General features: G+C 61.4%; 52 protein-coding genes (2 of these 52 only partly in view). 30 read left to right on the plus strand and 22 right to left on the minus strand.

Annotated elements, in window-relative coordinates:
• Both Q7F16_RS17495 and rlmF read left to right on the plus strand, forming a co-directional pair.
• Positions 1-2,376, plus strand: partial view of a valine--tRNA ligase gene (locus Q7F16_RS17495; protein WP_046064864.1) — the 3' portion only. 471 nt of this gene lie to the left of the window's left edge; 2,376 of the gene's 2,847 nt are visible here — the last part of the coding sequence; the start codon falls outside the window, past its left edge; it ends in the stop codon at positions 2,374-2,376.
• 256 nt (positions 2,377-2,632) lie between these two features.
• On the plus strand, positions 2,633-3,658 hold the full coding sequence (gene rlmF / locus Q7F16_RS17500) for a 23S rRNA (adenine(1618)-N(6))-methyltransferase RlmF (protein WP_046064897.1): 1,026 nt from the start codon (positions 2,633-2,635) through the stop codon (positions 3,656-3,658).
• Between the two features lie 81 nt (positions 3,659-3,739).
• Here the strand turns inward: rlmF and Q7F16_RS17505 are convergent, their stop codons facing one another.
• Positions 3,740-4,021, minus strand: a complete 282-nt coding sequence (locus tag Q7F16_RS17505) for an HU family DNA-binding protein (RefSeq protein WP_003205289.1) — start codon at positions 4,019-4,021, stop codon at positions 3,740-3,742.
• Positions 4,022-4,417: 396 nt separating this feature from the next.
• Between Q7F16_RS17505 and yejK the strand changes: the two genes are divergently transcribed.
• A complete protein-coding gene (yejK, locus tag Q7F16_RS17510) occupies positions 4,418-5,422 on the plus strand; it encodes a nucleoid-associated protein YejK (protein ID WP_014340016.1) in 1,005 nt (334 codons plus the stop codon).
• Positions 5,423-5,607: 185 nt separating this feature from the next.
• Here yejK and Q7F16_RS17515 read toward each other — a convergent pair whose 3' ends face one another.
• The 5 genes from Q7F16_RS17515 to Q7F16_RS17535 form a co-directional block, all read right to left on the minus strand.
• Complete coding sequence (locus Q7F16_RS17515) at positions 5,608-6,543, minus strand: glutathione S-transferase family protein (protein WP_079302546.1); 936 nt, start codon at positions 6,541-6,543, stop codon at positions 5,608-5,610.
• 79 nt (positions 6,544-6,622) lie between these two features.
• Complete coding sequence (locus Q7F16_RS17520) at positions 6,623-6,946, minus strand: GIY-YIG nuclease family protein (protein ID WP_046064866.1); 324 nt, start codon at positions 6,944-6,946, stop codon at positions 6,623-6,625.
• 40 nt (positions 6,947-6,986) lie between these two features.
• Entirely contained in the window at positions 6,987-7,457 is a 471-nt protein-coding gene (locus Q7F16_RS17525) for a nuclear transport factor 2 family protein (protein ID WP_014340019.1), read from the minus strand.
• Positions 7,458-7,544: 87 nt separating this feature from the next.
• On the minus strand, positions 7,545-8,873 hold the full coding sequence (locus Q7F16_RS17530; protein ID WP_409556171.1) for a CynX/NimT family MFS transporter: 1,329 nt from the start codon (positions 8,871-8,873) through the stop codon (positions 7,545-7,547).
• A 12-nt stretch (positions 8,874-8,885) separates the two neighbouring features.
• Positions 8,886-9,545 carry a FadR/GntR family transcriptional regulator gene (locus Q7F16_RS17535; protein WP_409556122.1) on the minus strand — a complete coding sequence of 220 codons (660 nt, stop codon included), beginning with the start codon at positions 9,543-9,545 and terminating at the stop codon, positions 8,886-8,888.
• 157 nt (positions 9,546-9,702) lie between these two features.
• Between Q7F16_RS17535 and Q7F16_RS17540 the strand changes: the two genes are divergently transcribed.
• The gene (locus Q7F16_RS17540; RefSeq protein ID WP_046064869.1) at positions 9,703-10,014 is read left to right on the plus strand and encodes a type II toxin-antitoxin system MqsR family toxin; all 312 of its coding nucleotides are present in this window, start codon (positions 9,703-9,705) and stop codon (positions 10,012-10,014) included.
• Positions 10,011-10,493: a type II TA system antitoxin MqsA family protein gene (locus Q7F16_RS17545; RefSeq protein ID WP_046064870.1), complete on the plus strand. Its 483-nt coding sequence runs from the start codon at positions 10,011-10,013 to the stop codon at positions 10,491-10,493. The genes Q7F16_RS17540 and Q7F16_RS17545 overlap by 4 nt, the downstream gene beginning before the upstream one ends.
• 64 nt (positions 10,494-10,557) lie before the next feature.
• Here Q7F16_RS17545 and Q7F16_RS17550 read toward each other — a convergent pair whose 3' ends face one another.
• The 4 genes from Q7F16_RS17550 to Q7F16_RS17565 form a co-directional block, all read right to left on the minus strand.
• Entirely contained in the window at positions 10,558-11,322 is a 765-nt protein-coding gene (locus tag Q7F16_RS17550) for an amino acid ABC transporter ATP-binding protein (protein WP_003178331.1), read from the minus strand.
• 11 nt (positions 11,323-11,333) lie between these two features.
• Positions 11,334-12,431, minus strand: a complete 1,098-nt coding sequence (locus Q7F16_RS17555) for an amino acid ABC transporter permease (protein ID WP_014340023.1) — start codon at positions 12,429-12,431, stop codon at positions 11,334-11,336.
• A gap of 10 nt (positions 12,432-12,441) precedes the next feature.
• Positions 12,442-13,623, minus strand: coding sequence for an amino acid ABC transporter permease (locus Q7F16_RS17560; RefSeq protein ID WP_014340024.1), 1,182 nt, complete (start codon positions 13,621-13,623; stop codon positions 12,442-12,444).
• 65 nt (positions 13,624-13,688) lie between these two features.
• Positions 13,689-14,720: an amino acid ABC transporter substrate-binding protein gene (locus tag Q7F16_RS17565; protein ID WP_014340025.1), complete on the minus strand. Its 1,032-nt coding sequence runs from the start codon at positions 14,718-14,720 to the stop codon at positions 13,689-13,691.
• A 473-nt stretch (positions 14,721-15,193) separates the two neighbouring features.
• Between Q7F16_RS17565 and Q7F16_RS17570 the strand changes: the two genes are divergently transcribed.
• From Q7F16_RS17570 to Q7F16_RS17590, 5 genes are all read left to right on the plus strand, one after another.
• Positions 15,194-15,850 carry an alpha/beta hydrolase gene (locus Q7F16_RS17570; protein ID WP_046064871.1) on the plus strand — a complete coding sequence of 219 codons (657 nt, stop codon included), beginning with the start codon at positions 15,194-15,196 and terminating at the stop codon, positions 15,848-15,850.
• A 98-nt stretch (positions 15,851-15,948) separates the two neighbouring features.
• Entirely contained in the window at positions 15,949-17,412 is a 1,464-nt protein-coding gene (gene rhlB / locus Q7F16_RS17575) for an ATP-dependent RNA helicase RhlB (protein WP_409556123.1), read from the plus strand.
• Between the two features lie 165 nt (positions 17,413-17,577).
• Positions 17,578-18,525, plus strand: a complete 948-nt coding sequence (locus Q7F16_RS17580; RefSeq protein ID WP_409556124.1) for an ornithine cyclodeaminase family protein — start codon at positions 17,578-17,580, stop codon at positions 18,523-18,525.
• A 147-nt stretch (positions 18,526-18,672) separates the two neighbouring features.
• Positions 18,673-19,800, plus strand: coding sequence for an NAD(P)/FAD-dependent oxidoreductase (locus tag Q7F16_RS17585; protein ID WP_409556125.1), 1,128 nt, complete (start codon positions 18,673-18,675; stop codon positions 19,798-19,800).
• Positions 19,801-19,889: 89 nt separating this feature from the next.
• The gene (locus Q7F16_RS17590) at positions 19,890-20,516 is read left to right on the plus strand and encodes a helix-turn-helix transcriptional regulator (protein WP_024617613.1); all 627 of its coding nucleotides are present in this window, start codon (positions 19,890-19,892) and stop codon (positions 20,514-20,516) included.
• 107 nt (positions 20,517-20,623) lie between these two features.
• On the opposite strand, the gene Q7F16_RS17595 is transcribed toward Q7F16_RS17590, so the two are convergent.
• From Q7F16_RS17595 to Q7F16_RS17620, 6 genes are all read right to left on the minus strand, one after another.
• Positions 20,624-21,400, minus strand: coding sequence for an ABC transporter substrate-binding protein (locus Q7F16_RS17595; RefSeq protein ID WP_409556126.1), 777 nt, complete (start codon positions 21,398-21,400; stop codon positions 20,624-20,626).
• A gap of 254 nt (positions 21,401-21,654) precedes the next feature.
• Positions 21,655-22,107 (minus strand): molybdopterin synthase catalytic subunit MoaE, encoded by a 453-nt coding sequence (gene moaE, locus Q7F16_RS17600; RefSeq protein ID WP_079302555.1) that lies wholly within the window; start codon positions 22,105-22,107, stop codon positions 21,655-21,657.
• 3 nt (positions 22,108-22,110) lie between these two features.
• The gene (locus Q7F16_RS17605; protein ID WP_046064876.1) at positions 22,111-22,353 is read right to left on the minus strand and encodes a MoaD family protein; all 243 of its coding nucleotides are present in this window, start codon (positions 22,351-22,353) and stop codon (positions 22,111-22,113) included.
• Complete coding sequence (gene moaC, locus Q7F16_RS17610; protein WP_003205311.1) at positions 22,350-22,823, minus strand: cyclic pyranopterin monophosphate synthase MoaC; 474 nt, start codon at positions 22,821-22,823, stop codon at positions 22,350-22,352. The genes Q7F16_RS17605 and moaC overlap by 4 nt, the downstream gene beginning before the upstream one ends.
• A gap of 159 nt (positions 22,824-22,982) precedes the next feature.
• Positions 22,983-24,377, minus strand: a complete 1,395-nt coding sequence (locus tag Q7F16_RS17615) for a PhoH family protein (protein ID WP_046064877.1) — start codon at positions 24,375-24,377, stop codon at positions 22,983-22,985.
• Positions 24,378-24,713: 336 nt separating this feature from the next.
• A complete protein-coding gene (locus Q7F16_RS17620) occupies positions 24,714-25,838 on the minus strand; it encodes a polysaccharide deacetylase family protein (RefSeq protein WP_046064878.1) in 1,125 nt (374 codons plus the stop codon).
• Between the two features lie 270 nt (positions 25,839-26,108).
• Between Q7F16_RS17620 and yaaA the strand changes: the two genes are divergently transcribed.
• Positions 26,109-26,888, plus strand: a complete 780-nt coding sequence (gene yaaA / locus Q7F16_RS17625) for a peroxide stress protein YaaA (RefSeq protein ID WP_014340035.1) — start codon at positions 26,109-26,111, stop codon at positions 26,886-26,888.
• An 84-nt stretch (positions 26,889-26,972) separates the two neighbouring features.
• Here the strand turns inward: yaaA and Q7F16_RS17630 are convergent, their stop codons facing one another.
• Positions 26,973-27,227, minus strand: coding sequence for a hypothetical protein (locus Q7F16_RS17630; RefSeq protein ID WP_409556127.1), 255 nt, complete (start codon positions 27,225-27,227; stop codon positions 26,973-26,975).
• Positions 27,228-27,698: 471 nt separating this feature from the next.
• Here Q7F16_RS17630 and Q7F16_RS17635 point away from each other — a divergent pair, with 471 nt between their 5' ends.
• The 14 genes from Q7F16_RS17635 to Q7F16_RS17700 all read left to right on the plus strand — a co-directional run bounded on the left by Q7F16_RS17635 (position 27,699) and on the right by Q7F16_RS17700 (position 45,752).
• Positions 27,699-29,015, plus strand: a complete 1,317-nt coding sequence (locus tag Q7F16_RS17635) for a nucleotide sugar dehydrogenase (protein WP_014340036.1) — start codon at positions 27,699-27,701, stop codon at positions 29,013-29,015.
• 100 nt (positions 29,016-29,115) lie between these two features.
• On the plus strand, positions 29,116-30,597 hold the full coding sequence (gene alg8, locus Q7F16_RS17640) for a mannuronan synthase (RefSeq protein ID WP_409556128.1): 1,482 nt from the start codon (positions 29,116-29,118) through the stop codon (positions 30,595-30,597).
• Positions 30,598-30,632: 35 nt separating this feature from the next.
• Positions 30,633-31,802 (plus strand): alginate biosynthesis protein Alg44, encoded by a 1,170-nt coding sequence (locus Q7F16_RS17645; RefSeq protein ID WP_046064880.1) that lies wholly within the window; start codon positions 30,633-30,635, stop codon positions 31,800-31,802.
• A gap of 9 nt (positions 31,803-31,811) precedes the next feature.
• Positions 31,812-33,302, plus strand: coding sequence for an alginate biosynthesis TPR repeat lipoprotein AlgK (gene algK, locus Q7F16_RS17650; protein WP_409556129.1), 1,491 nt, complete (start codon positions 31,812-31,814; stop codon positions 33,300-33,302).
• Between the two features lie 5 nt (positions 33,303-33,307).
• Entirely contained in the window at positions 33,308-34,798 is a 1,491-nt protein-coding gene (locus Q7F16_RS17655; RefSeq protein ID WP_046064898.1) for an alginate export family protein, read from the plus strand.
• Between the two features lie 26 nt (positions 34,799-34,824).
• Complete coding sequence (gene algG, locus Q7F16_RS17660; RefSeq protein WP_046064899.1) at positions 34,825-36,414, plus strand: mannuronan 5-epimerase AlgG; 1,590 nt, start codon at positions 34,825-34,827, stop codon at positions 36,412-36,414.
• 11 nt (positions 36,415-36,425) lie between these two features.
• On the plus strand, positions 36,426-37,877 hold the full coding sequence (locus Q7F16_RS17665) for an alginate O-acetyltransferase (RefSeq protein WP_046064900.1): 1,452 nt from the start codon (positions 36,426-36,428) through the stop codon (positions 37,875-37,877).
• A 23-nt stretch (positions 37,878-37,900) separates the two neighbouring features.
• Complete coding sequence (locus Q7F16_RS17670; RefSeq protein WP_079303427.1) at positions 37,901-39,025, plus strand: mannuronate-specific alginate lyase; 1,125 nt, start codon at positions 37,901-37,903, stop codon at positions 39,023-39,025.
• A gap of 219 nt (positions 39,026-39,244) precedes the next feature.
• The gene (locus Q7F16_RS17675) at positions 39,245-40,810 is read left to right on the plus strand and encodes an MBOAT family O-acyltransferase (RefSeq protein WP_014340044.1); all 1,566 of its coding nucleotides are present in this window, start codon (positions 39,245-39,247) and stop codon (positions 40,808-40,810) included.
• 11 nt (positions 40,811-40,821) lie between these two features.
• Positions 40,822-41,997: an alginate O-acetyltransferase gene (locus Q7F16_RS17680; RefSeq protein ID WP_409556130.1), complete on the plus strand. Its 1,176-nt coding sequence runs from the start codon at positions 40,822-40,824 to the stop codon at positions 41,995-41,997.
• Positions 41,998-42,011: 14 nt separating this feature from the next.
• On the plus strand, positions 42,012-42,677 hold the full coding sequence (locus tag Q7F16_RS17685) for an alginate O-acetyltransferase AlgF (protein ID WP_046064883.1): 666 nt from the start codon (positions 42,012-42,014) through the stop codon (positions 42,675-42,677).
• Positions 42,678-42,803: 126 nt separating this feature from the next.
• Complete coding sequence (locus Q7F16_RS17690) at positions 42,804-44,255, plus strand: mannose-1-phosphate guanylyltransferase/mannose-6-phosphate isomerase (protein WP_046064884.1); 1,452 nt, start codon at positions 42,804-42,806, stop codon at positions 44,253-44,255.
• Positions 44,256-44,427: 172 nt separating this feature from the next.
• On the plus strand, positions 44,428-44,892 hold the full coding sequence (locus Q7F16_RS17695; protein ID WP_046064885.1) for a hypothetical protein: 465 nt from the start codon (positions 44,428-44,430) through the stop codon (positions 44,890-44,892).
• 35 nt (positions 44,893-44,927) lie between these two features.
• The gene (locus tag Q7F16_RS17700; RefSeq protein WP_046064886.1) at positions 44,928-45,752 is read left to right on the plus strand and encodes an SDR family oxidoreductase; all 825 of its coding nucleotides are present in this window, start codon (positions 44,928-44,930) and stop codon (positions 45,750-45,752) included.
• Positions 45,753-45,945: 193 nt separating this feature from the next.
• On the opposite strand, the gene Q7F16_RS17705 is transcribed toward Q7F16_RS17700, so the two are convergent.
• Genes Q7F16_RS17705 through Q7F16_RS17720 form a run of 4 tightly spaced genes read right to left on the minus strand, consistent with a single transcriptional unit; the run spans position 45,946 to position 50,713 of the window.
• Positions 45,946-46,809 (minus strand): efflux RND transporter periplasmic adaptor subunit, encoded by an 864-nt coding sequence (locus Q7F16_RS17705; RefSeq protein ID WP_046064887.1) that lies wholly within the window; start codon positions 46,807-46,809, stop codon positions 45,946-45,948.
• Between the two features lie 10 nt (positions 46,810-46,819).
• Positions 46,820-47,020 carry a DUF1656 domain-containing protein gene (locus Q7F16_RS17710; protein ID WP_003205331.1) on the minus strand — a complete coding sequence of 67 codons (201 nt, stop codon included), beginning with the start codon at positions 47,018-47,020 and terminating at the stop codon, positions 46,820-46,822.
• Complete coding sequence (locus Q7F16_RS17715; protein ID WP_079303428.1) at positions 47,010-49,226, minus strand: FUSC family protein; 2,217 nt, start codon at positions 49,224-49,226, stop codon at positions 47,010-47,012. Before Q7F16_RS17715 ends, Q7F16_RS17710 begins: the two co-directional genes overlap by 11 nt.
• Before the next feature lie 14 nt (positions 49,227-49,240).
• On the minus strand, positions 49,241-50,713 hold the full coding sequence (locus tag Q7F16_RS17720; RefSeq protein WP_079302564.1) for an efflux transporter outer membrane subunit: 1,473 nt from the start codon (positions 50,711-50,713) through the stop codon (positions 49,241-49,243).
• A gap of 344 nt (positions 50,714-51,057) precedes the next feature.
• Between Q7F16_RS17720 and Q7F16_RS17725 the strand changes: the two genes are divergently transcribed.
• Positions 51,058-52,026 (plus strand): LysR family transcriptional regulator, encoded by a 969-nt coding sequence (locus tag Q7F16_RS17725; protein ID WP_003205334.1) that lies wholly within the window; start codon positions 51,058-51,060, stop codon positions 52,024-52,026.
• Between the two features lie 27 nt (positions 52,027-52,053).
• Here Q7F16_RS17725 and Q7F16_RS17730 read toward each other — a convergent pair whose 3' ends face one another.
• On the minus strand, positions 52,054-52,311 hold the full coding sequence (locus tag Q7F16_RS17730; protein ID WP_409556131.1) for a hypothetical protein: 258 nt from the start codon (positions 52,309-52,311) through the stop codon (positions 52,054-52,056).
• Positions 52,312-52,547: 236 nt separating this feature from the next.
• On the opposite strand from Q7F16_RS17730, the gene Q7F16_RS17735 reads away from it, so the two are divergent.
• The 4 genes in view from Q7F16_RS17735 to Q7F16_RS17750 are tightly spaced (at most 9 nt apart) and all read left to right on the plus strand, a layout consistent with a single transcriptional unit that may run on beyond the window.
• Entirely contained in the window at positions 52,548-53,705 is a 1,158-nt protein-coding gene (locus tag Q7F16_RS17735; RefSeq protein ID WP_409556132.1) for an efflux RND transporter periplasmic adaptor subunit, read from the plus strand.
• The gene (locus tag Q7F16_RS17740) at positions 53,702-56,818 is read left to right on the plus strand and encodes a multidrug efflux RND transporter permease subunit (RefSeq protein ID WP_046064891.1); all 3,117 of its coding nucleotides are present in this window, start codon (positions 53,702-53,704) and stop codon (positions 56,816-56,818) included. Before Q7F16_RS17735 ends, Q7F16_RS17740 begins: the two co-directional genes overlap by 4 nt.
• A gap of 9 nt (positions 56,819-56,827) precedes the next feature.
• Complete coding sequence (locus tag Q7F16_RS17745; protein WP_018606111.1) at positions 56,828-57,511, plus strand: heavy metal response regulator transcription factor; 684 nt, start codon at positions 56,828-56,830, stop codon at positions 57,509-57,511.
• A protein-coding gene (locus Q7F16_RS17750) for a heavy metal sensor histidine kinase (protein WP_046064892.1) crosses the window boundary here: on the plus strand, positions 57,498-57,671 show its beginning. It continues 1,194 nt past the right edge of the window; the window shows 174 of its 1,368 coding nt (coding positions 1-174); the start codon lies at positions 57,498-57,500; its stop codon lies off the right edge, out of view. Before Q7F16_RS17745 ends, Q7F16_RS17750 begins: the two co-directional genes overlap by 14 nt.

The raw sequence follows: 57,671 nt of genomic DNA on the forward strand, positions 1-57,671 counted from the left end.
CATGAAGACGGTCTGATCTATCGCGGCAAGCGCCTGGTCAACTGGGACACCAAGTTGCACACGGCCATTTCCGACCTCGAAGTGGAGAACCACGACGAGAAAGGTTTCCTGTGGAACCTGAAGTACCCGCTGGCCGACGGCGCCAAGACCGCCGAAGGCAAGGATTACCTGATTGTCGCCACCACGCGTCCGGAAACCATGCTGGGCGACTCCGCCGTGGCGGTGAACCCGAACGATGAACGCTACCAGGCGCTGATCGGCAAATTCGTCGAACTGCCTCTGGTTGGCCGTCGCATCCCGATCATCGGCGACGACTACTGCGACCCTGAATTCGGCACCGGCTGCGTGAAAATCACCCCGGCCCACGATTTCAACGACTACGAAGTCGGCAAGCGCCACAACCTGCCGCTGCTGAACATCTTCGACAAGAACGCCAACATATTGCCGGCGGCCCAGGCATTCAACCTCGACGGCACGCTGAACGAAAGCGTCGACGGCCAGATCCCGGCCGAATACGCCGGCCTGGACCGCTTCGAAGCACGCAAGCAGATCGTCGCGGCGTTCGATGCCGCCGGCCTGCTGGTCAGCGTCGACGACCATGCCCTGAAAGTCCCGAAAGGCGACCGCTCCGGCACCATCATCGAGCCGTGGTTGACCGACCAGTGGTACGTGTCCACCAAGCCGCTGGCTGAACCGGCGATTGCCGCTGTCGAAGACGGCCGCATCCAGTTCGTGCCCAAGCAATACGAAAACATGTACTTCTCGTGGATGCGCGACATCCAGGATTGGTGCATCAGCCGCCAGCTGTGGTGGGGCCATCGCATCCCGGCCTGGTACGACGAATCGGGCAAGGTCTATGTCGGCCGCGATGAAGCCGAAGTCCGCGCCAAGCACAATCTCGGCCCGGACGTTGCCCTGGCGCAGGACAACGACGTCCTCGACACCTGGTTCAGCTCCGGCCTGTGGACCTTCTCCACCCTGGGCTGGCCGCAGCAGACCGAATTCCTGAAGAAATTCCACTCCACCGACGTCCTGGTCACCGGCTTCGACATCATTTTCTTCTGGGTCGCCCGGATGATCATGTTGACCATGCACCTGGTGAAGAACGAGGACGGCACGCCGCAAGTGCCGTTCAAGACCGTCTATGTCCACGGCCTGGTGCGCGACGGCCAGGGCCAGAAGATGTCCAAGTCCAAGGGCAACGTCCTGGACCCGCTGGACATCATCGACGGCATCGACCTGGAAACCCTGGTGCAGAAACGCACCTCCGGCCTGATGCAGCCGAAACTGGCAAAGCAGATCGAGAAAGCCACCCGCGAAGAATTCGCCGAGGGCATCGCCAGCTACGGCACCGACGCCCTGCGTTTCACCTTCTGCTCGCTGGCGTCCACCGGTCGCGACATCAAGTTCGACATGGGCCGCGTCGAAGGCTATCGCAACTTCTGCAACAAAATCTGGAACGCTGCGCGCTACGTGCTGGATAAAGGCGAAGACTGCGGCCAGAACGGCGAAGCCTTTGAGCTGACCCTGGCCGATCGCTGGATCATTTCGCAGTTGCAGCGCACCGAAGCCGAAGTGACCCGCCAACTGGACCAGTTCCGTTTCGACCTGGCCGCACAAGCCCTGTACGAATTCATCTGGAACCAGTATTGCGACTGGTACCTGGAGCTGTCCAAGCCTGTGCTGTGGGACGAAAACGCACCGGTCGAACGCCAGCGCGGCACCCGTCGCACCCTGGTGCGCGTACTGGAAGTGGCCCTGCGCCTGGCGCATCCGTTCATGCCGTTCATCACCGAGGAAATCTGGCAGCGCATCGCACCGCTGGCAGGTGCCCAAGGCAAGACGATCATGCTGCAACCGTGGCCGGTGGCCAACGAAAGCCGCATCGATCCGGCGGCCGAAGACGACATCGAGTGGCTCAAGACCTTCATGCTGGGCCTGCGTAACATCCGCGCCGAAATGAACATCGGCCCGGGCAAGCCACTGGCCCTGTTCCTGAAGAACGCCAACGCCGAAGACCTGCGTCGCCTCAACGAAAACGAGGCACTGCTCAAGAAACTGGCGAAGCTTGAATCGGTGACGGTCCTGGCAGCCGGCGAAGAAGCGCCACTGTCGGCCACCGCCCTGGTCGGCGAGATGGAAGTGCTGGTGCCAATGGCGGGCCTGATCGACAAGGCCGCCGAACTGGCGCGCCTGGACAAGGAAATCCTGCGTCTCAAAGGCGAAGTACAGCGGGTCGGCGGCAAGCTGTCCAACGCCGGCTTCGTTGACAAGGCGCCGGCCGAAGTCATCGAGAAGGAACGGGCCAAACTGGCCGAGGCTGAACAGGCCTTGGGCAAGCTGGCCGAGCAGCATGCGCGGATTGCCAGCCTGTAACGGCGGTTCGCAATGAAAAGGGAGGTCCTATTGGACCTCCTTTTTCATGCCTGTCACTTTCTCCCAGACAATAAACATCCCTTGTGGGAGCGGGCTTGCTCGCGAAAGCGGTGGGTCAGCTTGCCTCTGCTTTGAATGTACCGACACCTTCGCGAGCAAGCCCGCTCCCACAATTTGGTCCGCGCTACCATCAAGACCGGGCCGGATGTGGGACAATGCCCGCCTCTTTTTGAACCCTCCCCGAATCGACCCGCCCATGACCGCCCCCCGCACACCCAAACCAGCCCGCCAGAAGCCCAAGTCCACCCCGGAGGCCAAAGCCGTGGCGCCGCGCGAGAAGGCCAGCCTGCATCCGCGCAACCGCCACCAGGGCCGCTACGACTTCCCGGCGTTGATCAAGAGCACGCCGGAACTGGCCAAGTTCGTGATCATCAACCCCTACGGCAAGGAAAGCATCGACTTTGCCAGCCCCGAAGCCGTGCGGGTTTTCAACCGGGCGCTGCTCAAAGCTTTCTATGGCATCGCCCACTGGGATATCCCGGCCGACTACCTGTGCCCGCCGGTGCCAGGTCGGGCGGACTATGTGCACTTCCTCGCCGATTTGCTCGCCAGCCACAACGAAGGTGAAATCCCCCGCGGGGCGGCAGTCAAGGTGCTGGACATCGGCACCGGCGCCAATTGCGTCTATCCGTTGATCGGCCACAGCGACTACCGCTGGCACTTCCTCGGTTCGGAGATCGACCCAACGGCCATCGCCTCGGCCAAGGCCATCGTCCAGTCCAATGGCTTGAACAAAGCCATCCAGTTGCGCCAGCAAGCCAACCGCAAGCAGATTCTCCTGGGTTTGCTGGAAGACACCGAACGGTTCGACCTGACGATGTGCAACCCGCCATTCCATGCATCCCTGGACGAGGCCACCAAGGGCAGCCAGCGCAAGTGGCGGGCACTGGGCAAGGCCGATCCAAAGCGCAAGCTGCCGGTGCTGAATTTTGGCGGTCAGGCCGCCGAGCTGTGGTGCGAGGGTGGGGAAGCCCGGTTCGTGACGCAACTGATCGGTGAAAGCGCGCAGTTGGCCGGGCAAGTGCTGTGGTTCAGCACACTGGTGTCGAAGGCGTCGAACCTGCCGGCGATTCAAACCGCGCTGAAAAAGGCCGGTGCGCTGCACAGCCAGGTGGTGGAGATGTCCCAGGGCCAGAAGCAGAGTCGTTTCGTGGCCTGGACCTTCCAGACCGAGGCCCAGCAGCAAGCCTGGCGCCAAGCCCGCTGGGTTCGCAAGGATTAGAAAGACACCTACGGGTGGTTTTCAAGGCAATAAAAAACCGTGCCCGGATCGCTCCGAGGCACGGTTTTTTTTACTGCGGTCTTACTTGTTGACCGCGTCGGTCAGGCCTTTGGCCACAACCAGCTTGATCACTTTCTTGGCAGCGATTTCGATGGCAGCGCCAGTCGAAGGGTTGCGGCCGGTACGGGCAGGACGCTCGGTGACTTTCAGCTTGCCAACGCCTGGCAGAGTGATTTCGCCGCCATTTTCCAGCTGATCGGCAACCACTTGGCCCAGTTGGTCCAGCAGCGAACGCACGGTAGCTTTTGGTGCGTCTACAGATTCAGCCAAATCAGCGATCAGTTGGTCTTTAGTAAGAGCCATGTAGTGTTCCTTCCCTATCAAATTCATATGGATTGCAGAGTGCAGTGTCAGCCATCGAGCCCGATCTCTCTTGATCAGGCACCCTCGGCAATCACCGCGACGGATCGGGGTAATAGATGCCGAAAACCGGGTTTGGTTCGACCTGACAGATGCTGAATGCACGCTTAACGCAGTGACTTCGCGTAAGACCGGGCAAAACTAGCACAACGCCTCTGAAATATCCGCCTCTAGCTACCCATTTGGTCAGCTTTCTTGCGCTAAAACGTTAAAAAAATGCATATAGGGTGTCGGACGGGTCTGAAAGGGCCTTTGCCGGGTTCCAAAACCAGTGATTGCGGTACACTGGGCCCTTTTTCGGGGAGCACGCCCTCCTCTCTTTCAACAGCCGAGAAATCCATGCCGATCCGTCATTGCATCGTCCACCTGATCGACAAAAAACCCGACGGCACCCCTGCTGTGCTCCATGCCCGCGACTCCGAACTGGCAGAGTCCACGGCCATCGAGAACATGCTCGCCGACCTCAACGAGAGCTATAACGCCAAGCAAGGCAAGGCCTGGGGCTTTTTCCATGCCGAGTCCGGGGCGCATCCGTTCAGCGGCTGGCTGAAGGAGTACCTGGACGGCGGCAAGGATTTCACCGCTTTCAGTCGCGTGGCGGTGGAACACCTGCAAAAACTGATGGAAGAGTCCAACCTGTCGGTGGGCGGCCACGTGCTGTTCGCTCATTACCAGCAAGGCATGACCGACTACCTGGCCATCGCCCTGCTGCACCACAGCGAAGGCGTGGCAGTGACCGATGAGCTGGACGTGACCCCGTCCCGTCACCTGGACCTGGGCCAGTTGCACCTGGCGGCGCGGATCAACGTGTCGGAATGGCAGAACAACAAGCAATCGAAGCAGTACATCTCGTTCATCAAGGGCAAGAACGGCAAGAAGGTCTCGGAATACTTCCGTGACTTCATCGGCTGCCAGGAAGGTGTCGACGGCCCCGGCGAGACCCGCACCCTGCTCAAGGCCTTCAGTGACTTCGTCGAAAGCGAAGACCTGCCGGAAGACGATGCCCGGGAAAAGACCAAGACCCTGGTCGATTACGCCAGCAGCCAGGCCAAGCTCGGCGAGCCGATGGGCCTGGAGGAGCTGTCCGAGCTGATCGATGAAGATCGCCCGAAAGCCTTCTACGATCACATCCGCAACAAGGACTACGGGTTGTCGCCGGAAATCCCTGCGGATAAACGCACCCTCAACCAGTTCCGCCGCTTCACCGGTCGCGCCGAAGGCTTGTCCATCAGCTTCGAAGCGCACTTGCTGGGCTCCAAGATCGAGTACGACGAAGAGGCCGGCACGCTGATCATCAAGGGCCTGCCCACGTCGCTGACCGACCAGCTCAAGCGCCGCAACTGATGCTCGGCAGGGGGCGAGTTCGGTAGGGCGCTGTCCGCGATATAGATTTTAGGGACTCATCGCGAGCTTTGTGGGAGCAAAGCTTGCTCGCGATCCAGGCGCTGCGGTACTCAAGAGACCGCGGCGCGTTCATCGCGGGCAAGCCTTGCTCCCACCAAGCTCGCTCCCACAAGGTCATTCGTTGTTCATCGAGCCTCGATCCGGAAGCCAAACCGCGGAAAGTGCACATGCACCACCCCGCCCCGCTCGTCTTCGCGACGCAGGATCAGTTCCTCGCTCCCGGCAAACACCAACTCCCCGGCCACCGGATCGACGCCATAGTCGGTCGCGGCGATGGTCACCTGCTGCCCTGCCGTGAACCCGTTCGGCTCATCGAATGCCTCATCCGGCAGCGCTGCCGGTGTAGCATTGCGGGCAACCTCCAAGGCTTCTTCGGAACTCATCCCGTTCGGCGCACCATGGCCGAAACCCAACACCCGCGCCAACCAGGCCGAGACAGCCGGATACGCATCCACCAGCGGTGAGGTCACCGGAGTGCCTTTGAGGAACCACAGCGGATGGGCCATGGCGAAGTCGGCAATCGACGGATCACCCAACAGGAAATCACCCTCCTCGCGCTGCAACTGTTGCTCCAACCGGGCCATGATCGTTGGCCATTGGTGCTTGGCCTGCTCGGCAGCCAAGCGCGTAGTCGTGCCGCCACTGAACAGCCCGGCGCGGTCGCTGACGAACGCCTTGATCGCTTCGGGCGATAGCTTGGCGAACCGCACCGCCACCGACTCCGGCTGGAACACCAGGCTCACCGTATGCTGGAACACCACCGAATCGGCCCAGGCGGCAAAGGACGCGGCCAGCATTTCCCGGCCTTCGGGGAACAGTGCCGGCGAGGCTTTTTCCTGCTCCAGCCGGCGGGCCATCAGCGACGTATCGCAATAGATATCCGCACCGACCTGCAATACCGGTGTCTTGCGATAGCCGCCTGTCAGTGCCGTCAGGTCAGGCTTGGGCATCATCGGCGGGATGCTCACCGAACGCCAGGACAGCCCCTTGAAACCCAGCAGCAGCCGGGCTTTTTCCGCGAAAGGAGACGTTGGGTAATGATGAAGGATCAGCTCTGACATGAGATTAGCCACTGCAGGAATGAAGTCTTGCAGCTTAGCGCGCCTGAGCGGGTCAGCCTACCGGCCTGATAAAGGCCTATCAGCCCGGCTGATTGAGCGACAGCGCACTGGCCACCAGGCATTCCTTGGCGCTTTTCTTGAGCTTTTTGATCAGCCGCTCCTGGCGCAGGGCCTCGCCCTTGTCGCGACAAGCCTCGGTATACACCAGGGCCACTGCCGGGCTGGAAAGGAAGAAGCGCGCGCCCTTGCCGCTTTGATGCTTGGCGAAACGCCGCACCGGGTCATCGCTGATGCCGCAGTACAGCGAGCCGTTGGCGGCCCGCACCAGGTAGACGAACCAGGGTTTGTCCGGTTCGGCGGGGCCTTGTGCAGGCAAATCGGGAGAGGGGGCAGCAGTCGTCACAAGATGTTCAACAGATCGGCAAAGACAAGCCGCGATCTTATCAGCGACTGGCCTGGAACGCCCGCAGCCCCTTGAGGGCCTGGGCCCTGACGGCGTTGCGCACCAGCGGTGTCCAGCCCAGCAACAGGCCCTTGGTGCCCAATGCCTGGCGAGACCAGCGCCACAGATCGAAGCTGTCGTGGTGCTCGCAGATCTTGCCGTCGCGAAAAACGAAGCGCGCCTGAATGTCATTGATCACGATGTTGCCGGTCTGGCTGAACAGGTACGTCGCCACCCAATGAGCACCACCGGTACGCTCATCGCTGCGCACGTTATCGAAGGTCAGGGAAAAGTCCTTGGCCCGGGTCGTGAGCATGCGCCACATGTCACCGGCATCGCGCCCGCGCAGTTCGCCGAACGCCGGGTCGCTGAACAGCACGTCGTCGGTGTAGCAGGCGCTCATGGCTTCGGCGTCCAGGCGCTGGAAGGCCTGATAGAAACGGGTGATCAAGGCGTTGTGGGCATCACTCATGGACAGGCTCCGAAAAACGTTTCAGTAGGCCAGCACGATAATCTGCCGCCGCCGGGAAAACTATCGTCATTCGCCATGAAAATGATATCAACGAAGGTCAGTGACCCTTTCGCTGCTGACCCCGACGTACAACGCCCGGCCTGCGCCGATTCCGGCGATGATCGCCCCCAGGCCAACCAGGCCGAAGATCCAGCCCAGGGCATTCCAGCCGCCGGTCAAGTCGTGGACCACCCCCACCGCGAACGGCCCCAGCGACGCCAACGTATAACCAAAGCCCTGGGCCATGCTGGACAGGTTGGCGGCCACGTGGGCGTCCCGCGAACGCAATACGATCAGCGTGAGCGCCAGGCTGAACGTCGCACCCTGCCCCAAGCCCAGCAGGATCGCCCAGCCCCACAAGCCATCGATGGGTGCGTAGAGGCAACCGAACAGCCCGCCCAGGGTCATGAGCATGGCGATCACGATGGCCGGGCGCTGGTCCTTGCCACGTGTTGCCAACCAGGGCGCCGCGAGAGAACTGATCAGCTGCACGATGACCGAGCCGGACAGCACGAGCCCGGCCTGGGTCGGCGTCAGGCCACGTCCAATCAGGATCGACGGCAGCCAGCCAAAGACGATGTAGGCCAGGGACGATTGCAGCCCCATGTACAAGGTCACTTGCCAGGCCAAGGGATCGCGCAGCAAGCCGCGGACCCGGTACGCCACTTGGTGGGCTCCGTGTTTCTCGCCCACCTGCGGTAACCAGAACACCGCCGCCAGCAGCGCCGGGACCACCCAGAAGCCCAGGCCCAAGGCCCAACTGTGGCCAAGGTGCTCACTCAGCGGCACCGTCGCCCCGGCCGCCATCGCCGCGCCCAGGCACAGCGCCATGGTGTAGACGCCGGTCATGGCGCCAGCCTGTTTGGCGAAGTCACGCTTGACGATGCCCGGCAGCAGCACGCCGATCACACCGATACTCGCGCCGGCCAGGATGCTGCCGACAAACAGCCCGACCTGACCGAACGCACTGCGCAAGACAATCCCGCCCGCCAGCGCCAACAAGATCCCCAGCACCACGCGCTCAGCACCGAAACGCCGCGCCAGCACCGGCGCCAGCGGCGCGAACAGGCCCAGGCAAAGCACAGGCAATGTGGTCAGCAAACCGGCCTGGGCAGCCGACAGGCCTAGGCTTCTTGATACTTCACTGAGCAGCGGCGCCATGCTCGCCAACGCCGGACGCAGGTTCAGCGCCACCAGGATCAAACCCAGCAGCAACAGCCAGGGGCGACGCACCAACAGAGGGCGCTGCTGGGTCTGCTCGTCGTCGGCCTCGGCGTCGATCAACAGTTCTTCAAGTTCGGCGGCGCGTTTGGGCGCCGTCGAAGTGGCAGGGTCAAGCAAATCGCGGGACATGGGAAACTCGGGTTCGGGGTTCAGGGTTTCAAGCGCTCAGGGTTCATTGATCAACTGGCGGCACAGGGACTTGGCCCGTTGCGAGTCCTGTTGCTCGACGGCGTCCAGGATTTCGACGTGCAGGTCGAAGACATGTTGATGACGCGGGGCGATGTTGAGGCTCTGGCGCAACTGTGCGCCGATGACGCTGGAGAAGTAGCGATAGAGTTCACTGAGCGCAGGGTTGTGCGCGGCATCTACCAGGAGGCGGTGGAACACCAGGTCGCAGGCAATGTACTGCTCCAGGTCGCCGTGATAATGCTTGCCGCTGTCTTGCAGCGCCCGACGCAAGGCAAGCAGATCCTCATCGGTGCGCCGCAGCGCCGCCAGGCCAATGGCCTCTACCTCCAGGATATGCCGGGTTTCCCGGGCCTGTTCCAGCGAACAACGGGATAGCACCTTGAGCGTATCCAGCGGATCAACCACCGCCCGCACGTAGCTGCCATCGCCCTGGCGGATCTCGATCAACCCGGAAAACGCCAGCACGCGCATGGCTTCACGCACGGTGTTGCGGCTGATACCCAGCTCCGCCACCAACTCCGGCTCGGTGGGCAAGCGCTGGCCGACGGCCCACACACCATCGCTAATACGCCGACGCAATTGTTCCAAGGCCTGGTCGACCAGGGAGCGTTTCATCAATGGAGAAATAGCTGACATAGAATTCGCCCTTTCATCCAATCATAGGATGAATTTTCTGACATGTTAGTCAGCTTCGTGTAGGACGGCAATCGCCTAGGGTCAATGGGAGGGAAAAGAAACTAAATTATTGATTGGTCAAAATTACCCTGTGAGGGTAATTTTGGAACAGGACCTTATGAACAAAAGCACACCCCATTACGACCTGGGCGTGATCAAGGCGGATATCAAGCGGCTGGGAGGAAAGGCATTCACCGCCACCGCGACAAAAACCGCCGGGACGCTGGGCTTGACAGCTTCGGACATGTTGGAGGTTGCGTGTGGACTTCAGCGCCAGCAGTTCTACAAGTCCGTAACGACCTACGACGACCATCGGGTCTGGCACGACGTCTACCACACCCACTCACAGGGTCTGGAAATTTACATCAAGGTGACCTACCGCCCAAGCGGAGGCCCACCGGTGATCTCATTCAAGGAGAAAACCCCATGAAAGCTCAACAGTGCTTCAGCTGTGGCGCTCCGCAGGGCATGTCGCATTTCGAAGGCCGCGCAGAAACCCTGCGCGTCAAGGGACTGGAACGCCGGATCGATGACTTGTCTGGCTGGGAATGCCAAATGTGCGGCGAGGTCGAACTCGACCCCGGTTGTTCGGATCGTCACACGAACGCGGGGGATGAACTGGTCATCGCCGCCAGGAAGATGATTGGCGAAGAAATGAAACGCATCCGTCGCAAACTGCATCTCTCCCAAAAAGAAGCGGTGGCGCTGTTGTCAGGTGGCGGGCACAACGCGTTTTCCCGCTATGAGCGCGGTGAGGTATTGCCACCAAAAGCGTTGATGCTGCTGATGCGCCTGCTTGATCGCTACCCGCATTTGCTTGCAGATGCACGAACCCTGGCTGAAGGCGCGGACTTGAGAGGATTCAAGACGACGGTGCACAAGGAGCACGAAATCCTCACGACTTCCTGAGCAGCCGAAGCAGAAAAAAACAAACCCGGACAAGTCCGGGTTTATTTCACTGCCTAAGGCCGGATCAATGCAGGATCTGGCTCAGGAACAGCTTGGTGCGGTCGTTCTGCGGGTTGTCGAAGAAGTCGTTCGGCGCGGCCTGTTCGACGATTTCACCCTTGTCCATGAAGATCACGCGGTTGGCCACGGTGCGGGCGAAGCCCATTTCGTGGGTCACGCACAACATGGTCATGCCGTCTTCGGCCAGGCCGATCATGGTGTCCAGCACTTCTTTCACCATTTCCGGGTCGAGGGCCGAGGTCGGCTCGTCGAACAGCATGATTTTCGGCTTCATGCACAGGGCACGGGCGATGGCCACACGCTGTTGCTGACCGCCGGAGAGCTGGCCCGGGTACTTGTGCGCCTGCTCTGGAATGCGTACGCGCTCCAGGTAATGCATGGCGATTTCCTCGGCCTTGCGCTTGGGCATCTTGCGCACCCACATCGGCGCCAGGGTGCAGTTCTGCAGGATGGTCAGGTGCGGGAACAGGTTGAAGTGCTGGAACACCATGCCGACTTCACGGCGGATCGCTTCGATCTGCTTGAGGTCGTTGGTCAGTTCCACGCCGTCGACCACGATGCGACCCTGCTGGTGCTCTTCCAGGCGGTTGAGGCAGCGGATGGTGGTGGACTTGCCGGAGCCCGACGGGCCACACAGCACGATACGCTCGCCCTGCTTGACGTTCAGGTTGATGTCTTTCAACACGTGGAACTGGCCGTACCACTTGTTGACGCCCTGCATCTGAATAATGCCTTCAGGGCTCACAGGCTGTTTGATCGCTTCACTCATAAACTACGCTCCTAACGCTTGTGGCCAGTGTCCAGCTTGCGTTCCAAATGCATGGAATAGCGGGACATACCAAAACAGAAAATCCAGAACACCAGGGCGGCGAACACATAGCCTTCAGTGGCCATGCCCAGCCATTTCGGGTCGGCGGCAGCTTGTTTCACGCTGTTGAGCAGGTCGAACAGGCCGATGATGATCACCAGGCTCGTGTCCTTGAACAACGCAATGAAGGTGTTGACGATACCCGGGATGACCATCTTCAAGGCTTGCGGCAGAATCACCAGGCCCATGCTGCGCCAGTAACCCAGGCCCATCGCCGCGGCCGCTTCGTACTGACCCTTGGGAATGGCTTGCAGGCCGCCGCGCACCACTTCGGCCACGTAGGCCGACTGGAACAGGATCACCCCGATCAGTGCTCGCAGCAGCTTGTCGAAGTTCATGCCTTCGGGCAGGAACAGCGGCAGCATCACCGACGACATGAATAGCACCGTGATCAACGGCACACCGCGCCAGAACTCGATGAAGGTCACGCAGACCACACGGATCGCCGGCATGTTCGAACGCCGGCCCAGGGCCAGGACGATACCCAGCGGCAGCGCGCCAGCGATACCGACGGTGGCGATCACCAGGGTCAGCATCAGGCCGCCCCATTGGCTGGTTGCCACGGCGTCCAGGCCGAATACACCACCGTGCAGCAGGCACCAGGCGATGATCGGGTACAGCACCAGGAAGCTCAGGCCGTAGATCGCCTTGCGCGGGAAGCGCGAGATGAACAGCGGCGCAACACCGAGCACGGCCAGCCACACGGTCAGATCTACGCGCCAGCGCAGGCCCGTCGGGTAATAGCCGTACATGAACTGCCCGAAACGCTGCTGGATGAACACCCAGCAGGCGCCTTCCTTGGTGCAGTCGGCCTGGGTGGTGCCGACCCAGTTGGCATCGAGGATCGCCCAACTGAGGATCGGCGGGACCACGAGGTAAATCAGGTAGAACGCGAACAGCGTCAGCAGCGTATTGAGCCAGCTGGAGAACATGTTCGCGCGCATCCATGCCATCGGCCCGAACACTTTGCTCGGCGGCGGCATATCAGGTTTGAAAGTATGGGATGTCATGCGCTTTTCCTCACCGCTCGATCAGCGCAATGCGCTTGTTGTACCAGTTCATCAGCAGGGAAATGCTGATACTGATCGCCAGGTACACGCTCATGGTGATCGCGATCACCTCGATGGCCTGGCCGGTCTGGTTCAACACCGTGCCGGCAAATAGCGAAACCATTTCCGGGTAACCGATACCGGCCGCCAGCGAAGAGTTCTTCGCCAGGTTCAGGTATTGGCTGGTCAGCGGCGGGATGATCACACGCAGGGCTTGCGGGATGATTACCTTGCGCAAGGTCGGACCGTTGCGCAGGCCCAACGAGTGAGCTGCCTCGGTCTGGCCATGGCTCACCGACTTGATGCCCGAACGCACGATTTCGGCGATGAACGCCGCGGTATACACCGTCAGCGCCAGGGTCAAGGCCAGCAATTCCGGAATCAGTACCCAGCCACCAACGAAGTTGAAGCCCTTGAGTTCCGGCATCTCCCAATGCACGGGAGCACCGAAGATCAGCGCGCACAACGCCGGGATAACCAGGAACAGCGCCAGGCCGACCCAGAACTTATGGAACGGCTCACCAGTGGCTTCGAAGCGCTTGTTGGCCCAGCGGGTCATCAGCACGATGGCGACAATCGCCAGCACGACACTGGCCACGAACGGCCAGAACCCTTCCGACATCAGCGCCGCTGGCATGTTGAGGCCACGGCTGCTGACAAAGAAGGTGTCGCCGAAGTTATGACTGTTGCGCGGCCCAGGCATGGTCAGGAACACCGCGAAATACCAGAACAGGATCTGCAGCAGCGGCGGTATGTTGCGGAAAACCTCCACATACACCGTGGCTACTTTGGCGATGATCCAGTTTTTCGACAGTCGGGCCACGCCGACAATGAAACCGAGGATCGTTGCCAGGATCACGCCGATGAAAGTCACCAGCAGTGTGTTGAGCAACCCGATGACAAAAACGCGGGCATAGCTGTCCGCTTCGGTGTAGTCGATCAGGGTTTGAGCGATGCCGAAACCGGCACTGCGCTCCAGGAAGCTGAAACCGGAAGTGATACCCCGGTGCTCGAGGTTGGTCTGCGTGTTATCGAACAGAAACCAGCCCAGCGAGATAACCGCCACGATGGTGACGATCTGAAATACCCACGCACGCACTCGTGGATCGCTGAGGCTGAGCCTCTGCTTAGGTGCGCCGATTGAATTTTGCATGAAGTGCCCCGCAAAGAATGGAACAGAACATCACCCGGTGGTTGGCCCACCGGGTGATAGAACCATCAGCGCACTGGTGGTGCGTATTGAATGCCGCCAGCGTTCCACAGAGCGTTCAGGCCGCGATCGATTTCCAGCGGAGTGCCCTTGCCGAGGTTACGCTCGAACATTTCGCCGTAGTTACCGACTTGCTTGATGATCTGCACGACCCAGTCCTTCGGCAGCTTCAGGTCCTTGCCGTACTCGCCGTCGGCACCGAGCATACGAGCAACGTCTGGGTTCTTGGTGGCCTTGGCTTCAGCCTCGACGTTTTTCGAAGTGATGCCGGCTTCTTCAGCATTGAGCATGGCGTAGCCAGTCCAACGCACAACGGCCAGCCACTCGTCGTCGCCATTACGCACGACCGGACCCAGCGGCTCCTTGGAAATGGTTTCTGGCAGAACCACATAGTCCTTCGGCGAAGCCAGCTTGCTGCGCTGGGCGAACAGTTGGGACTTGTCGGAAGTCAGCACGTCGCAACGACCGGACTCCAGCGACTTGGCGCTTTCATCGGAGGTGTCGAAGGTGATCGGGGTGTATTTCAGGCCGTTGCCGCGGAAGTAGTCGGAAACGTTCAGCTCGGTGGTGGTACCGGCCTGGATGCAGATGGTTGCACCGTCCAGTTCCTTGGCACTCTTGACGCCCAGCTTGTTGTTAACCAGGAAGCCGATGCCATCGTAATAGGTGATGAAGCCTGGGAATTTCAGGCCCATACCCGCGTCACGGGAGCTGGTCATGGTGGTGTTGCGCGACAGGATGTCAATTTCACCAGACTGCAGTGCGGTGAAACGCTCCTTGGCGTTCAGTTGGCTGAATTTCACTTTGTTCGCGTCGCCAAATACGGCGGCGGCCACGGCACGACAGAAGTCGGCGTCGATACCCAGGATCTTGCCAGTGGAATCAGGCACCGAGAAACCCGGCAGGCCATCACTCACACCACATTGCACAAAACCTTTCTTCTGCACGGCATCCAGGGTTGCACCCGCCTGAGCGAACCCGCTGACACCAAGGACTGCTGCTGCAGTCACGACTGCCAGGGTGGATTTCAGTAACTTCATTCAAACCTCCAGTTTTGCTCTTGTTGTGTCGGAGCTCGAGCCCTATCGCACCCTTTTGAGGCATTGCCGACCCTTGTTGGCTTTTTTTAGGGTCAACCGACGTCTGGACCTTCGCTATGAGTCTAATAATGAGGATGTCCGTAAACAGTGGTCATGCCCATCTCTCACCAATCGGCCGAACGGGCTGTAGCCCTTCACGTTCGCGAAGCCCGTAACGGCTGTTGGCGAACATTCATCACCGGATTTCTGATATCCCATGCGGCGCGGCGAACTGATAGTGTTACCGCACAGCGTAAGAATCATCACTCAGGTACACCCATAGCAAAGCCCGTACCAGACCGCTGCGCTTAGGCCATGTAAAACTCGTCAAGACAAAAACTTTCAACTTTGCGACATCTAATTAACTGAGACACCGGGAACGCACTGTAATCACGCACTGATTGAGCGCGCCCGCACAGATTTGGAGCACAGCCATGACCGACCCCCTGATTCTCGAGCCCAGCAGCACTGCCGACGCGTGCGTTATCTGGCTCCACGGCCTGGGCGCCGATCGTTTTGATTTCCTGCCGGTCGCCGAAATGTTGCAGCAAAGCCTGCTCACCACACGTTTCGTTCTACCCCAGGCACCGACCCAGCCGGTAACGATCAACGGCGGCTACGCCATGCCCAGTTGGTACGACATCCGTGCCTTGAGCCCGGCGCGGGCCATTGACGAACAGCAACTCGAAGCCTCGGCACAACGGGTCATCGACCTGGTCGAAATCCAGCGAGCCAACGGAATAGACGCCTCGCGGATTTTCCTCGCGGGTTTCTCCCAAGGCGGCGCGGTGGTCTATCACACGGCATTCGTGAAATGGCAGGGCCCGCTGGGCGGCGTGGTCGCGCTGTCTACTTATGCACCGACTTTCAGCGACGAGCTGCAATTGTCGGCCAGCCAGCAACGCATTCCGGTGCTGGCGCTGCACGGGCAATACGACGAAGTGGTACTCAACCCCATGGGCCGAACCGCGAAAGAGTATTTAAAGCAGCATGGTGTCACCGTGACATGGCAAGAATACCCAATGGGCCACGAAGTGTTACCCGAGGAGATTCGCGACATCGGCACCTGGCTGGCCGAGCGGTTGCGCTAAGAGGCTGATCGCCACGCCGGTCCTTTGACGATCACACTACGCCGCGCCCGTTTCTTGCATTACACTGGCCGGCGTACATTCCTTAACCAATCGATGAGATGACCGTGCTCAAAGCACTCAAGAAGATGTTCGGTAAAAGCGAGGCCGAGCAACTCGCGCCTGGCTCCACAGCGCCGACCCACGGCCCGAGCCATACCGATGCGCAACAACCGCGCCGGGCGGCACCTGTTGCACAGGCAACAAAAGAACCCGTCGCCCAGCCTGTTACGGCCCCCGCGCCCGAGAAACCACGCAATGAAGCCCCCAAGCCACGCCGCGAGCGCGCACCGAAACCGCCGGTCGTCGCCTGGAAGCTCGAGGACTTCGTCGTAGCCCCCCAGGAAGGCAAGACCCGCTTCCACGACTTCAAGCTCGCCCCGGAACTGATGCATGCCATCCAGGACCTGGGTTTCCCGTATTGCACGCCGATCCAGGCGCAGGTGCTGGGCTTCACCCTCGCGGGCAAAGACGCCATCGGTCGCGCCCAGACCGGCACCGGCAAGACCGCCGCGTTTCTGATCTCCATCATCACCCAGTTGCTCCAGACCCCGCCGCCCAAGGAACGCTACATGGGCGAGCCACGGGCGCTGATCATCGCGCCGACCCGCGAGCTGGTGGTACAGATCGCCAAGGATGCCGCCGACCTGACCAAGTACACCGGCCTGAACGTCATAACGTTCGTGGGCGGCATGGACTTCGACAAGCAGCTCAAGCACCTCGAAGCCCGCCACTGCGACATCCTGGTCGCCACCCCAGGCCGCCTGCTGGACTTCAACCAGCGTGGCGACGTGCACCTGGACATGGTCGAAGTGATGGTGCTGGACGAAGCCGACCGCATGCTCGACATGGGCTTCATCCCGCAAGTGCGCCAGATCATTCGCCAGACCCCACCGAAAAGCGAACGCCAGACCCTGCTGTTCTCCGCCACCTTCACCGAAGACGTGATGAACCTGGCCAAGCAGTGGACCACCGATCCGTCCATCGTCGAGATCGAAGCCGAGAACGTCGCCAGCGAAAACGTCGAGCAGCATATCTATGCCGTGGCCGGTGCCGACAAGTACAAGCTGCTCTACAACCTGGTCAACGACAACGGTTGGGAACGGGTGATGGTGTTCGCCAACCGCAAGGATGAAGTGCGGCGTATCGAAGAACGCCTGGTGCGCGATGGCGTCAACGCGGCCCAGCTCTCGGGCGACGTACCCCAGCACAAACGCATCAAGACCCTCGAGGGTTTCCGTGAAGGCAAGATCCGCGTACTGGTCGCCACCGACGTGGCCGGTCGCGGCATACACATCGACGGCATCAGCCACGTGATCAACTTCACCCTGCCGGAAGTGCCGGACGACTATGTGCACCGCATCGGCCGTACCGGTCGTGCCGGCGCCGCGGGGGTTTCCATCAGCTTCGCCGGGGAGGACGACTCCTACCAGTTGCCGTCCATCGAGGCCTTGCTGGGGAAAAAGATCAATTGCGAAACTCCGCCGACGCATCTGTTGCGGCCGGTTGAGCGCAAGCGCCCTTAGCATAGAGACGGACGCAGAGCGTCCATTGAGGCATTCCCACGCAGAGCGTGGGAACGATCAGCGCAGCCAAGACAGGCTGCGCTTTTTTTTGCCTTGGATATTGCTCGATTAAACTAAAAGTCCATAATGGACAAATTAGTTTACAAGCAGCTTCCCGGAGCCCCCATGTCCAGCACGCCCTATGTGATGACCCAAGCCCAGGCCCGAGAACTGCTCGGGCAAATCGACGTACCGCAAATCCTGCGCAAGCTGTTCCGCGACCTCGCCGCGGGACAAGCGGTGCAGCCGCCCCAGCAACTGGTGGTGTTTCCCCAGGGCGCCGGGGACTTCATCAACTACCTGGGTGTGCTGGCTGAAGACCAGGTCTACGGGGTCAAGACCTCGCCCTACATCGTGCGCGAGCAAGGCGCGCTGGTGACCGCCTGGACCTTGCTGATGTCGATGCAGACCGGCCAGCCGCTGCTGTTGTGCGATGCCGCCGAGTTGACTACCGCCCGCACCGCTGCCACCACGGCTGTTGCCGTCGATGCCCTCGCCCCGCACAACGCCCGGCGCCTGGCGGTCATCGGCAGCGGTGCGGTGGCCCAGGCGCACGTGCAGTACGTCAAGGGGCTGCGGGACTGGCAAGGTATCAACCTTTATTCGCCAGGCCTGAAGACCAAATCGGCGCAAGCACTGGCCTCGATCACCGGCCTGGACCCGCGCCTGCACATCGCCGACTCCCTTGAAGCCGCGCTGCATGACGCCGACGTGGTGATGCTCTGCACCTCGTCCGCCAAAGCGGTACTCGACCCGCAGACCTTGGGCAAACCGGCGCTGATCACCTCCATCAGCACCAACGCCCCACGCGCCCATGAAGTCCCCCCTCAAAGCCTCAACGACATGGACGTGTTCTGCGACTATCGTCAGACCACCCCGGGCTCGGCTGGAGAAATGCTGATCGCCGGCGAACAGCATGGCTGGGAGGCGTCGTGCATCGTCGGCGATTTGCCTGAATTGCTCAGCGAACACGTGGCGCGTCCCGACTACCAACGCCATGTGTTCTTCCGCTCCATCGGTTTGGGCCTGGAAGATGTTGCGCTGGCGAATGCCCTGTATCGATTTCACAACTGACACCCCCCATTCCCTTGTGGGAGCGAGCTTGCTCGCGATGGCGGTGGGTCAGTCACCTTCAATATCGACTGTCAGGCCGCCTTCGCGAGCAAGCTCGCTCCCACAGGGGTCTTCGAGTTCCCGGGCACATTCTTCGCAGGAGAATTCATGAAACAAGCAGATTTCATCATCATCGGCGGCGGCATCGGCGGTGCTTCCACCGGTTACTGGCTGGCGCCCCACGGCCGGGTCATTGTGCTCGAACGCGAATCCCATCCGGCCTACCACTCCACCGGACGCTCGGCGGCGTTGTATACCGCCGCCTATGGCACCCCACAGGTGCGGGCGCTGACCCAGGCCAGCCGGGACTTTTTCGACACCCCGCCGGCCGGTTTCTGCGAACATCCCTTGCTGACCCCACGGGGCGAAATGACCGTGGACTTCACCGGTGACCCGGCCGAGTTGAACAACCAGTACCTCAGCGCCAAGGCCACCGTGCCGCAGATGCAACTGCTCAGCGCTGACGAAGCCTGTGTGCGGCTGCCAATCCTGCGACGGGACAAGGTCCACGGAGCGATCTACGACCCCACGGCCTGCGACATCGACACAGATGCACTGCACCAAGGCTACTTGCGCGGTATTCGTCGCAGTGGCGGTGAAGTGCACACCGACAGCGAAGTGCAGCAATTGAGCCGCGATGATCAGGGGCTGTGGCAGGTGAAAACCGCCAACCAGACGTTCACGGCACCGGTTCTGATCAACGCAGCCGGCGCATGGGCCGATCACATTGCCGAACTGGCCGGCGCCCGGAAGCTGGGGTTGCAGCCCAAGCGGCGCGCAGCGTTCATCTTTGCCGGACCCGAAGGCGTGGATTTCCATGACTGGCCGATGCTGGTGAGCCTGGACGAATCCTTCTACATGAAGCCCGACGCCGGCATGTTCCTCGGCTCCCCGGCCAACGCCGATCCGGTGGAACCCCACGACGTGCAGCCTGAAGAGCTGGACATTGCCATGGGCATCTACCAGATCGAAGAAGCCACCACCCTGACCATCCGCCGCCCGACCCGCACCTGGGCCGGCTTGCGCAGTTTCGTGCCCGACGGTGATTTGCTGTCCGGCTTCGATCCACAGGTGCCCGGGCTGTTCTGGGTCGCGGCCCAGGGTGGCTACGGCATCCAGACCTCGCCGGCCATGGGCCAGGCCAGCGCGGCGCTGGTGCGTGGCCAACCGCTGCCCGAGGCCCTGGCCCGCTTCGGCCTGAACAGCGCCATGCTGTCCCCCAAGCGCCTGGGGTGAACCACCTTGAGGTGACGCATCGCCACGATTGCGGCACACTCCCCCGCGCCCCTGTTTCACGGGGCGCTGACGCTGCCTGGAGCCCTGTCATGACTGCCTCGCCACCCGATCCGGTGCTGGAAAACTTCCGCACCATCGCCGACGCTATCGCCACGCTGTTCTACCCCCACGCCGAAGTGGTGCTGCACGACCTTCGCACCCAGAAAGTCGACTACATCGCCAATAACCTGTCCAAGCGCGAGATTGGCGATGACTCGTCCCTGGAGGACATGCTCAGCGAGGACGTCAGCGAACGTAACATCGGGCCCTACGAAAAATTGAACTGGGACGGACAGAAGATTCGCAGCCTCAGCAGCGTACTGCGCGACGCCAACGGGCATCCGCTGGCAGTGCTGTGCATCAACCTGAATATTTCGCTGTTCGAGAATGCCAAGGCCGCATTGGATCTGTTCCTGTCGCCCGGCAAATTGATTCCTCAGCCGGATTCACTGTTTCGCGATGACTGGCAGGAGCGAATCAACACCTTCCTGCATGCCTGGATGCGCGAGCGTCAGTTGAGCCTGAACCTGCTGACCCGCGACCACAAACGCGAGCTGGTGCTGGCGCTGCATGCCGAAGGCGCATTCAAGGGCAAAAGCGCGTCCAACTATGTGGCCAATGTGCTGAACATGGGACGGGCGACGGTGTACAAGCATTTGAAGGAATTGAAGGGCTGAGGCTTTGTATTGCCTGGCCTGGCCTCATCGCGAGCAAGCTCGCTCCCACACTGGATCTTTGTAACCAGGTCCCCTGTGGGAGCGAGCTTGCTCGCGATAGCGATTGATCAGTCGCCGTAGATATCCGACTTGAAATACTTGGCCTGGATCTCCTGGTACTTCCCATTGGCCCGAATCCCATCGATGGCCTTGTTCAAGTCCGCCACCAGTTGGGTATTGCCCTTGCGCACCGCGATACCGGCGCCTTCGCCGACGTATTTCGGGTCCTTGAGCTCGGGGCCGACAAAAGCGTAGCCCTTGCCACGGGGCATCGACAGGAAGTCTTCCAGCGGGATGGTGTCGGCGAAAATCGCGTCGAGGCGACCGGACGCCAGGTCCATGTAGATTTCTTCGTTGTTGCTGTAGCGCTTGACGATCACACCTTTGGGTTCGAGGACTTCAGTGGCGTAGCGGTCAGTGGTGGTGGCCCGTTGCACACCGACGGTCTTGCCCTTGAGGCTGGCATACTGGTCATCGACCACCGCCCCTTCCTTCATGACCAGGCGCGACGAGGTGAAGTAGTACTTGTGGGTGAAATCCACCGATTTCTTGCGCTCTTCGGTGATGGTCATCGACGACAGCGCCAGATCGATCTTCTTCACCTTGAGCGACGGAATCAGCCCGTCGAACTCGCCTTCGATCCACTCGCACTTGACTTGCATCTGCGCGCACAGGGCATTGCCGATGTCGTAGTCGAACCCCTCGATCTTCCCTTCCGAGGTCTTGGAAGCAAACGGCGGATAAGCCGCCTCGATGCCGATGCGCAAGGTTTTCTCAGCGGCGAACAGACTGCTGGAGGCCAACAGGCTCAACGCCAGGCCGGTGATAAGGGGGATTTTCTTCATGATCGATCTCTCGCGGGTTGTTGTTGGTTTGGCAGAGAAAGGTGGGGGCAATGACTTTATGTGTACTTATAAATCCATACTGGACTTTAATGTACATATCGTCAATCGGCAGGCAGGGGAATGTGATGGGAGGTTGATGGCCTCATCGCGAGCAAGCTCGCTCCCACAGGGGCCCTGGGTACAACAAAGATCCAGTGTGGGAGCGAGCTTGCTCGCGATGGCGGACTAACAACCAATGAAGATCTGCAGGGTATTTACTGCTTCCAGCGATCCGCCGCCGCATGATCACTGTCCCGCCCTTCGACCCAGCGCGGGCCGTCGACGGTGTTTTCCTTCTTCCAGAACGGCGCTCGGGTCTTGAGGTAGTCCATGACAAAGGCGCAGGCGTCGAATGCCGCCTGGCGATGGGCACTGGCGGCACCGACGAAGACGATCGGCTCGCCCGGCTCCAGGGCACCGATGCGGTGCAGCACCTCCAGCTTGAGCAGCGGCCAGCGCTGCTCGGCCTCGGTGGCGATCTTGCCCAGGGCTCTTTCGGTCATGCCCGGATAGTGCTCCAGGAACATCCCGGACACATCGAGGCCGTCATTGAAGTCACGCACGTAGCCGACAAAACTCACCACCGCCCCCACGCCGACATTGGCCGCGTGCATCGCGTTGACTTCGTCCCCTGCGTCGAACGGTTCGACCTGCACACGAATCGCCATGGCTCAGCCTCCGGTCACGGTGGGGAAAAACGCCACTTCGTCACCGTCCGCCAGGGGTTCGTCGAGCTGGCACAGGTCTTCATTGCGCGCGCACATCAGGTTTTGTTCCTTCAGCACCTCGGCACCGTCACGCTGGGCAAGCAGCACGCGCACATCGTTGACCGTGGCGAAATCACCTTCCACTTTTACCGAATCCACACCAAGCGCTTCACGGTAACGGGCAAAGAACTTCACGTTGATTTTCATGACGCATCCGCCTGGAAATGGCCGCTCTTGCCGCCGAGTTTTTCCAACACCCGCACGCCTTCGATGGTCATGCCTCGGTCGACGGCCTTGCACATGTCGTAGATGGTCAGTGCGGCGACGCTGGCGGCGGTAAGCGCCTCCATTTCCACGCCGGTCTGCCCTGACAGTTTGCAACGGGCGACGATGCGTACCCGGTCCTCGCCTTCGGCATTGAGCTCGACCTTGACGCTGGTGAGCAGCAGCGGGTGGCAGAGAGGAATCAGGTCACTGGTTTTCTTGGCCGCCTGGATGCCGGCAATGCGTGCGACGGCGAACACATCGCCCTTGGGGTGACCGCCGCTGACGATCATCTGCAGCGTGTCGGGCAACATGCGCACAAAGGCCTCGGCCGTGGCTTCACGGAACGTCACGGCCTTGTCGGTCACGTCGACCATATTGGCGCGACCTTGGGAATCGAGATGAGTCAGCACAGGGTTACTCCTGATCGGGAGTGTCGATTGTAAACCCGTGGGTCAAATTCCGGCAGGCTTGATTGTCGCACCTGCAATTTGCAAAACACCGCTCCCACAGGGGTTATGTGTCAGACAGAAAAAACCGGGCGACCATAGGGTCGCCCGGTTCGGCTGGGGTTACAGGTGGGATTCGGCGTATTCGGCCAGGATCGAGCGCGGTACGCCCTGCAGGGTGATGTGGACCCCGTTGGGGAAGTCCTTGAAGCGTTCGGTCAGGTAGGTCAGCCCGGAGCTGGTCGCGGACAGGTAAGGGGTGTCGATCTGCGCCAGGTTACCCAGGCACACCACTTTGGAACCGGCACCGGCACGGGTGATGATGGTTTTCATCTGGTGCGGGGTCAGGTTCTGGCATTCGTCGATCAGGATCAGGCTCTGCTGGAAGCTGCGCCCGCGAATGTAGTTGAGGGATTTGAACTGCAACGGCACTTTGCTGAGGATGTAGTCGACGCTGCCATGGGTGCTTTCGTCATCCATGTGCAAGGCTTCGAGGTTGTCGGTGATCGCCCCCAGCCAAGGCTCCATTTTCTCCGCTTCGGTGCCGGGCAGGAAACCGATCTCCTGGTCCAGGCCCTGCACGCTGCGGGTGGCGATGATGCGCCGGTAGCGTTTGCTGACCATGGTCTGCTCGATGGCAGCGGCCAGGGCCAGGATGGTCTTGCCGGAACCGGCGGCGCCGGACAGGTTGACCAGGTGGATATCCGGGTCGAGCAAGGCGAACAGCGCCAGGCTCTGGTAGATGTCACGAGGCTTGAGGCCCCAGGCTTCCTGGTGCAGCAAAGGTTCCTGGTGCAAGTCGAGGATCAGCAGCTTGTCGACCTGGATTTCCTTGATCCAGCCGACGAAGCCTTGTTCGTCGATGATGAACTCGTTGATGTGCACGGCCGGCAGGTTGTCGATCAGTTGCACCTGATGCCAGGTGCGGCCGTGGTCCTGACGGGTCTCGACCTTGCTCACACGGTCCCAGAAGGAGCCGGTCATGTTGTGGTAGCCATTGGGCAACAGCGAGACGTCGTCGACCAGTTGGTCGGTGCTGTAGTCCTCCGCCGCGATCCCGCAGGCGCGGGCCTTGAGGCGCATGTTGATATCTTTGGTCACCAGCACCACGGCCTGGTCCTTGTTGCGCGCGTGCAGGTCGATCAATTGGTTGATGATGATGTTGTCGTTCAGGTGTTCAGGCAGCACCAGGTTGGGTTCGGTGCGTTTGCTCATCAGGATCGAGAGCAGGCCCTTTGGACCACTTTTGCCGCGCTGGATCGACACGCCGAGTTCAACGTCTTCCGGGGAGGCATCACCCAGGGTCTTGTCGATCAGGCGGATCGCCTGCCGGCATTCGGCCGCAACGCTGTGGTGTCCGCCCTTGAGCTTGTCCAGCTCCTCAAGCACGGTCATCGGGATGGCAACGTGGTGTTCTTCGAAGTTCAGGAGCGCGTTTGGATCGTGGATCAATACGTTGGTATCGAGTACATAGAGGATTGGCTGGTTGGAGGAAGGGCTACGTCCGTGGTCATCCATACTCGGTCACCTATGTGGGGGCCATTCGACGCAATACCGTGACAGTGCTGCGCCTCGAGATAGCCACCGAATTCACCCGCGAGGATTCAGGTGAACTGCACACAATCTGGGTCTTGGAAGACGCCACCTGTGTTGCAGGTTTCGGCGGTCTGTCTTCTTGATACTCCAAAAACGATGACAGGAAAAAGCACTTTGACGTTTTTTTGAAGTTTATTTTTCAGAGTGACGAATAACCCTTGGCGTACTGCCATTACGCCGTTAAAGTCGGAAGTCCGGTTGTCATGAATGTGTACCGGTTTTTCCGCCTTCCCCAATGTTTCCAGGCCTTTACAGGTTTCAGCGAAACGCCTCCTGACAGTCTGCCCAACCGATCCCGCTTTGCGCCGTCTGCGTCATGAGCCAGGGCATCGCCGTTTTCACCCCATCCTGCTTGGCATTGAAATTGATCACCCCGTGGCGCCACAGCAGCATCAGGGTCAGCACTCGCTGGGCGCTTTGCTCAGGCTTGAGCCGATTGTTGCTGTCCTGGGCGTCAATGTCCCACAGCGCCACTTGCAAGCCTTGCTGGCGGAAGAACACTTGCGCATCGCCACGACGCTGGCCTTGGGGCGGGCGGAACAGCGGCACGTAATTCTCTGGCAGCTTGCCCTTGACCAGCTCGACACTGCGCCGGATCGAGTCTTGCCAATCCTGCCAATGGCTGTGGGAACGAAACTCCCAGCCCTGTACACCCACGCACTGTTGCGAATACAACGCCTGCAGATTATTGACGGAACGGTCTTCCAGCCGCGCCTGGATGTCCTTGCCCAGCACGAAGAAGGTGCCGCTCATGTTCGCCTTGCGCAGGTATTCGGTCAGCCACGGGGTATTGTCCGGCGCGACGTTGGCGGCACTGTCGAAGGTCAGCAGGAACAGCCGGTCGTTCATCTCCTCGCCGTTGCGCTCGTAATCGCCGAAACGTGCGATTTCGCTACTGGTTTGCGGAAAAAGCGCAGCTTTACGCAGCAGTTCATCGCGGTATTGGGTATGAAATATCTGGCTCGGCGCGGCCCATTTGATGTAGTAGGAGTTGTCATCCAGATGAAACCTGCGCGCCTCTTCGCGCAGGGTCGCCATGTCCTCGACCAGGTAACAGAAGGATGCGTCCTGGTCGCAGCTGCGCTGGGCAAAGTTGTAGTTGTCCAGCAACCGCTGCCACAGCCGGGCGCGAAGCGCGTCGATGGCGGCCATATTGACCGTGCGCAGCCCCAAGTACTGCTTGAGCGCGATTTCGTCCATGGCATCGACGTCCAGCAGGACCCGGGCGAACATCAGGATCTCGGCCCGCGAGGCCACGTCGAACAGCGTCGGGCTGGTGAGTTGTTCCGGCCAGGTGCTGCGGTCCAGGGTGGCAGCGTCGTTGGGCGCAGCAATGGCGCCCAGGCTCAACAGCCAGGCCGATAACAGAAGGGCGATACGCAAAAGGGATGTCTCCATAACGAAACCCGCGCCGCATCATAGCCGATCCTGGCCCAATACCTTCTGGCAAACAGGCGAATGAGCCCTTGTGGCGAGGGAGCTTGCTCCCGCTGGGCTGCGAAGCGGCCCCAGGATTTTTGCGGTCGCTGCGCAACCGAGCGGGAGCAAGCTCCCTCGCCACAAAAGCACCACCACCGATCACCTATCACCCCAATAGCTGGAGTCCACCCGGCCAACCCCCTAGAATCGCCGCACCTTAAAGGAGACGACTTCATGCTGATGGTGATTTCCCCCGCCAAGACCCTCGATTACGAAACACCGCCGGCCACCGAGCGTTTTACCCAACCGCAGTACCTGGATCACTCCCAGGAGCTAATCGAACAGTTGCGTGAACTCTCGCCGGCACAGATCAGCGAGCTGATGCACGTCTCCGACAAGATCGGCGGCCTCAATGCCGCACGATTCGGCAGTTGGACGCCGGCGTTCACTCCGGCCAATGCCAAACAGGCGCTGCTGGCCTTCAAGGGCGACGTGTACACGGGCCTCGATGCCCAGAGCTTTGGTGATGCCGATTTCGACTACGCCCAACAGCACCTGCGCATGCTCTCTGGCCTCTATGGCCTGCTGCGTCCATTGGACCTGATGCAACCCTATCGCCTGGAAATGGGCACGAAGCTGGCCAATGCCCGGGGCAAGGACCTTTATGCTTTCTGGGGCACGCGCATCAGCGAATGGCTGAACGAAGCCCTCGCCGACCAGGGCGACGATGTGCTGCTGAACCTGGCCTCCAATGAGTACTTCTCGGCAGTCAAGCGCAGCGCACTGAAAGCGCGCGTCATCGATACCGAATTCCGCGACCTGAAAAATGGCCAGTACAAAATCATCAGCTTCTACGCCAAGAAAGCCCGGGGCCTGATGAGTCGTTTCGTGATTCAGGAACGGATCAACGACCCTGCTGCACTCAGCCAGTTCGATGTACAGGGCTATCGCTTCAACGCCCAACAGTCGAGCCGGGACAAACTGGTTTTCCTGCGCGATCACGCCCCCGAATAAAGCATGACGTTATACCGCCCCCTGATCGGGGGCTTCGATCATCTCCCTATTTGTCATCTTAGTTCCTCGCCCACTTCGCCAGTTTCATGGCGCCAATAAATCGCCCCACTCCTGCGCTAACTTTTCTTTCACTCGACACTCGTCAGTTTTTTGCGTAGTGGCACCGATTTTTTTCATCGGTAGTGGCACAAAACTATCTACCCCTGCTAACTCCCCATTAATAAAGGGCGAAACGGTAAGTGCCATCATATTGAGGCCAGTGCCATCTTCGATAATATTTCGAAAAATTTCGAAAATCGCGATGAGCGGATCGGAACTATGTGAAATTGCATGGCTCATACCATCCGTAACGATTCTCGGCGAACGTGTACGAGATAACTTACAAAGGACATCGAACGAATTAACCAAGTTGTCACGACAACTTAGCGAAACGGTCGTCTAATTGGATCCACCCTTAAAGGATGGGAGATAACGCACCATTACTATCCCCTACAAGGCCAAGGCTGCGCCCCTATAACGTGCTCACCCGAGCACACAAGCTTCTGATTTTGTGGGCTTTTTGCCAGGGATCGGAAGTGAAGGACCTTTGCACGAGCGTTCCCGATAACGAGGACTGGCTGCATAACAGGGCAGGTCATAACAACTAGGCCACATTGCGCACAACTTGAGTGCATTTATTTAGACACTCGGAACTTAGTATGCCTGCACACGGCATTGTGGCGCCTGCATTCCACACTTCCGAGTGCACTATGACCGCTGAACACTATTAACTCCGGCCATTTAATGGCGTGAAAAACAGAGGGAAATGCGATGCGCATTAGCATATTTGGTTTGGGTTACGTCGGTGCAGTATGTGCCGGTTGCCTGTCTGCACGGGGCCATGACGTAGTTGGCGTAGATGTCGCCAAAGACAAAATCGACATGATCAACGCTGGCAAATCGCCAATCGTTGAACCGGGTCTTGGCGAGCTATTGGCGCAAGGCATTCAAACAGGTCGGCTGCGCGGCACCACCAACTTCGCCGAAGCCATTCGCGATACTGACCTGTCGATGATTTGTGTCGGTACACCGAGCAAAAAGAACGGCGACCTGGAACTGAACTACATCGAAGCCGTGTGCCGCGAGATCGGTTTTGTCCTGCGTGACAAGACCACCCGCCACACCATCGTGGTTCGCAGCACCGTATTGCCGGGCACGGTGGCAAACGTTGTCATCCCGATCCTGGAAGACTGCTCCGGCAAGAAAGCCGGTGTCGATTTCGGTGTCGCGGTCAACCCTGAGTTCCTGCGCGAAAGCACCGCGATCAAGGACTACGACCAGCCGCCGATGACCGTCATCGGTGAGTTCGACACAGCCTCGGGCGACGTTCTGCAGTCGCTGTACGAAGAGCTCGATGCGCCGATCATCCGCAAGGACATCGCCGTCGCCGAGATGATCAAGTACACCTGCAACGTGTGGCACGCCACCAAGGTGACCTTCGCCAACGAGATCGGCAACATCGCCAAGGCCGTCGGCGTCGATGGCCGTGAAGTGATGGACGTGGTCTGCCAGGACAAGACCCTGAACCTGTCCCAGTACTACATGCGCCCAGGCTTCGCCTTCGGCGGCTCGTGCCTGCCCAAGGACGTTCGCGCCCTGACCTACCGTGCCGGCTCCCTGGACGTGGAAGCACCGCTGCTCAACTCGCTGATGCGCAGCAACGAATCCCAGGTACAGAACGCCTTCGACATCGTTTCCAGCCACGACAAGCGCAAAGTCGCCCTGCTGGGCCTGAGCTTCAAGGCCGGTACCGACGACCTGCGGGAAAGCCCGCTGGTAGAGCTGGCGGAAATGCTGATCGGCAAGGGTTTCGACCTGAAGATCTACGACAGCAACGTCGAATACGCCCGCGTCCACGGTGCGAACAAGGACTACATCGAGTCGAAGATTCCTCACGTCTCGTCCTTGCTCAACTCCGACTTCGACTCGGTGATCGACGGCTCCGACATCATCATCCTGGGCAACCGCGACGAGAAGTTCCGCGCACTGACCGAGAACGTACCGGAAGGCAAGCAGGTCATCGACCTGGTCGGCTTCATGTCCAAGGCCACCAACCCGAGTGGCCGGACCGAAGGCATCTGCTGGTAAGTCTGTTTGCCGGCCGGGGCATGCCCCGGCCGGCCTTTCGCCTGCCTTAACCCATCGGGCCGCCCACAAGGCCCGCCCGAGATAGAGACGGATGCAGATTATGCACAGGCTAAAGCACGGCCTGCTTCAGGCCGCCGGTTGGCTGTTTTACTTGAGTTTATTGATGGGCATCGCCATGGCGCTGCCCACGTCCACGTTCGACTCCGATTCCAAGGACTTCATCTTCCTGATCGGCGCCGTGGGCATCTGGCGTTACTCCATGGGAGCAACGCATTTCGTGCGCGGCATGATCTTCCTGTACATCGTCTACCCGCACCTGCGCCGCAAGGTACGCAAGCTGGGCAAGGCGGCGGATCCGTCCCACGTGTACCTGATGGTCACCAGCTTCCGGATCGACGCGCTGACCACCGCCCAGGTGTATGGCTCGGTGATTCGCGAGGCCATCGATTGTGGGCTGCCCACCACCGTGGTCTGCTCCATCGTGGAAATGTCCGACGAACTGCTGGTCAAGAGCCTCTGGGCCCGCATGAACCCACCAGCGCGGGTCAAGCTGGACTTCGTGCGTATCCCTGGCACAGGCAAGCGTGACGGCCTGGCCTTCGGTTTCCGCGCCATCTCCCGCCACTTGCCGGATTCCCGTGCAGTCGTGGCGGTGATCGACGGTGACACCGTGCTCGCCGAAGGCGTCGTGCGCAAGACCGTGCCGTGGTTCCAACTGTTCGGCAACGTCGGCGGCCTGACCACCAACGAGTTCTGCGAAGTGCGCGGCGGCTACATCATGAGCGAATGGCACAAGCTGCGCTTCGCCCAGCGGCACATCAACATGTGCTCCATGGCCTTGTCCAAGCGCGTGCTGACCATGACCGGTCGCATGTCGGTGTTCCGCGCCACCGTGGTCACCAACCCGGACTTCATCGCCGACGTGGAAAGCGACTCGCTGCAACACTGGCGCCTGGGCCGCTTCAAGTTCCTGACCGGTGATGACAAATCGAGCTGGTTCAGCCTGATGCGCCTGGGCTACGACACCTTCTACGTGCCCGATGCGGCGATCAACACCGTCGAGCATCCGCCGGAGAAGAGCTTCATCAAGGCCAGTCGCAAGCTGATGTTCCGCTGGTACGGCAACAACCTGCGGCAGAACTCCCGGGCACTAGGCCTGGGCATGAAGCGTCTGGGCCTGTTCACCTCGGTGGTGCTGTTCGACCAGCGCGTGTCGATGTGGACCTCGCTGCTGGGCCTGACCGTGGCACTGATCGCCAGCTTCAAGTACGGCACCGCGTTCATCCTGGTGTACCTGCTGTGGATCGGCATCACGCGGTTGCTGCTGACCCTGTTGCTGTCGTGCTCCGGACACCGGATCGGCCCAGCCTACCCGGCGATTCTCTACTACAACCAGATCGTCGGTGCCCTGGTGAAGATCTACGTGTTCTTCCGCCTCGATCAACAGTCCTGGACCCGCCAGCCCACCCACCTGACCCGTGATCTCGCCAGCTTTCAACGTTGGTTCAACACTTGGTCGTCTCGGACCATGACCTTCTCCGCCGGCAGCATTTTTGTCGCCGTGCTGCTGACGATGGTCTGACCGGACTTGAATGAATTAACTAGGAAATCGCCCCTATGAACACCGCCGTGAATGTCAACGTAGTGCATGAATCCGAAGCCCAGCGCCAACACGCCAGGGTCAAAATCCCGGCCAAGCTGCGCTTCTTCGGCCCTGACCGTACGCCGATGGAAGTCAAGGTCCTGGACCTGTCCGCCGGCGGCCTGAGCTTCAATGCCGGCCAGATGCCCCTCAAGACCGGGGAGTCCTACAAGGGTCGCCTGCAATTCGTCATCGACAACCTTGGCCTGGCCATGGACGTGGAATTGCAGATCCGTTCCTACGACCGCCAGACCGGCCGCACTGGTTGCCAGTTCCAGAACCTGGAGCCTCGGGACATCTCGACACTGCGTCACATCATCACCTCGCACCTGGCCGGCGACATCGTCGGTGTCGGCGATGTGCTGGCGACCCTGCAGCGCGATAACTTCACCAAGGCCCGCAAGCAGAAAGACGAAAACGGTGGCATGAGCGCCTTGGGTCGCCTGCGCGCCGTGACCTTCAGCCTGGGGATCTTCATCGTTGGCCTGGCGGCGTTCGGTTTCATCTTCAAGTCGGTGTACGGCATGTACTTCGTCAGCCACGCCCAGGCAGGGCTGGTGAACGTACCGGGCATGGCCATCACCATGCCGCGTGACGGCACCGTGCAGAGCCTGGTCAAGGCCGACGGCGCGGCCGCCAAGGGCGCCCCGCTGGCGACCTTCAGCACCAGCATGCTCGACGTGCTCAAGGGTCACCTGGACGACAACCAACTGCAGCCGGCCAAGGTCGAGGAACTGTTCGGCAAGCAAATGACCGGCACCCTGACGTCGCCGTGCGACTGCATCGTGACCCAGCAGTTGGTATCCGATGGTCAGTACGCCAGCAAGGGCGACGTGATCTTCCAACTGGTCCCACGGGGCACCGAGGCCAACGTCGAAGCGCGCTTCTCCTATCGCCAGTTCGGCGACGTGCGCCCAGGTACGCCAGTCAGCTTCCAGGTCGCCGGCGAAGACACCACCCGTACCGGCAAGATCGTCAGCAGCACCAGCCTGAAAAGTGCCGACCTGTCCTCCGATATCCGTGTGTTGATCCAGCCTGACGAACCCCTGGACAGCTCGCTGGCCGGCCGTCCGGTAGAAGTCACCAGCGACCGTGGCCCGAACCTGAACTGGCTGATCGACAAAGCCATGGCCGTCGGTATTTAAGTCGAGGATATGCCCGTGACCATTATAAAAATCCTGAACACCCCACAGCCCCTGTGGGAGCGAGCTTGCTCGCGAAAGGATCCACGCGGTCAGGATGCTATGCCGCAAACTCGTTCCCACATGGGAACACTGTGTGCCCTGGCACTGGCCGTCAGCCTGGCCGGTTGCGCCGGCCTGCCCGATCAACGCCTGGCCAACGAAGCCCTCAAGCGCGGCGACACGGCGCTGGCGCAGCAGAACTATCAGCAACTGGCAGACCTGGGCTACAGCGAAGCCCAGGTGGGCCTGGCTGACATCCAGGTGGATAGCCACGACCCCGAGCAGATGAAAAAAGCCGAGGCGACTTACCGCGCCGCGGCCGATATCTCGCCACGGGCCCAGGCTCGCCTGGGTCGCCTGCTGGTGGCCAAGCCCGGTTCCACTGAAGCGGAAAAACACGAAGCAGAAGGCCTGTTGAAGAAAGCCTTCGCCAATGGTGAAGGCAGCACCCTGATCCCGCTGGCGATGCTGTACCTGCAATATCCCCACAGCTTCCCGAACGTCAACGCCCAGCAGCAGATCAGCCAATGGCGCAGCGCCGGCTACCCGGAAGCGGGTCTGGCGCAGATTCTGCTCTACCGCACCCAGGGTACCTACGACCAGCACTTGGACGAAGTCGAGAAAGTCTGCAAGGCCGCGCTGGCCACTACCGACATCTGCTACGTCGAACTGGCCACGGTCTATCAGAAACGCGGCCAGCCGGAACAGCAGGCCGCGTTGCTCAAGCAGATGCAGGACGGCCATGCCCGTGGCGTCGTGTCCGCCCAGCGCGTGGACAGCGTCGCCCGTGTCCTGGCCGATGCCAGCCTGGGCAAGACCGATGAAAAGACCGCCCAGTCGTTGCTCGAAGGCATCGCCCCTGGCTACCCCGCTGCCTGGGTCAGCCTGGCGCAACTGCTCTACGACTTCCCGGAACTGGGTGACGTCGACAAGATGATGCAGTACCTGGAAAACGGCCGCGCCGCCGACCAGTCGCGCGCCGAACTGTTGCTGGGCAAGCTTTACTACGAAGGCAAGTGGGTCCCGGCCGATGCCAAGGTCGCCGAGGCGCATTTCCAGAAAGCCGTTGGCCGCGAAGTGGCCGCCGACTACTACCTCGGCCAGATCTATCGCCGCGGTTACCTGGGCCAGGTCTACTCGCAAAAAGCCCTGGACCACCTGCTCAAGGCCGCTCGCAACGGCCAGAACAGCGCCGACTACGCCATTGCCCAGTTGTTCTCCCAGGGCAAGGGCACCAAGCCCAACCCGGTCAACGCCTATGTGTTCAGCCAGTTGGCCAAGGCGCAGAACACCCCGCAAGCCACCGAGCTTGCCCAGACCCTCGAAGCACAATTACCGCCGCAGCAACTTGCACAAGCGCAACGCCTGCTACAACAAGAGCAGGCCATTCGCGGCTCGATGAGCCCCGATACGCTGGAACTGCAAGCCCTAAAAGAAGATGACGGCGAGGAACCTCTATGAAGCCTTTGAAGCTCAATCCTTTTGTGCAGGCCGGAATTGGCCTGACGTGCGCCCTGCTGTGGTCCTGCCCGACCCTGGCGGCCCTGACTGACACCAAGAACTTCGGCCTGGAAGTGAAAATCACCGGCCAGTCCGAAGACGACCGCGACCTCGGCACCCAGAGCGGTGGCGACGTCAACGGTGTCGGCCTGGACCTGCGTCCCTGGGTCTATGGTGAAAGCGAAAGCGGCGCCTGGAGCGCCTACGCCATGGCCCAGGCCGTGACGTCCAGCGACATCATCGAGACTGACACCCTGCAACAGTCCGATGACAGCACCCAGCAAACCGACAGCGGCGATCGCGAAGCCAAGAAAAGCTACCTGGCCATGCGCGAGTTCTGGATCGGCTACCGTGGCCTGACCCCCTACCCGGGCGAGCAATTGAAGTTCGGTCGCCAGCGCCTGCGCAATGACGACGGCCAATGGCGCGACACCAACATCGAAGCCCTGAACTGGACCTTCGACACCACCTTGCTGCGGGCCAACCTCGGTGTGGCCGAACGCTTCAGCGAATACCGCACCGACCTCAAGGAATTGTCCCCCAAGGACAAGGACCGCCTGCACGTCTTTGGCGACGTGGGCTACCAGTGGATGCCAGGCCAGTGGGCCGGGATCCGTGCCCACCACTCCCATGACAGCGGCAGCCTCGACTACCCGACCCCGGGCGAAGCCACCGACACCCTGGACAAGACCGAGAACGGTGACTTGACCTGGCTGGGCCTGGAAGCCAACAGCGACGCCTACAACTGGCGCAACACCAACACGGTCAACTACTGGGCCAGCCTCACCGGCATGACCGGCGACCGTGACACCGTCAACCCGCTCAACGCCGACGGCACCCGACCTGCACAGCTCAAGCGCAGCGATGATGTGGACGGCTGGGCCACTGACCTGGGTATCCGCCTGCGCCTGGACCCGCAATGGCAAGTTGGTGCGGCCTATGCCCGCGCCAGCGAGGACTACGAACAGAACGGCCTGCAAAGCAACCGCTCGAACTTCACCGGCACGCGCTCGCGGGTTCACCGTTTCGGCGAAGCGTTCCGTGGCGAAATGGCCAACACCCAGAGCGCCAGCCTGTTCGGTTCCTGGCAGTTGCGTGACGAATACGACGCCAGCCTTGTGTACCACAAGTTCTGGCGCGTGGACGGCAACAAACCGGTGGGCAGCAACGGCATCAACGCCGTGGAAAACAACACCGACGACGTGACCGGCGCGATCCTGTCCACCTCGTCCCTGCCACTGCGCGACGGGAACAAGGACCTGGGCCAGGAAGTCGACCTGGTGGTCACCAAGTACTTCAAGCAAGGCCTGCTGCCGGCCGCGCTGAGTCAGTCCATTGATGAGCCGTCGGCGCTGGTGCGCTTTCGTGGCGGCGTGTTCAAGCCAGGCGACGCTTACGGCAAAGAGGTCGATTCGTACATGCATCGCGCCTTTGTCGACGTGATCTGGCGCTTCTGATGCAAATGGCCATGGGAGTGCCCGATATGAACCGCTACCTCAGGAACAGCCAGGCGATGAAAGGTTCGATCAGCCTGTTGGTCGCAGCGATGCTGCTGGCCGGCTCGCCGGCGTTCGCCAACGTTGAGCCGGTGGTCAAGCCGGGCAACGTGGTCAAGGGACTGCAACAGGCCAAGACCTACACCGTCAGCAGCGCGCCGACCGCACCACTGGAGCTGGCCACGCCGACCCTGCCCGACCTCTCCGGCTACACCGCCGAAGCGGTCGCGGCAAAAATCGTGCGGACCAAGCCCGGCAAGGTCAGCGTGCGTCGGATGATGCAGGAAAACGCCTTGAAGGACTTCATCGGCGGCGACAACAAGATGGCCGAGTGGGTCGTGCGCCAGCACGGCATCCCCCAGGCCGTCTTCCTTGACGACGGCTACATGAACCTCAAGGACCTGGCCAAGAAGGTGCCCAAGTACGTCATCGAAACTTCGCCAGGTGTGTACCTGGCGAAGATTCCGATCGTGGTCGGCCAGAAAGGCATCCTGGAAATCGACAAGCAGACCCAGGAGTTGCGCCTGTCCCAGGAGGGCGGCTCATTCCTGGTCAACGATGGCCGGATGTTCATCCGCGACACCAAGGTCACCGGCTGGCGGGAAAAGGAAAATGGCCCCGCCACGTTCCGCTCGCCCAAGGAATTCCGTCCGTTCCTGCTGTCCTGGGGCGGCACCGAGACCTACATCGTCAACACCAAGATGGCGAGCTTCGGCTACGCCAACAGTAAGTCGTACGGGGTCAGTATTTCCCAGTACACGCCGAACATGGCCAAGGTCCTCAAGCGCCCGGAACCGACCGGCTGGATCATCGGTTCCGAGTTCTCGGACATGTGGTACGGCTTCTACTGCTATGAAACCAACGACTTCGTGGTCAAGAGCAACACCTACAAAGACAACATCGTCTACGGCATCGACCCCCATGACCGCTCCCATCGGCTGATCATTGCCGACAACACGGTCTACGGGACCAAGAAGAAGCACGGGATCATTATTTCCCGTGAGGTCAACGACAGCTTCATTTTCAACAACCGCAGCTATGACAACAAACTCTCGGGCCTGGTGATCGACCGTAACAGCGTGAACAACCTGATCGCCTACAACGAGATCTACAAGAACCACACCGACGGCATCACGCTCTACGAGAGTGGTGACAACCTGCTGTGGGGCAACAAAGTGATCAGCAATCGCCGCCACGGCATCCGCATTCGTAACAGCGTGAACATCCGCCTCTACGAAAACGTGTCCATGGCCAACGGCCTGACCGGTCTCTACGGCCACATCAAAGACCTGTCCGAGACCGACCGGGACATCAAGCTCGACCCCTTCGACGCCCAGGTCTCGCTGATCGTGGTCGGCGGCGAACTGGCTGCCAACGGCAGTGGCCCGCTGTCCATCGATTCGCCGTTGAGCGTCGAGCTGTACCGCGTGTCCATGCTCGCACCGACCAAATCCAGCGGCATCAGCTTCTCGGGAATCCTCGGTGAGCGCCAGGATGAAATTCTCGACCTGCTGGTGCGCCAGCAGAAAGCCGTGCTGATCGACCCTGTCGAACGCCAGACCGAATTGCGGGAATGAGGATGACCTTTATGAACCCACAGATGATCAAATTCCTGGGCCTGTCCGCCCTGACTGCCGGCATTCTCGCCGCTGCAAGCGGCGCGCGCGCCGATGAAATCCAGGCACCAAGCTTCACCGCCGAACCGTGCTGCAACCTGTGCCCTGCGGCCCATGACGCGAAGAACTACACCACGCGCTACCAGCAGAACTTCACCACGCTGGTGCAGGCCCAGGGCGATTGGCTGTTCCGGACCCAGGAAGACCTGCGTACCGAATTCAACACCACCCCGGCCGGCTACAAGCGCATGCAGCAGTTGCACGATGCGTTCAAGGCAAAAGGCGTCGAGCTGGTGCTCGTCTACCAACCGACCCGGGGCCTGGTGAACCGCAACAAGCTCAATCCGCAGGAGAAGGCCAGCTTCAACTTTGACAAGGCCCTGACCAACTACAAATCCATGCTCGGCCGTTTCGCCCAGATGGGTTACGTGGTGCCGGACCTGTCGCCGCTGACCAACGAAAACCTGCCCGAAACCCTGCCGGCCCACGATTTCTATTTCCGTGGCGACCAGCACTGGACGCCATACGGCGCCCAGCGCACCGCCAAGATCGTCGCCGAGAAGGTCAAGCAGATCCCGGCCTTCGCCGACATTCCCAAGCGTGAGTTCGAGACCAAGAAGTCCGGCCGCATGGGCAAGACCGGCACCCTGCACAACATGGCCGGGCAACTGTGCGGCACCAGCTATGCGATCCAGTACATGGACCAGTTCACCACCGAGCCCAAAGGCGAAGCCGGCGACGGCGACCTGTTCAGCGATTCCGGCAACCCGCAGATCACCCTCGTGGGCACCAGTCACAGTGGCAAGAACTACAACTTTGCCGGGTTCCTGGAAGAGTCCATCGGCGCCGACATCCTCAACGTCGCCTTCCCTGGCGGTGGTCTGGAAGGCGCGATGATCCAGTACCTGGGCAGCGAAGAGTTCCAGAAGAGCCCGCCGAAAATCCTCATCTGGGAATTCTCGCCGCTGTATCGCCTGGACCAGGAAACCACCTACCGCCAGATGATGGCGCTGCTGGACAACAACGGTTGCGAAGGCAAGCCGGCGCTCATGAGCAGCAAGACCGCGCTCAAGCCGGGCAAGAACGAATTGATGGTCAATAGCAAGAACATGGATCTGCGTAACGGCAGCCACCAGGTCGACATCCGCTTCGCCGATACCTCGGTGAAAACCTTGCAAGCCACCCTCTGGTACATGAATGGGCGCCACGAGGATATCAAGATCGAAAAACCGGATACCTCCGAAACCGACGGGCGTTTCGCCTTCCAATTGCGTACCGATGAGGACTGGGCTTCGCAGAACCTGCTAGCCGTTGAAGTCCAGGGCCCTGAAGCCGGTAAAGAACCACAGCAAATCGAAGCGAAAGTCTGCAAACGCAACGCATCTCCGCAAGCCGGGCAACAAACGGCTCAAATCGGACAATGAGGTCTCGTCTCATGACCAGAACCATGCGCACCCGAACGTTGAAAACGCTGCTGGCGCCCTCCCTGCTGACCCTGGCGATGTTCGCCGGGGCCACGCAGGCGGCGGCCCCGCTGCGCCCGCCACAGGGTTACTTCGCACCGATCGAGAAGGTCAAGGCCGGCGAAGCCGCCAAAGGTTGCGATGCCACACCGACGCCCTACACCGGCTCCCTGCAATTTCGCAGCAAGTACGAGGGCTCCGACAAGGCCCGCGCGACGTTGAACGTGCAATCGGAAAAAGCCTTCCGCGACAGCACCGCCGACATCACCAAGATCGAGCGTGGCGTCAGCAAGCAAGTGATGCAATTCATGCGTGACGGCCGTCCCGAACAATTGGAATGCACCCTCAACTGGCTGACCGCGTGGGCCCAGGCCGATGCGCTGATGTCCAAGGACTTCAACCACACCGGCAAGTCCATGCGCAAATGGGCGCTGGGCAGCATGGCGTCGGCCTATGTACGCCTGAAGTTTTCCGAGTCCCGCCCACTGGCCAATCACCCGGAGCAGGCGCAACTGATCGAAGGCTGGTTCAGCCGGATGGCCGATCAGGTGGTCAGCGACTGGGACAACCTGCCGCTGGACAAGACCAACAACCATTCCTACTGGGCCGCCTGGTCGGTGATGGCCACGTCCGTGGCAACCAACCGCCGAGACCTGTTCGACTGGGCCGTCAAGGAATACAAGGTCGGCGTCAACCAGGTCGATGCCGACGGTTTCCTGCCCAACGAACTCAAGCGCAAGCAACGCGCCCTGTCCTATCACAACTACGCCCTGCCGCCACTGGCGATGATCGCCAGTTTCGCCCAGGTCAACGGTGTGGACCTGCGCCAGGAAAACAACGGTGCCCTCAAGCGACTGGGTGACCGGGTGCTGGCCGGGGTGAAAGACCCGGACATCTTCGAAGAGAAGAACGGCGATGAGCAGGACATGAAAGACCTGAAGGTCGACTCGAAATTCGCCTGGCTCGAACCGTTCTGCAGCCTCTACACCTGCAGCGAGGATGTGCTGGAGCGCAAGCACGAAATGCAACCGTTCAAGACCTTCCGCCTCGGCGGGGATTTGACCCGGGTGTATGACCCTTCGCGGGAGAAAGGCGAAAAAGGTAGCTGACACCGTGTCCCCTGCCTGGCAGGGAACCTGTGGGAGCGAGCTTGCTCGCGATTGCGGTCTGACATTCACCATGGATGTCGACTGACACTCCGTCATCGCGAGCAAGCTCGCTCCCACAGGGAATGTGGTCTGTTTCGAATGCATTAGCCCCCCGGTTTTCATGGGGGGGTTTGGGGGGGCTCTGGCCCTTGACTGTTGATTCAACATGGAGAGATCGGGATGGTATTTTCATCCAACGTGTTCCTGTTCCTGTTCCTGCCGATCTTTCTCGGCTTGTACTACTTGAGCGGGCAACGCTATCGCAACCTGCTGCTGCTGATCGCCAGCTACGTGTTCTATGCCTGGTGGCGGGTGGACTTCCTGGCACTGTTCGCCGGCGTCACCCTGTGGAACTACTGGATCGGCCTGAAAGTCGGCGCCGCCGGTGTGCGTACCAAACCGGCCCAGCGCTGGCTGTTGCTCGGCGTGGGCGTGGATTTGGCCATCCTGGGCTATTTCAAGTACGCCAACTTCGGCGTGGACAGCCTCAACGCCATCATCACCGGCTTCGGTCTCAACCCGTTCATCCTGACCCACGTGCTGTTGCCGATCGGGATCTCGTTCTACATTTTCGAGTCCATCAGCTACATCATCGACGTCTATCGCGGTGACACGCCGGCAACCCGCAACCTGATCGACTTCGCGGCGTTCGTGGCCATTTTCCCGCACCTGATCGCAGGCCCCGTGTTGCGCTTCCGCGACCTGGCCGACCAGTTCAACAACCGCACCCACACGCTGGACAAGTTCTCCGAAGGCTGCACCCGCTTCATGCAGGGCTTCATCAAGAAAGTGTTCATCGCCGACACCCTGGCGGTGGTGGCCGACCATTGCTTCGCCTTGCAGAACCCGACCACGGGCGATGCCTGGCTCGGCGCCCTGGCCTACACCGCGCAGTTGTACTTCGACTTCTCCGGCTATAGCGACATGGCCATCGGCCTGGGCCTGATGATGGGTTTCCGTTTCATGGAAAACTTCAAGCAGCCTTACATCAGCCAGTCGATCACCGAGTTCTGGCGCCGCTGGCACATCAGCCTGTCCACCTGGCTGCGCGACTATCTCTACATCACCCTGGGCGGTAACCGCAAAGGCACGCTGATGACCTATCGCAACCTGTTCCTGACCATGCTCCTCGGTGGTCTGTGGCACGGTGCGAACATCACCTACGTGATCTGGGGTGCCTGGCACGGCATGTGGCTGGCCATCGAAAAAGCGGTGGGCATCAACACCACGCCACGCAGCATCAACCCGATCCGCTGGGCGCTGACCTTCCTGCTGGTGGTGATGGGCTGGGTGATTTTCCGTGCCGAGAACCTGCACGTGGCCGGTCGCATGTACGGCGCCATGTTCAGCTTCGGCGACTGGTCGCTGTCGGAACTGACCCGTGCCAACCTCACCGGCCTGCAGATCGCCACGCTGGCGGTGGCCTACGCCACCCTCGCCTTCTTCGGCCTGCGGGACTTCTACACCAACCGTCCGCCAGTCAAGACAAAACCTGAAGTGACCACCGAGGCCGATGGTCCGGCCACTGCACAACCGGGTCTGATCAAAGCCGCGCCGGGCGAAAATCCGACGAATATCCATGAACCTGGCTACACCGTTGGCGTCGAAGCCCAGGTGCAACCGGCCTACTGGACCGTGGACTGGTCACGCTACGTGATGCGCACCCTGGTGCTGCTGCTGTTCATCGCCTCGATTCTCAAACTCTCGGCGCAAAGCTTCTCGCCGTTCCTTTACTTCCAGTTCTGAGGGATCTGAACATGACCCGCTCATTACGCATCTTTTACATCGCACTGTTCATGCTGATCCTGACAGCACTGGGCATGTGGTCGATGCGCAGTTTCTTCGGCTTCAGCACCAACCCCGACGCGACCGTGCTCAACGGGCGCTGGGCCAAGGCCGTGGAAACGCACTACGACGAAGAGTTCCCGATCAAGCGCCTGGGTACCAACATCTGGGCGGCGCTGGACTACAAGCTGTTCAACGAAGGCCGCAAAGGCGTGGTCCTGGGCCGCGACCAGTGGCTGTACAGCGACGAAGAGTTCAACCCGATCGTCAACGAAGAGCTGAACCTGCAAGGCAACTACGCGCTGGTCGAAGGCGTGCGCCAGAAGCTCAAGGAACAAGGCATCACCCTGGTGATGGCGATCCTGCCGGCCAAGGCGCGCTTGTATCCAGAACACATGGGTGAAGTGAAGCCGTCCAGCATTCACACCAACCTCTACCAGGATTTCCACGCTCGCGTGGCGGCGGACAAGATCATCGCCCCTGACCTGCTCGGCCCGCTGCAACAGGCCAAGCAAGACGGCCAGCAAGTGTTCCTGCGCACCGACACCCACTGGACCCCGGAAGGTGCCCAGGTCGCGGCCGAGAACCTGGCCAAGGCGATTGCCGAACGCGCGCCGCTCAACGGTGAGCCACAACGCTTCGTCACGGAACCTGCGGAAAAAATCACCCACAAGGGTGACCTGCGCCAGTTCCTGCCCCTGGACCCACTGTTCGAAAACCTGATGCCGGCCCAGGAGCCACTGGTCAAGCGCAACACCCGCGAAGCCGATGACCAGCCGGCCGGCGACGACGCGCTGTTCGCCGACGCCCAGGTGCCGGTGGCCCTGATCGGCACCAGCTACAGCGCCAACCCCAACTGGAACTTCGTCGGGGCACTCAAGCAAGCCCTGCACAGCGACGTCGTCAACTACGCCGAGGACGGCCATGGCCCGATTCTGCCGATGCTCAGCTACCTCAAGAGCGACGCCTTCAAGAACAGCCCGCCCCAGGTGCTGATCTGGGAGTTCCCTGAACGCTATCTGCCCGTGAACAACGAAATCGGCGACGCCGACCCTCAGTGGGTCGCAGAGCTCAAGCAAGCCGGCGCGCGCCAACAGAACGTCGCCGCCAACACCCCATCCGAGACGCCCGACCGGGCGCAAAACTGAAAGAGAGGTCCACCATGACTTTCAACACTACTCCTCGCCGTCTCGCTGCTCGCTCCTTCAAGGCCGTTGCTCTCGTCGCCAGCATGAGCGCCCTCTCACTGTCCGCCTTTGCCGGTGACGCAGCCCTGTATGGCCCGACCGCGCCAAAAGGTTCGAGCTTCGTGCGGGTGTACAACGCCAGCAACGCCGAAGTCAGCGCCACCGTCGGCAGCACCAACATCAGCGACGTAGCCCCGTTGGCCAGCAGCGACTTCAGCTTCATGCCCGGTGGCGACTACAGCGCCAAGGTCGGCAGCCAGACCGTGCCGGTGAAACTGGCTTCCGATCACTATTACACCCTGGTCAACAACGCCAGCGGCCAACCTCAACTGATCGAAGAACCGCCGTTCAAGAACAAGCAGAAGTCCCTGGTCCGCGTACAGAACCTCAGCGACAAGGCACTGACCCTCAAGACCGCCGACGGCAAGACCGAAGTGGTGCCGAACGTGGCCGCCAAGGGCCGTGGCGAACGTGAAATCAACCCGGTGAAAGTGTCCCTGGCGCTGTTCGAAGGCGACAAGAAAGTCGGCGACCTCAAGCCCGTGGCCCTGGAGCGCGGCGAAGCGGCTGTGCTGTACGTCACCGGCTCAGGCAGCAGCCTGTCGCCAGTGTGGGTAAAACGCCCGGCGTCGACCCGCTGATGAATTCACCTGATTGACGCTCCCACCCTGAATCGGGGTGTCATTCGGGTACGGAACAAGAACAAGAGAGTGAAACGACAGAACGCAGTAGCTCTAACAACCATTTCGCTTCAAGGAGTAACAAACATGATTCCGGTGATCTTGTCAGGTGGTAGTGGCTCACGTCTTTGGCCGCTTTCGCGCAAGCAATTCCCTAAACAGTTCCTGGCCCTGACCGGTGAACACACCCTGTTCCAACAGACCCTCGAGCGCCTGGTGTTCGAAGGCATGGACACACCGATCGTGGTCTGCAACAAAGACCACCGTTTCATCGTCAACGAGCAGTTGAGCAACCGTAAGCTCGAAGCCCAGCGCATCCTGATGGAACCGTTCGGGCGCAACACCGCACCGGCCGTGGCGCTGACCGCGATGATGCTGGTCAACGAAGGCCGCGACGAGCTGATGCTGGTGCTGCCGGCCGACCACGTGCTGGAAGACCAGAAAGCCCTGCAACGCGCCCTGGCCCTGGCCACCGTGGCCGCCGAGCGTGGCGAAATGGTGCTGTTCGGTGTACCGGCGACCAAACCGGAAACCGGCTACGGCTACATCAAATCGACCAACGACGCGCTGCTGCCTGAAGGCGTGAGCCGCGTTTCGCACTTCGTCGAAAAACCCGACGTCAAGCGTGCCACCGAGTTCGTCGAAGCCGGCGGTTACTTCTGGAACAGCGGCATGTTCCTGTTCCGCGCCAGCCGCTTCCTCGAAGAGCTGAAAAAGCACGATCCGGACATCTACGACACTTGCCTGCTGACCCTGGAGCGCAGTGAGCAGACCCCGGACACCATCACGTTCGACGAAGCTACCTTCGCCTGCTGCCCGGACAACTCCATCGACTACGCCGTGATGGAAAAAACCCAGCGCGCCTGCGTCGTACCGCTGTCGGCCGGTTGGAGCGATGTCGGCTGCTGGTCGTCGCTGTGGGAAGTCAATGCCAAGGACGCCAACGGCAACGTCACCAAAGGCGACGTGGTCGTCCAGGACAGCCGCAACTGCATGATCCACGGCAACGGCAAGCTGGTGTCGGTGATCGGCCTGGACAACATCGTGGTGGTCGAAACCAAGGACGCCATGATGATCGCCCACAAGGACAAGGTCCAAGGCGTCAAGCAGATGGTCAACACCCTCAACGCCCAGGGCCGCACCGAGACCCAGAACCACTGCGAGGTCTATCGTCCTTGGGGTTCCTATGACTCGGTGGACATGGGCGGTCGTTTCCAGGTCAAGCACATCTCGGTCAAGCCGGGTGCGTGCCTGTCGCTGCAGATGCACCACCACCGCGCCGAACACTGGATCGTGGTCAGCGGCACCGCCGAAGTGACCTGCGACGAGAACGTGTTCCTGCTCTGCGAAAACCAGTCGACCTACATCCCGATCGCGTCGGTCCACCGCCTGCGCAACCCGGGCAAGATCCCGCTGGAAATCATCGAAGTGCAGTCCGGCAGCTACCTGGGCGAAGACGACATCGAGCGTTTCGAAGACATCTACGGTCGCTCCACTCCGATCGAACGCGGCGTCTCGGTGAAGACCATCGCGCAGTAACAACTAGCAACGATCAGCCGTTCAAGAAGCCCCCATCCAGTCCACTGCGTCCCCTATCCGCAGTGGGTTGGGTGGGGGCTTTTTTTTGGTGTGTGCGATGAGCCGACATCATCGCTTCAACAATACCCGTCGCCTTCGGTAGGATGTGCCTACGGTAACGGAGGCTTTAACCATGCTTATCGGCGTCTTGCTGGTCATCACCTGGCTCATCCTGCTGCTGCGCTACCCGGCCAAGGCCTTGCCAGTCTCCCTGGCAGCGTTCATCGGGTTGGGACTGGTCGCCGCGTGGGTGCTCTGGCAGGAAAGCCGCGAGACCCGCCAATTGGAGCGCCTGGAATTGCGCATCAGCTATGCCCCCGGACAATGCCCCGCCGACCGGCCGCTGTCGCTGACCCTAAAAAACACCAATGACGTGCCGCTGATCGAACTGCAGTGGCGGGTCGCGGCTTATGCGCCTGGGGACACCATCAACCTGGCCGACAGCCCCTACAACGCACCGCGCTATCGTGGCCCCGGCGAATTGCAGGCCGGCGCCGAGTGGCAAGATTGCCTGCCCCTGCCGCCCCTACGCCCGGGTTATCGCCCGCAAACCCTGGAGTTTCGCGCCGAGCGACTGCACGGTAGCTTTTCCAACTGACTGCCCTCCCCCACTTTTTGCACAAGGAATGCGCCATGCCTGTCGCGTTGATTACCGGATGTTCCAGCGGCATCGGCCGCGCCCTCGCCGACGCCTTCAAGGCGGCGGGTTATCAGGTCTGGGCCACGGCGCGCAAGGCTGAGGACGTGGCGACGCTCAGCGCTGCCGGATTCACCGCTGTGCAACTGGACGTCAACGATGGCCAGGCCCTGGAACAACTGAATGAGCGGATCAACCAGCAGCAGGGTGGCCTGGATGTGCTGATAAACAACGCCGGGTATGGCGCCATGGGGCCGCTGCTGGACGGCGGCGTGCCGGCCATGCAACGTCAATTCGAAACCAACGTGTTCGCCATCGTCGGGGTCACCCGCGCGCTGTTCCCGGTATTGCGTCGGGCCAAGGGGCTGGTGGTGAACATCGGCAGCGTGTCCGGGGTGCTGGTCACGCCGTTTGCCGGCGCCTACTGCGCCTCGAAAGCGGCGGTGCATGCCTTGAGCGATGCCTTGCGCATGGAACTGGCGCCGTTCGGCATCCGCGTGATGGAGGTCCAGCCCGGCGCCATTGCCTCCAGCTTCGCCAAGAATGCCGGTCATGAAGCCGAACAATTGATCAGCGAACAGTCGCCCTGGTGGCCCCTGCGCGATGGTATCCGCGCCCGGGCCAAGGCCTCCCAGGACAACCCTACCCCGGCCCACGAATTCGCCGCCGGCCTGCTCAAGGCCGCACAACAACCCAAGCCATCCCGCCTGCTGCGCCTGGGCAATGGCAGCCGATCACTGCCCTTGATGGCCGGCTGGCTGCCCAAGGGGTTGCTGGAAAAAGGGTTAATGAAGCGGTTTGGGTTGGGGAAATCGCTGTAATAATCGCGAATTTGGCTTTTTTGCTGTTGTGGCGAGAATTCTGGGGGCAACCGGAAAAATGTGGGAGCGGGCTTGCTCGCGAAGACGCCGGCACAGTCAATATCAGTGCAAACTGAACCACCGCTTTCGCGAGCAAGCTCGCTCCCACAGGGATCTGTGGTGTGTATCAAATCTCACAATCCCCATGGGGGGCTCAGCGCTTGTCATGGGGTTCTACCACCACCGTGCAAGTCATCCCCGCCGCCAGCAGCACCCCGTCGGGCACTTCGTCCAGATGAATGCGCACCGGCACCCGCTGGGCCAGGCGAACCCAGTTGAAGGTCGGGTTCACGTCGGCGATCAGTTCGCGGCTTTCGGGGTTGTCCCGGTCGTAGATGCCGCGGGAGATGCTTTCCACATGCCCCTTGAGCATTTCACCGCTCATCAACTGCAACTGCGCTGAATCGCCGACCCGCACCTTGGGCAATTTGGTCTCTTCGAAGAAGCCATAGACCCAGAACGAATTCATGTCCACCACGGCCATCTTCGCCTCGCCGATGCGTGCGTAGTCGCCACGGTGCACGTTGAGGTTGGTGACGTAGCCATCCACCGCCGCGCGGACTTCGGTGCGCGACAGGTTCAGCTCGGCGGCTTCCAATTGCGCTTGGGCCTGCTGGTAATCGGCCAGGGCCGAGTCGGCGATGTTGCTGGCGTCGTCGCGGTTTTCCCGGGAGATCACCAGGCTGTCCAGGTCGGCACGTCGATGGGCGTTGACCTTGCGCATCTCCCAAGTGGCCTTGCGTGACGCCACCAGGGAGCGAGCCTGCTTCACGGCGATGCGGTAATGCTCAGGATCGATGCGCATCAACAGGTCACCCTTTTTCACCGATTGGTTGTCGCGCACCGGCACTTCGACTACCTCGCCACTGACATCGGCGGCCACATTGATGATGTCGGCCCGCACCCGGCCATCGCGGGTCCAGGGCGTGTTCATGTAATGGACCCACAGCGTACGGCCGATCCACAGCGCCAGGGCCAGAACCAACAGCGTCGCCAGCAGGCTGAAAAACTTTTTCATCGCATCGATCTCAACGGTAGACCGTCAGCGCCAGCGCGCCGAACAGACAGGTAAACAGACTCAGGCGCAACAACGCCGGGTGCCAGAAGAAGCGGTACAGGTCCAGCCCCGACAGGAAGCGGTCCAACGCCCAGGCCAGGCCGGCGGCGATGAAAAACATCAAGGTCATGGTGGGCATGTACACACCATGGAAGGCGATCTCACGGGGCATGTTCAGGTTCCTGGAGCAGCGGTGTGGCATGCGGCATGGCATGCGGTATGACATAGCCGGCCAACGGCGATTGCGGGTCCAGCAACGAGGTGCGGATGAAATGCAGGTAGCTTTTCACCCGGCGCAGCGCCGAGGTGTCGAAATGCGGGGCGAAGGGTTCGTCGGTGGCCTGTACGCGGCCGATAGCGTGGTCGACCGCCACCAGGGCACGCTCCAGATTGCTCTGGCTCGGTTGGCGGAACAGCCGCACCAGCGCCCGCCCCATCACCCGAATCGCCTGGCGCCACGGCTGGCTTTCGGCATAAGCCGGATGCACCGGCAAAATCGCCTGTTCCTTGCGCAACTCGATAATCGCGTGACCGACCTCCAGCACCACGAACATCCAGCGCAGCAAGTCCCGTTGCACCCGAGGCTGCCCCGCCGCCAGCCCGTAGGCCTGATGCAGCAAGTCGCGGGTAGCACTTTCGAAGCTCGACGCCAGGCCCTTGAGCTTGCCGCTGATGGCAAACACCACTTGCTCGCGCAAATCCTGTTCGAGCCGGCGCCACAACCAGCGACTGTTGGGCGGCAGAATGATTGCCCCGGCCGCGGCACACACCAGCATGCCGAGGATCATCGCGATGTAATCGTTGATGAAGGCGTAGGGGTTGTAGACCGTCAGGTTGTCCGGCACCGAACCGCTGCTGAAAAAGATCAGCAGCCCCAGCCCGACCCCGGCGTATTTCGGTCGCGAGCTGAGGAACGAGCCGAGCATGATCACCGGCGCCAGCATCACACAAAGCAAAGGGAAGCCGTCGATCAACGGGAAGATGAAGAACATCTCGACAAAGCCGATCACCGCCCCGAACAACGTGCCGCAGGCCATCTGGAAAGCCATGCGCTTGGGGTTCGGCGTCGCGGCCGACAATCCCACGGTGGCGGCGGCGATCATCGTCATGGTCGCGCCGCTCGGCCAGGCCGTGGCGACCCAATAACTCCCCAGCAGCAACAGGATGAAGGCGGCGCGAACACCCGATGCCGTGGCGGCCAGCCAGTTGGTCTGCGGCACGAACGGTTCGTCCCAGCGTTCACGTTCGTGGCGATGATCCGCCAGGGAGGCGTGGGTCAGGGCATAGCCGTGCAAGTCATCGACGAAGCGATAAAGCAGCTCGTAGGCAGTATGAAAATCCAGTTGCTGCCCATCACTGGGCGCCGTTTCCTGGAACAAAGCCCGCAGCCGTCGCACCTGGGCCGGCAGCTCGGCCTTGTACTCGGCCAGCGCCGCCGCCAGACGGGCCGCATCGGCGTCGGTCAGGGCGCGGCCACTGAAACCGTCGAGCAGTTCGGCCAACGTTTGCAAACCTGGCTTGATGGCGTTGACCACGTGATCCGCCGCACTGCTGCGCAAGCGCTCCAGCAATTGGTGCAAAGCGTTGAAGCGGGTGGTGATGCCCATGAACTCGCTGTTCAAGCGATTGAGCCGGCCGTTGCGCCGACGCATGTGCGGGTCTTCGAACACGGTCACACTGCGCAGGCTTTCCAGGCCCACCGCCTCGGCAATGAAGCCCACGTTGCGCGCTTCGAAGGTCTCCCGCTTGCTGCGCCCACGCAGGCCATCGGTGACAAACAGGGCAAACACTCCAAAGCGCTGGTACAAGGCATTGCGCATGGCGGCACTGGCGGTTTGCGGCAGGATCGCGGCGCTGACCAGGGTGGCGCAGAGGATCCCCAGGGAAATCTCCAGCACCCGCCAGACCGCCGCCATGAACGCGTCTTCCGGATGGGCCAGGGCCGGCAGGCCGATCATCGCCGCGGTGTAGCCGGCCAGCACAAAACCATAGGCCCGGAAGTTGCGATAACGCGCCGCCCCTGCCGAACAGAGGCCAACCCAGACCGCCAGGCAAGCGAGGAACGGCTCGGTGTTCTGGGCAAACAAGGCGATCAGCGCCACCATCACCGCCGAGCCGGCCAGGGTGCCGAGCAAGCGATAGAAACTCTTGGCGAACACCTGCCCGCTCTGGGGCTGCATGACGATGAACACGGTGATCATGGCCGTGCGCGGTTGCGGCAACTCCAGGCGCATCGCCAACCACAAGGTCAGGAACGCGGCAAACAGGACCTTGAAGATATAGACCCAGGTCACCCCGTCGCTGCGGACCCAGTCGAAGAAACCCCGACGCCACTCAAGACGGTACAGCCAGCGTGCGGGGGCAAGTAAAGACGTCACAGGGGAAATATTGCTCACCGTACGTGGCCCAAGTCAGGGCTGTCGCTGCCGGCCTCAAGCCCACCACCCAACGCCGTCACCAGGTCGGCATGGGCACTCAAGCGCGCCGCCTGCACCTGCTGTTGCACCTGTTGCTGCTTGAACAACAGGCTTTGGGCGTTGAGCACGTTGAGGTAATCGGTGAGCCCGCGCTGGAACGCCACCATTGCGATGTCGTAGGTGCGCTGGGCAGCGGCCACCGATTCGGCGGCGAAGGCCTGCTGCTTGTCCATGGACTGGCGGCGGATCAACTGATCGGAAATGCCCTTGAGGGCGTTCACCAGTGTCTGGTTGTAGTGCGCCACGGCGATGTCATAACCGGCCGCCGCCTCGCCCAACTGTGAACGCAAGCGCCCGCCGTCAAAGATCGGCAACGTGATTGCCGGTCCGACGTTGTAGGTGAGCTTCTTGCCCGTCAAGAACTCCAACGCCCCACCGCCGGTGGCCATGTAGCCGAGGCTACCCACCAGGTCGACGTTGGGATAGAAACCGGCCCGGGCCACATCGATGCCCCGGGCCTGGGCCGCCACTTGCCAACGCCCGGCCACCACATCCGGACGCTGGCCAAGCAGTTCGGCGGGTAAGGCCGACGGCAACTTCAGGGGCGCGCCGAGGGCCAGGGTCGGGCGTTGCAATTGCGCGCCCTCTCCCGGTCCCTTGCCCGCCAGCGCCGCCAATTGATTGCGGCTCAAGGCGATGGCTTCGTCCAGGGCGTCGAGTTGGCGGTGGGTCTCGGGCAGTGGTGCCTGGGCCTGGCTGACTTCGAAATGGGTGCCGATGCCGCCGTCCAAGCGCTTCTGCGCAAGGTCGAGAATCTGCTCTTGTTGGTGGAGGGTCGCGGCGACGATATCGTGCTGGGCGTAGTGCAGTGAAAACTGGATGTAGGCGCGCACGATGTTGCTCTGCAGTTCCAGTTGCGCCTGGCGCGCCTGCGCGACACTGGCATGGGCCAGGTCAACCGCCCGTTCACTGGCATTGCGCTCGCGGCCCCACAGGTCCAGGGCGTAGCTCAAGCCCAGGGCGGCATTGTTGTCCCAGGTCGTGGTATCGGCCAGTTCGCCCGGGCCATAGAACTGATCGGTGGGCCAGCCATGGCGCTTGAGGGTCGCCTGGCCATTGATCTGCAGCGACTCGGCGGCTTCGGCAACACCGGCCATGGCCTTGGCCTGCCGCACCCGCGCGGCGGCCATGGCCAGGCTCGGGCTGTCCCGCACGGCCAGGTCGACCCAGCGATCCAGTTGCCGATCGCCATAGGCTTGCCACCATCGGCGGGTGGGCCAGTGAGCGTCGCGAGCGGCCTCGCGGATGGCGGCATCGGTCGCCAGTTGGTTGGCCGGCATTACCTGGCTTTGCGGCCCTATCCCGCCTGTCCCGATGCAACCGCTGATGGTTAATGTCAGAACCCAAACACTGAGAGTCTTCAGCTCTCTGCTGATGCGACGCGGCACTTGCGCAAAATTCCTGAGATGGAGCATGACGACGAGGATGGCTGCCTGTTAACGCAAAACTTGTGGGAGCGAGCCTTTGCGGGAGCCGAGCTTGCTCGCGATGGGGACGACACGGTTTAACGGCAGGACCGCGTCATCGTTCATCGCGAGCAAGCTCGGCTCCCACAAGGGCTCCCACAGGAATCAGTGACCCAGGATTGGCGGCAATTCTAGGCATCGCCCTCCCCGGCGATAAGCCGACCTTTCTGTGAATCTTTGTTACCGTTAACGCGATAATCCATTAGTCGGGTCCCGCTGCTCTGTAACTTCGTGTCACAATTTGCCACCTCCCAAGAGAGCCCTCCATGGACACCTTGCAAAACATGCGCGCGTTCAGTTGTGTTGCCGAAGCTGGCAGCTTCACCGCCGCCGCCGCGCAACTGGACACCACGACGGCCAACATCTCGCGCGCAGTTTCCAACCTGGAAGCCCATCTGCAAACCCGCCTGCTCAACCGCACCACTCGCCGCATCGCCCTGACCGAGGCGGGTAAACGCTACTTGTTGCGTTGCGAGCAGATCCTGGCTTATGTCGAAGAAGCGGAAGCCGAGGCCAGCGACGCCCACGCGCGACCGGCCGGGCAGTTGAAGGTCCATACGATGACCGGTATCGGCCAGCATTTCGTGATCGACGCCATCGCCCGTTACCGCAAGACCCATCCGGATGTGACCTTCGACCTGACCCTGGCCAACCGCGTGCCGGACATCCTCGACGAGGGCTACGACGTCTCCATCGTGCTCGCCAGCGAGCTGCCGGATTCGGGCTTCGTCTCCCAGCGCCTGGGGATCACCTACAGCATCGTCTGCGCATCGCCCGCCTACGTGAAAGCCAGCGGCTGCCCGCAAAAACCCGGCGACCTGCTCAACCACGCCTGCCTGCGCCTGGTCAGCCCGGTCATTCCGCTGGAAAAATGGGTGTTCGACGGCCCGGAAGGCCAGGAGATGGTCACCATCAACAGCTCACCGTTCCTGGTGAATTCCGCCGACGCGATGAAAACCGCAATCACCAGCGGCATGGGCGTGGGGGTATTACCGGTGTACGCGGCCATCGAAGGCTTGCGCAACGGCACGCTGGTGCGGGTGATGCCCAACTACCGCTCCCAGGAACTGAACCTCTATGCCATCTACCCGTCGCGCCAATACCTGGATGCGAAGATCAAGACCTGGGTCGAGTACCTGCGAGGCTCGTTGCCGGAAATCCTTGCGGCGCACCAGTCTGAGCTGGCGGCTTACGAATTGAGTGGAAGCCTGGCAGGCGCACGGGTCGCGAACTGAAGTCGCCCCCGTGCGTGAAGGATGATGTCAGCGCTTGCCCATCGAACGACGCGTACCGGGAGGCGCGGCGCCCGGGGTCTTGGTATGGCCATTCTTCGCGCCGTTCTTGTACCACGGCTGCTGGCCGGCGCCCTTGGCCGCAGCCAGTTCACCGGGTTTGAACGGGAACTTGAAGGCAGGGATCGCCGCTTTGGCGTCCTCGGCGCTGGAAACATCGCTGTCGGACAAATCGGCCTGTTCGCCGCCGGGGAGTTCATCCGCAGGCGAAGATGTCGGGGAAGTCATGTAAGGCTCCGGGTCATGCATGCAAGTCGGGCCCGAAGGGCGAGCCGCGAAAGGCGCCAGTATACCTGCCCGATATCACAGCGCGCAGGGCAGTTTCATCTGGCACAACCATTCATCTGACAGCAAGTCGGGACAAAACTGACAAGCCTGTCAGTTAGCCGTCACCTTCCTGACCGGCTCGTAACGCTATATAAGAAAGCTCAAACTCCTGTGTCCCGAACCGGCCCTTCATATCCATGCACACCCAGAAGAAAACCGTCCTGCTCGTCGTGTTGTTGGTCGCCTTGGTGGCCCTCGTCCTCTGGTTTGTGCTCAAGCCCGTGACCGCCAAGCCCAGCGCTCCGACTGCCGTTCCGGTACGGGCCATCAGCGTGGTGCAAAAGGATGTACCGCGCTTCGCCAGCGGCATCGGCACGGTCCTGTCGCTGCACAGCGTGGTCATCCGGCCGCAGATCGACGGCATCCTCACCCGGTTGCTGGTCAAGGAAGGGCAACTGGTCAAGAAGGGTGACCTGTTGGCGACCATCGACGATCGTTCGATCCGCGCCAGCCTCGACCAGGCCCGGGCCCAGCTCGGCGAGAGCCAGGCGCAGTTGGCGGTGGCCCAGGTCAATCTCAAGCGCTACAAATTGCTGAGCGTCGATGACGGCGTATCGAAGCAGACCTATGACCAGCAACAGGCGCTGGTCAACCAGCTCAAGGCCACCGCCCAGGGCAACCAGGCGGCCATCGACTCGGCGCAGGTGCAACTGTCCTACACACAGATCCGCTCCCCGGTGAGCGGTCGCGTCGGCATTCGCAATGTGGATGAAGGCAACTTCCTGCGCACCAGCGACACCGAAGGCCTGTTCACGGTGACCCAGATCGACCCGATCGCCGTGGAGTTCTCCCTGCCCCAGCAAATGCTGCCCACCTTGCAACGGTTGATCGCCGCGCCCGAGCAAGCCTTGGTCAAGGCTTATATCGGCGCCGATGGTGCCACCGGGGAGCTGCTCGGCGAGGGACGCCTGAGCCTCATCGACAACCAGATCAACGCCAACACCGGAACCCTGCGGGCCAAGGCTGAATTCAACAATGCCGCGCAACGGCTGTGGCCCGGGCAACTGGTGACGTTGAAGATCCAGACCGCCCTCGACAAGGACGCCCTGGTGGTGCCTCCCACTGTGGTCCAGCGCGGGCTGGAGCAACACTTCGTGTACCGGATCAAGGGCGACAAGGTCGAGAGCGTGCCGGTGGTGATGGTGTACCAGGACAGCGACCTGCACATCATCAAAGGGGTGAACGCTGGCGATCAACTGGTGAGCGATGGTCAGTCACGGCTCAAGCCAGGCAGCCACATCCAGGTGCTCAGTGATCCGCCCGCCCTGGCCAAGACCACGGAGCCGCAACCATGAAGGGTCGCGGCTCGGTTTCGGCGTGGTGCATCGACCACCCCATTGCCACGGTGCTGCTGACGTTTGCCCTGGTACTGCTGGGGGTGATCGCGTTTCCTCGCCTGCCCGTCGCACCGTTGCCGGAGGCGGAATTCCCGACCATCCAGGTCAACGCGCAGTTGCCTGGGGCCAGTCCCGAAACCATGGCCTCGTCGGTGGCGACGCCCCTGGAAGTGCAATTCAGCGCCATTCCCGGCATCACCCAGATGACTTCCAGCAGTGCCCTGGGCTCGACCAACCTGATCCTGCAATTCAGCCTCGATAAAAGCATCGACACCGCCGCCCAGGAAGTACAGGCGGCGATCAACACCGCCGCCGGCAAACTGCCCAACGACATGCCGAACCTGCCGACCTGGCGCAAGGTCAACCCTGCCGACAGCCCGGTGCTGATCCTCAGCGTCAGTTCCTCCCTGATGCCCGGCACCGAGCTGAGCGACTACGTCGAAACCCTGCTCTCGCGTCAGATCAGCCAGATCGATGGCGTAGGACAAATCTACATCACCGGCCAACAGCGTCCGGCGATCCGGGTCCAGGCCTCGGCTGACCGGCTCGCCGCCATCGGCCTGACCCTGGCGGACATCCGCCTGGCGCTCCAGCAGGCCAGCCTCAACCTGGCCAAGGGCGCCCTGTACGGCGATTCGAGCATTTCCACCCTGTCCACCAACGACCAGTTGTTCAAGCCTGCGGAGTACGGTGAGCTGATCGTGTCCTACCGGGACGGGGCACCGGTACAGCTCAAGGACATCGCCAAGGTCGTCAACGGCTCGGAAAACGCCTACGTCCAGGCCTGGTCCGACAACGAGCCGGGAGTCAACCTGGTGATCTTCCGGCAACCGGGGGCAAACATCGTCGAGACCGTCGACCGCATCCAGGCGGCCCTGCCCACCCTGCAAGCCATGTTGCCCGCCGCCGTTCAGGTCAAGGTCCTGATCGACCGCACCCAGACCATCCGTGCCTCGTTGCATGAAGTGGAAATCACCCTTCTGATCGCGGTGCTGCTGGTGGTCGCGGTGATGGCGCTGTTCCTGCGCCAGCTCTCGGCGACCCTGATTGTCTCGGCGGTGCTGGGGGTGTCGCTGACCGCCAGTTTCGCCCTGATGTACGTGATGGGTTTTAGCCTGAACAACCTGACCCTGGTGGCGATCGTCATCTCGGTGGGGTTCGTGGTGGACGATGCGATTGTGGTGGTGGAGAACATCCACCGGCACCTGGAGGCCGGCGAAAGCATGCGCGAGGCGGCGATCAAGGGTGCCGGAGAAATCGGCTTTACCGTGGTCTCCATCAGCCTCTCGCTGGTGGCGGCGTTCATTCCGCTGCTGTTCATGGGCGGCGTGGTCGGACGCCTGTTCAAGGAGTTTGCCCTGACCGCCACCTCGACCATCCTGATTTCGGTGGTGGTGTCGCTCACCTTGGCGCCGACCCTGGCCGCGCTGTTCATGCGCGCCCCGGTGCATCATGCCCACAGCACGCCAGGGTTCGGCGAGCGTTTGCTGAGCCGGTACGAGCACGGCCTGCGTCGGGCCCTGGCCCATCAAAAGCTGATGATCGGCGTGTTCGGCCTGACCCTGGCACTGGCGGTGGTGGGCTACGTGTTCATTCCCAAGGGGTTCTTCCCGGTACAGGACACCGGCCTGATACTGGGCACCAGCGAAGCCGCCGCCGATGTGTCGTTCCCCGACATGGTGGCCAAGCACAAGGCCCTGGCCGAAATCGTCGCCGCCGACCCGGCGGTGCAGACCTTCTCCCACTCCGTCGGTGTCTCGGGCAACAACCAGACCATCGCCAACGGCCGCTTCTGGATCGCCCTCAAGCCCCGTGGCGAGCGTGACGTGTCGGCCAGCGGCTTCATCGACCGGATCCGCCCGCAATTGCTGAAAATCCCCGGCGTGGTGCTGTACCTCAGGGCCGGGCAAGACATCAACCTCAGTTCTGGCCCCAGTCGCGCCCAATATCAATACGTGCTCAAGAGCAACGACGGACCGAGCCTCAACGCCTGGACGCAAAAACTCACGGACAAGCTGCGTGGCAACCCGGCGTTCCGTGACATCTCCAACGACCTGCAACTGGGCGGCAGCATCACCCACATCAACATCGACCGCAGCGCGGCGGCTCGCTTCGGCCTCACCGCCACCGATGTCGACCAGGCCCTGTACGACGCCTTCGGCCAGCGGCAGATCAATGAATTCCAGACCGAGACCAACCAGTACAACGTGATCCTGGAGCTCGACACCGCGCAACGAGGCAAGGCCGAAAGCCTGGCGTATTTCTACCTGCGTTCGCCCCTGAGTGGGGAAATGGTGCCGCTCTCGGCCCTGGCCCGCTTCGATGCGCCGAGCAACGGCCCGCTGTCAATTGCCCACGATGGCATGTTCCCGGCCGCCAACCTGTCATTCAACCTGGCGCCCGGCGTGGCCCTGGGGGACGCGGTGCGCCTGCTCGACCAGGCGAAGAACGAAATCGGCATGCCCGCCGCCATTACCGGCAGCTTCCAGGGCGCGGCCCAGGCCTTCCAGAGTTCCCTGGCGAGCCAGCCATGGCTGATCCTCGCCGCACTGGTGGCCGTGTACATCATCCTCGGCGTGCTCTACGAGAGTTTCGTGCACCCGTTGACGATCATCTCCACCCTGCCCTCGGCCGGCCTCGGCGCGCTGATCATGCTCTGGCTGCTGGGCCAGGACTTTTCGATCATGGCGCTGATCGGCCTGGTGCTGCTGATCGGGATCGTCAAGAAGAACGGCATCCTGATGATCGACTTCGCCCTCGACGCCCAGCGCAACAAAGGCCTGGCGCCCCAGGAGGCGATTTTCCAGGCGTGCCTGACACGTTTCCGGCCGATCATGATGACCACCCTGGCCGCCCTGCTCGGCGCCTTGCCGCTAATGCTCGGCTATGGCCCCGGCTCGGAGCTGCGCCAGCCCCTGGGCATCGCGGTGGTAGGCGGCCTGCTGGTGAGCCAGGCGCTGACGCTGTTCACCACACCAGTCATATACTTGTGGCTGGAGCGACTGTTCCATCGGCCCGCCCATCAGCCAGGGTCGGCGCCGACGGCGGCGCTGGCGAGCACAGACCACTGAGGCAGGGCCATGCGCGTTCTGATTATCGAAGACGAAGAAAAAACCGCGGACTATCTGCACCGCGGCCTGACCGAACAGGGCTACACCGTGGACGTGGCGCCGGACGGCATCGAGGGACTGCACCTGGCCCTGGAAACCGACTATGCGGTGATCGTGCTCGACGTGATGCTGCCAGGCCTGGACGGCTTCGGCGTACTGCGGGCCCTGCGCGCCCGCAAGCAGACCCCGGTGATCATGCTCACCGCCCGGGAACGGGTCGAGGACCGCATCAAGGGCTTGCGCGACGGCGCCGATGACTACCTGGGCAAGCCCTTCTCCTTCCTCGAACTGGTGGCCCGCCTGCAAGCCCTGACCCGTCGCAGCGGCGGCCATGAACCGGTGCAGGTGAGCATCGCCGACCTGTGGATCGACCTGATCAGCCGCAAGGCCACACGTGCTGGCCAGCGCCTGGACCTGACGGCCAAGGAGTTCTCCCTGCTCAGCGTCCTGGCCCGCCGCCAGGGTGAAATCCTCTCGAAAACCGCCATTGCCGAAATGGTCTGGGACATCAACTTCGACAGTGACGCCAACGTGGTGGAAGTGGCGATCAAACGCTTGCGAGCCAAGCTCGACGGGCCGTTCGAACAGAAGTTGCTGCACACCATCCGCGGCATGGGTTATGTGTTGGAGAGTCGCAGTGATGACGCTCCCTAACAGCATCGCCCTGCGCCTGAGCGGCCTGTTTACGCTGGTGGCGGCGCTGGTGTTCCTGTTGATCGGGGGCGCCTTGTACCAACAGGTCGCCAAGGGCCTGGGCCTGTTGCCCGAAGCCGAGCTCGATGCCCGCTACAGTGTCCTGGAGTCTACCGTTGGC

The organism is Pseudomonas sp. Lb2C2, from assembly GCF_052112205.1.
GTDB classification, from domain to species: domain Bacteria; phylum Pseudomonadota; class Gammaproteobacteria; order Pseudomonadales; family Pseudomonadaceae; genus Aquipseudomonas; species Aquipseudomonas kilonensis.

Excerpts from the sequence above, each read along its gene's own strand:
- Q7F16_RS17685 (WP_046064883.1), top strand. The coding sequence starts at position 42,012 with ATGACTTTCAACACTACTCCTCGCCGTCTCGCTGCTCGCTCCTTCAAG.
- Q7F16_RS17740 (WP_046064891.1), top strand. The coding sequence starts at position 53,702 with ATGAAGGGTCGCGGCTCGGTTTCGGCGTGGTGCATCGACCACCCCATT.
- Q7F16_RS17550 (WP_003178331.1), bottom strand. The coding sequence starts at position 11,322 with ATGAGTGAAGCGATCAAACAGCCTGTGAGCCCTGAAGGCATTATTCAG.
- algG (WP_046064899.1), top strand. The coding sequence starts at position 34,825 with ATGAACCGCTACCTCAGGAACAGCCAGGCGATGAAAGGTTCGATCAGC.
- yejK (WP_014340016.1), top strand. The coding sequence starts at position 4,418 with ATGCCGATCCGTCATTGCATCGTCCACCTGATCGACAAAAAACCCGAC.
- Q7F16_RS17595 (WP_409556126.1), bottom strand. The coding sequence starts at position 21,400 with ATGAAGAAAATCCCCCTTATCACCGGCCTGGCGTTGAGCCTGTTGGCC.
- algK (WP_409556129.1), top strand. The coding sequence starts at position 31,812 with ATGCCCGTGACCATTATAAAAATCCTGAACACCCCACAGCCCCTGTGG.
- Q7F16_RS17590 (WP_024617613.1), top strand. The coding sequence starts at position 19,890 with ATGACTGCCTCGCCACCCGATCCGGTGCTGGAAAACTTCCGCACCATC.
- Q7F16_RS17560 (WP_014340024.1), bottom strand. The coding sequence starts at position 13,623 with ATGCAAAATTCAATCGGCGCACCTAAGCAGAGGCTCAGCCTCAGCGAT.
- Q7F16_RS17545 (WP_046064870.1), top strand. The coding sequence starts at position 10,011 with ATGAAAGCTCAACAGTGCTTCAGCTGTGGCGCTCCGCAGGGCATGTCG.
- Q7F16_RS17615 (WP_046064877.1), bottom strand. The coding sequence starts at position 24,377 with ATGGATGACCACGGACGTAGCCCTTCCTCCAACCAGCCAATCCTCTAT.
- Q7F16_RS17735 (WP_409556132.1), top strand. The coding sequence starts at position 52,548 with ATGCACACCCAGAAGAAAACCGTCCTGCTCGTCGTGTTGTTGGTCGCC.
- Q7F16_RS17635 (WP_014340036.1), top strand. The coding sequence starts at position 27,699 with ATGCGCATTAGCATATTTGGTTTGGGTTACGTCGGTGCAGTATGTGCC.
- Q7F16_RS17695 (WP_046064885.1), top strand. The coding sequence starts at position 44,428 with ATGCTTATCGGCGTCTTGCTGGTCATCACCTGGCTCATCCTGCTGCTG.
- Q7F16_RS17670 (WP_079303427.1), top strand. The coding sequence starts at position 37,901 with ATGCGCACCCGAACGTTGAAAACGCTGCTGGCGCCCTCCCTGCTGACC.
- rhlB (WP_409556123.1), top strand. The coding sequence starts at position 15,949 with ATGACCGTGCTCAAAGCACTCAAGAAGATGTTCGGTAAAAGCGAGGCC.
- Q7F16_RS17665 (WP_046064900.1), top strand. The coding sequence starts at position 36,426 with ATGAACCCACAGATGATCAAATTCCTGGGCCTGTCCGCCCTGACTGCC.
- Q7F16_RS17585 (WP_409556125.1), top strand. The coding sequence starts at position 18,673 with ATGAAACAAGCAGATTTCATCATCATCGGCGGCGGCATCGGCGGTGCT.
- yaaA (WP_014340035.1), top strand. The coding sequence starts at position 26,109 with ATGCTGATGGTGATTTCCCCCGCCAAGACCCTCGATTACGAAACACCG.
- Q7F16_RS17690 (WP_046064884.1), top strand. The coding sequence starts at position 42,804 with ATGATTCCGGTGATCTTGTCAGGTGGTAGTGGCTCACGTCTTTGGCCG.
- Q7F16_RS17605 (WP_046064876.1), bottom strand. The coding sequence starts at position 22,353 with ATGAAAATCAACGTGAAGTTCTTTGCCCGTTACCGTGAAGCGCTTGGT.
- Q7F16_RS17565 (WP_014340025.1), bottom strand. The coding sequence starts at position 14,720 with ATGAAGTTACTGAAATCCACCCTGGCAGTCGTGACTGCAGCAGCAGTC.
- alg8 (WP_409556128.1), top strand. The coding sequence starts at position 29,116 with ATGCACAGGCTAAAGCACGGCCTGCTTCAGGCCGCCGGTTGGCTGTTT.
- Q7F16_RS17535 (WP_409556122.1), bottom strand. The coding sequence starts at position 9,545 with ATGTCAGCTATTTCTCCATTGATGAAACGCTCCCTGGTCGACCAGGCC.
- Q7F16_RS17570 (WP_046064871.1), top strand. The coding sequence starts at position 15,194 with ATGACCGACCCCCTGATTCTCGAGCCCAGCAGCACTGCCGACGCGTGC.
- Q7F16_RS17630 (WP_409556127.1), bottom strand. The coding sequence starts at position 27,227 with ATGAGCCATGCAATTTCACATAGTTCCGATCCGCTCATCGCGATTTTC.
- Q7F16_RS17725 (WP_003205334.1), top strand. The coding sequence starts at position 51,058 with ATGGACACCTTGCAAAACATGCGCGCGTTCAGTTGTGTTGCCGAAGCT.
- rlmF (WP_046064897.1), top strand. The coding sequence starts at position 2,633 with ATGACCGCCCCCCGCACACCCAAACCAGCCCGCCAGAAGCCCAAGTCC.
- Q7F16_RS17645 (WP_046064880.1), top strand. The coding sequence starts at position 30,633 with ATGAACACCGCCGTGAATGTCAACGTAGTGCATGAATCCGAAGCCCAG.
- Q7F16_RS17525 (WP_014340019.1), bottom strand. The coding sequence starts at position 7,457 with ATGAGTGATGCCCACAACGCCTTGATCACCCGTTTCTATCAGGCCTTC.
- Q7F16_RS17700 (WP_046064886.1), top strand. The coding sequence starts at position 44,928 with ATGCCTGTCGCGTTGATTACCGGATGTTCCAGCGGCATCGGCCGCGCC.
- Q7F16_RS17705 (WP_046064887.1), bottom strand. The coding sequence starts at position 46,809 with ATGAAAAAGTTTTTCAGCCTGCTGGCGACGCTGTTGGTTCTGGCCCTG.
- Q7F16_RS17680 (WP_409556130.1), top strand. The coding sequence starts at position 40,822 with ATGACCCGCTCATTACGCATCTTTTACATCGCACTGTTCATGCTGATC.
- Q7F16_RS17540 (WP_046064869.1), top strand. The coding sequence starts at position 9,703 with ATGAACAAAAGCACACCCCATTACGACCTGGGCGTGATCAAGGCGGAT.
- moaE (WP_079302555.1), bottom strand. The coding sequence starts at position 22,107 with ATGGCGATTCGTGTGCAGGTCGAACCGTTCGACGCAGGGGACGAAGTC.
- Q7F16_RS17505 (WP_003205289.1), bottom strand. The coding sequence starts at position 4,021 with ATGGCTCTTACTAAAGACCAACTGATCGCTGATTTGGCTGAATCTGTA.
- Q7F16_RS17580 (WP_409556124.1), top strand. The coding sequence starts at position 17,578 with ATGTCCAGCACGCCCTATGTGATGACCCAAGCCCAGGCCCGAGAACTG.
- Q7F16_RS17730 (WP_409556131.1), bottom strand. The coding sequence starts at position 52,311 with ATGACTTCCCCGACATCTTCGCCTGCGGATGAACTCCCCGGCGGCGAA.
- Q7F16_RS17675 (WP_014340044.1), top strand. The coding sequence starts at position 39,245 with ATGGTATTTTCATCCAACGTGTTCCTGTTCCTGTTCCTGCCGATCTTT.
- Q7F16_RS17745 (WP_018606111.1), top strand. The coding sequence starts at position 56,828 with ATGCGCGTTCTGATTATCGAAGACGAAGAAAAAACCGCGGACTATCTG.
- Q7F16_RS17515 (WP_079302546.1), bottom strand. The coding sequence starts at position 6,543 with ATGTCAGAGCTGATCCTTCATCATTACCCAACGTCTCCTTTCGCGGAA.
- Q7F16_RS17555 (WP_014340023.1), bottom strand. The coding sequence starts at position 12,431 with ATGACATCCCATACTTTCAAACCTGATATGCCGCCGCCGAGCAAAGTG.
- Q7F16_RS17710 (WP_003205331.1), bottom strand. The coding sequence starts at position 47,020 with ATGCCCCGTGAGATCGCCTTCCATGGTGTGTACATGCCCACCATGACC.